The 57,397-nt window shown below is 44.5% G+C and carries 57 protein-coding genes, 1 tRNA gene and 1 pseudogene (1 of these 59 only partly in view); 34 read left to right on the top strand and 25 right to left on the bottom strand.

The genetic code is table 11. From position 1 onward, the window contains the following. Positions 1–1,062 carry the 3' portion of an ATP-binding protein gene (locus QUB04_RS17465; RefSeq protein ID WP_333286209.1) on the top strand. 4,212 nt of this gene lie to the left of the window's left edge, so 1,062 of the gene's 5,274 nt are visible here — the last part of the coding sequence; the start codon falls outside the window, past its left edge; the stop codon is at positions 1,060–1,062. A gap of 300 nt (positions 1,063–1,362) precedes the next feature. Further along, positions 1,363–1,638 (top strand): hypothetical protein, encoded by a 276-nt coding sequence (locus tag QUB04_RS17460; RefSeq protein ID WP_333286207.1) that lies wholly within the window; start codon positions 1,363–1,365, stop codon positions 1,636–1,638. On the opposite strand, the gene QUB04_RS17455 is transcribed toward QUB04_RS17460, so the two are convergent. The 5 genes from QUB04_RS17455 to QUB04_RS17430 form a co-directional block, all read right to left on the bottom strand. Further along, complete coding sequence (locus QUB04_RS17455; protein WP_333286205.1) at positions 1,619–2,680, bottom strand: pentapeptide repeat-containing protein; 1,062 nt, start codon at positions 2,678–2,680, stop codon at positions 1,619–1,621. The two genes, QUB04_RS17460 and QUB04_RS17455, sit on opposite strands and share 20 nt — an antisense overlap. A 349-nt stretch (positions 2,681–3,029) precedes the next feature. Continuing rightward, entirely contained in the window at positions 3,030–3,170 is a 141-nt protein-coding gene (locus QUB04_RS17450) for a hypothetical protein (protein ID WP_333286203.1), read from the bottom strand. A gap of 1,476 nt (positions 3,171–4,646) precedes the next feature. Next, positions 4,647–5,879, bottom strand: a complete 1,233-nt coding sequence (locus tag QUB04_RS17440) for a histidine kinase (RefSeq protein WP_333286201.1) — start codon at positions 5,877–5,879, stop codon at positions 4,647–4,649. A 398-nt stretch (positions 5,880–6,277) separates the two neighbouring features. Then, positions 6,278–6,760, bottom strand: a complete 483-nt coding sequence (locus QUB04_RS17435; protein WP_333286199.1) for a BON domain-containing protein — start codon at positions 6,758–6,760, stop codon at positions 6,278–6,280. Between the two features lie 613 nt (positions 6,761–7,373). Next, positions 7,374–7,928, bottom strand: a complete 555-nt coding sequence (locus QUB04_RS17430) for a hypothetical protein (protein WP_333286197.1) — start codon at positions 7,926–7,928, stop codon at positions 7,374–7,376. A 69-nt stretch (positions 7,929–7,997) separates the two neighbouring features. On the opposite strand from QUB04_RS17430, the gene QUB04_RS17425 reads away from it, so the two are divergent. Further along, positions 7,998–9,404 carry an S-layer homology domain-containing protein gene (locus QUB04_RS17425; RefSeq protein ID WP_333286195.1) on the top strand — a complete coding sequence of 469 codons (1,407 nt, stop codon included), beginning with the start codon at positions 7,998–8,000 and terminating at the stop codon, positions 9,402–9,404. Positions 9,405–10,143: 739 nt separating this feature from the next. Beyond that, a complete protein-coding gene (locus tag QUB04_RS17420) occupies positions 10,144–11,178 on the top strand; it encodes a histidine kinase (RefSeq protein ID WP_333286193.1) in 1,035 nt (344 codons plus the stop codon). Between the two features lie 624 nt (positions 11,179–11,802). Here the strand turns inward: QUB04_RS17420 and QUB04_RS17415 are convergent. Together QUB04_RS17415 and holA are read right to left on the bottom strand one after the other, a co-directional pair. Beyond that, positions 11,803–12,792 carry a hypothetical protein gene (locus tag QUB04_RS17415; RefSeq protein ID WP_333286191.1) on the bottom strand — a complete coding sequence of 330 codons (990 nt, stop codon included), beginning with the start codon at positions 12,790–12,792 and terminating at the stop codon, positions 11,803–11,805. Positions 12,793–13,022: 230 nt separating this feature from the next. Beyond that, the gene (gene holA / locus QUB04_RS17410) at positions 13,023–14,000 is read right to left on the bottom strand and encodes a DNA polymerase III subunit delta (protein ID WP_333286189.1); all 978 of its coding nucleotides are present in this window, start codon (positions 13,998–14,000) and stop codon (positions 13,023–13,025) included. Positions 14,001–14,176: 176 nt separating this feature from the next. On the opposite strand from holA, the gene QUB04_RS17405 reads away from it, so the two are divergent. From QUB04_RS17405 to QUB04_RS17380, 6 genes are all read left to right on the top strand, one after another. Further along, positions 14,177–14,917: a DUF1868 domain-containing protein gene (locus QUB04_RS17405; protein WP_333286230.1), complete on the top strand. Its 741-nt coding sequence runs from the start codon at positions 14,177–14,179 to the stop codon at positions 14,915–14,917. Between the two features lie 443 nt (positions 14,918–15,360). Beyond that, on the top strand, positions 15,361–16,380 hold the full coding sequence (locus QUB04_RS17400; RefSeq protein ID WP_333286187.1) for an RRXRR domain-containing protein: 1,020 nt from the start codon (positions 15,361–15,363) through the stop codon (positions 16,378–16,380). An 82-nt stretch (positions 16,381–16,462) separates the two neighbouring features. After that, complete coding sequence (gene cbiE / locus QUB04_RS17395; RefSeq protein WP_333286185.1) at positions 16,463–17,767, top strand: precorrin-6y C5,15-methyltransferase (decarboxylating) subunit CbiE; 1,305 nt, start codon at positions 16,463–16,465, stop codon at positions 17,765–17,767. Between the two features lie 274 nt (positions 17,768–18,041). Further along, positions 18,042–18,740 carry a hypothetical protein gene (locus QUB04_RS17390; RefSeq protein ID WP_333286183.1) on the top strand — a complete coding sequence of 233 codons (699 nt, stop codon included), beginning with the start codon at positions 18,042–18,044 and terminating at the stop codon, positions 18,738–18,740. 3 nt (positions 18,741–18,743) lie between these two features. Then, complete coding sequence (locus QUB04_RS17385; RefSeq protein WP_333286181.1) at positions 18,744–19,586, top strand: DUF1822 family protein; 843 nt, start codon at positions 18,744–18,746, stop codon at positions 19,584–19,586. Between the two features lie 421 nt (positions 19,587–20,007). Next, entirely contained in the window at positions 20,008–24,765 is a 4,758-nt protein-coding gene (locus QUB04_RS17380; RefSeq protein WP_333286179.1) for a CHAT domain-containing protein, read from the top strand. Positions 24,766–24,774: 9 nt separating this feature from the next. Here QUB04_RS17380 and QUB04_RS17375 read toward each other — a convergent pair whose 3' ends face one another. Beyond that, positions 24,775–26,463: an SWIM zinc finger domain-containing protein gene (locus tag QUB04_RS17375; protein WP_333286177.1), complete on the bottom strand. Its 1,689-nt coding sequence runs from the start codon at positions 26,461–26,463 to the stop codon at positions 24,775–24,777. 354 nt (positions 26,464–26,817) lie between these two features. On the opposite strand from QUB04_RS17375, the gene QUB04_RS17370 reads away from it, so the two are divergent. After that, positions 26,818–27,015 (top strand): hypothetical protein, encoded by a 198-nt coding sequence (locus QUB04_RS17370; protein WP_333286175.1) that lies wholly within the window; start codon positions 26,818–26,820, stop codon positions 27,013–27,015. 206 nt (positions 27,016–27,221) lie between these two features. On the opposite strand, the gene QUB04_RS17365 is transcribed toward QUB04_RS17370, so the two are convergent. Then, a complete protein-coding gene (locus tag QUB04_RS17365) occupies positions 27,222–29,204 on the bottom strand; it encodes an NB-ARC domain-containing protein (RefSeq protein WP_333286173.1) in 1,983 nt (660 codons plus the stop codon). Positions 29,205–30,163: 959 nt separating this feature from the next. On the opposite strand from QUB04_RS17365, the gene QUB04_RS17360 reads away from it, so the two are divergent. The 4 genes from QUB04_RS17360 to QUB04_RS17345 all read left to right on the top strand — a co-directional run bounded on the left by QUB04_RS17360 (position 30,164) and on the right by QUB04_RS17345 (position 32,146). Further along, positions 30,164–30,673, top strand: coding sequence for a hypothetical protein (locus tag QUB04_RS17360; RefSeq protein ID WP_333286171.1), 510 nt, complete (start codon positions 30,164–30,166; stop codon positions 30,671–30,673). Positions 30,674–30,847: 174 nt separating this feature from the next. Continuing rightward, positions 30,848–31,186: a hypothetical protein gene (locus QUB04_RS17355; protein ID WP_333140654.1), complete on the top strand. Its 339-nt coding sequence runs from the start codon at positions 30,848–30,850 to the stop codon at positions 31,184–31,186. Between the two features lie 84 nt (positions 31,187–31,270). Continuing rightward, entirely contained in the window at positions 31,271–31,633 is a 363-nt protein-coding gene (locus tag QUB04_RS17350) for a hypothetical protein (RefSeq protein WP_333286168.1), read from the top strand. Between the two features lie 54 nt (positions 31,634–31,687). After that, entirely contained in the window at positions 31,688–32,146 is a 459-nt protein-coding gene (locus QUB04_RS17345) for a hypothetical protein (protein ID WP_333204951.1), read from the top strand. Between the two features lie 320 nt (positions 32,147–32,466). On the opposite strand, the gene QUB04_RS17340 is transcribed toward QUB04_RS17345, so the two are convergent. From QUB04_RS17340 to QUB04_RS17325, 4 genes are all read right to left on the bottom strand, one after another. Continuing rightward, on the bottom strand, positions 32,467–33,330 hold the full coding sequence (locus QUB04_RS17340; protein WP_333286166.1) for a CPBP family intramembrane glutamic endopeptidase: 864 nt from the start codon (positions 33,328–33,330) through the stop codon (positions 32,467–32,469). Positions 33,331–33,429: 99 nt separating this feature from the next. Continuing rightward, positions 33,430–34,470 carry a UDP-3-O-(3-hydroxymyristoyl)glucosamine N-acyltransferase gene (gene lpxD / locus QUB04_RS17335; RefSeq protein ID WP_333286164.1) on the bottom strand — a complete coding sequence of 347 codons (1,041 nt, stop codon included), beginning with the start codon at positions 34,468–34,470 and terminating at the stop codon, positions 33,430–33,432. Positions 34,471–34,613: 143 nt separating this feature from the next. Next, positions 34,614–34,928 carry a YkvA family protein gene (locus tag QUB04_RS17330; protein ID WP_333286162.1) on the bottom strand — a complete coding sequence of 105 codons (315 nt, stop codon included), beginning with the start codon at positions 34,926–34,928 and terminating at the stop codon, positions 34,614–34,616. 560 nt (positions 34,929–35,488) lie between these two features. Beyond that, positions 35,489–36,604, bottom strand: a complete 1,116-nt coding sequence (locus QUB04_RS17325; protein WP_333286160.1) for an SPFH domain-containing protein — start codon at positions 36,602–36,604, stop codon at positions 35,489–35,491. 318 nt (positions 36,605–36,922) lie between these two features. Between QUB04_RS17325 and QUB04_RS17320 the strand changes: the two genes are divergently transcribed. From QUB04_RS17320 to QUB04_RS17305, 5 genes are all read left to right on the top strand, one after another. Next, on the top strand, positions 36,923–37,402 hold the full coding sequence (locus tag QUB04_RS17320; RefSeq protein ID WP_333286158.1) for a hypothetical protein: 480 nt from the start codon (positions 36,923–36,925) through the stop codon (positions 37,400–37,402). A 40-nt stretch (positions 37,403–37,442) separates the two neighbouring features. After that, the gene (locus QUB04_RS32545; RefSeq protein WP_445301065.1) at positions 37,443–37,562 is read left to right on the top strand and encodes a DUF7689 domain-containing protein; all 120 of its coding nucleotides are present in this window, start codon (positions 37,443–37,445) and stop codon (positions 37,560–37,562) included. Between the two features lie 193 nt (positions 37,563–37,755). Then, positions 37,756–38,031 (top strand): hypothetical protein, encoded by a 276-nt coding sequence (locus QUB04_RS17315; protein ID WP_333286156.1) that lies wholly within the window; start codon positions 37,756–37,758, stop codon positions 38,029–38,031. 43 nt (positions 38,032–38,074) lie between these two features. Further along, positions 38,075–38,440, top strand: coding sequence for a papain fold toxin domain-containing protein (locus QUB04_RS17310; protein WP_333263911.1), 366 nt, complete (start codon positions 38,075–38,077; stop codon positions 38,438–38,440). Between the two features lie 18 nt (positions 38,441–38,458). Beyond that, on the top strand, positions 38,459–38,833 hold the full coding sequence (locus QUB04_RS17305) for a hypothetical protein (RefSeq protein ID WP_333105119.1): 375 nt from the start codon (positions 38,459–38,461) through the stop codon (positions 38,831–38,833). 99 nt (positions 38,834–38,932) lie between these two features. On the opposite strand, the gene QUB04_RS17300 is transcribed toward QUB04_RS17305, so the two are convergent. From QUB04_RS17300 to QUB04_RS17270, 7 genes are all read right to left on the bottom strand, one after another. Beyond that, positions 38,933–39,319 carry a hypothetical protein gene (locus QUB04_RS17300; protein ID WP_333286154.1) on the bottom strand — a complete coding sequence of 129 codons (387 nt, stop codon included), beginning with the start codon at positions 39,317–39,319 and terminating at the stop codon, positions 38,933–38,935. 10 nt (positions 39,320–39,329) lie between these two features. Further along, positions 39,330–39,506, bottom strand: a complete 177-nt coding sequence (locus tag QUB04_RS17295; protein WP_333248518.1) for a hypothetical protein — start codon at positions 39,504–39,506, stop codon at positions 39,330–39,332. Next, entirely contained in the window at positions 39,503–39,718 is a 216-nt protein-coding gene (locus tag QUB04_RS17290; protein WP_333286152.1) for a hypothetical protein, read from the bottom strand. The genes QUB04_RS17295 and QUB04_RS17290 overlap by 4 nt, the downstream gene beginning before the upstream one ends. A 322-nt stretch (positions 39,719–40,040) precedes the next feature. Then, the gene (locus tag QUB04_RS17285; RefSeq protein WP_333286150.1) at positions 40,041–41,021 is read right to left on the bottom strand and encodes a hypothetical protein; all 981 of its coding nucleotides are present in this window, start codon (positions 41,019–41,021) and stop codon (positions 40,041–40,043) included. A 1-nt stretch (position 41,022) separates the two neighbouring features. Further along, positions 41,023–41,874, bottom strand: a complete 852-nt coding sequence (locus QUB04_RS17280; protein WP_333286148.1) for a ThiF family adenylyltransferase — start codon at positions 41,872–41,874, stop codon at positions 41,023–41,025. Continuing rightward, positions 41,874–42,302 (bottom strand): hypothetical protein, encoded by a 429-nt coding sequence (locus QUB04_RS17275; protein WP_333204980.1) that lies wholly within the window; start codon positions 42,300–42,302, stop codon positions 41,874–41,876. Before QUB04_RS17275 ends, QUB04_RS17280 begins: the two co-directional genes overlap by 1 nt. Before the next feature lie 37 nt (positions 42,303–42,339). Beyond that, positions 42,340–42,564, bottom strand: coding sequence for a hypothetical protein (locus tag QUB04_RS17270; protein WP_333286146.1), 225 nt, complete (start codon positions 42,562–42,564; stop codon positions 42,340–42,342). A gap of 363 nt (positions 42,565–42,927) precedes the next feature. Here QUB04_RS17270 and QUB04_RS17265 point away from each other — a divergent pair, with 363 nt between their 5' ends. The 3 genes from QUB04_RS17265 to QUB04_RS17255 all read left to right on the top strand — a co-directional run bounded on the left by QUB04_RS17265 (position 42,928) and on the right by QUB04_RS17255 (position 44,100). Continuing rightward, positions 42,928–43,449, top strand: coding sequence for a LuxR C-terminal-related transcriptional regulator (locus tag QUB04_RS17265; protein WP_333286144.1), 522 nt, complete (start codon positions 42,928–42,930; stop codon positions 43,447–43,449). 79 nt (positions 43,450–43,528) lie between these two features. After that, complete coding sequence (locus QUB04_RS17260; protein WP_333243547.1) at positions 43,529–43,798, top strand: type II toxin-antitoxin system ParD family antitoxin; 270 nt, start codon at positions 43,529–43,531, stop codon at positions 43,796–43,798. Continuing rightward, positions 43,795–44,100 (top strand): type II toxin-antitoxin system RelE/ParE family toxin, encoded by a 306-nt coding sequence (locus tag QUB04_RS17255; RefSeq protein ID WP_333286142.1) that lies wholly within the window; start codon positions 43,795–43,797, stop codon positions 44,098–44,100. The genes QUB04_RS17260 and QUB04_RS17255 overlap by 4 nt, the downstream gene beginning before the upstream one ends. 27 nt (positions 44,101–44,127) lie before the next feature. On the opposite strand, the gene rlmD is transcribed toward QUB04_RS17255, so the two are convergent. Beyond that, on the bottom strand, positions 44,128–45,540 hold the full coding sequence (gene rlmD / locus QUB04_RS17250) for a 23S rRNA (uracil(1939)-C(5))-methyltransferase RlmD (protein ID WP_333286140.1): 1,413 nt from the start codon (positions 45,538–45,540) through the stop codon (positions 44,128–44,130). Between the two features lie 23 nt (positions 45,541–45,563). On the opposite strand from rlmD, the gene QUB04_RS17245 reads away from it, so the two are divergent. Continuing rightward, positions 45,564–45,926: a hypothetical protein gene (locus QUB04_RS17245; RefSeq protein ID WP_333286139.1), complete on the top strand. Its 363-nt coding sequence runs from the start codon at positions 45,564–45,566 to the stop codon at positions 45,924–45,926. Between the two features lie 96 nt (positions 45,927–46,022). After that, positions 46,023–46,508 (top strand): allophycocyanin subunit alpha-B, encoded by a 486-nt coding sequence (locus QUB04_RS17240; RefSeq protein ID WP_190746013.1) that lies wholly within the window; start codon positions 46,023–46,025, stop codon positions 46,506–46,508. Positions 46,509–46,756: 248 nt separating this feature from the next. On the opposite strand, the gene QUB04_RS17235 is transcribed toward QUB04_RS17240, so the two are convergent. Continuing rightward, positions 46,757–47,020, bottom strand: coding sequence for a hypothetical protein (locus QUB04_RS17235; RefSeq protein WP_333286137.1), 264 nt, complete (start codon positions 47,018–47,020; stop codon positions 46,757–46,759). 323 nt (positions 47,021–47,343) lie between these two features. Here QUB04_RS17235 and QUB04_RS17230 point away from each other — a divergent pair, with 323 nt between their 5' ends. Both QUB04_RS17230 and QUB04_RS17225 read left to right on the top strand, forming a co-directional pair. Beyond that, entirely contained in the window at positions 47,344–47,745 is a 402-nt protein-coding gene (locus QUB04_RS17230; RefSeq protein WP_333108046.1) for a helix-turn-helix transcriptional regulator, read from the top strand. Positions 47,746–47,770: 25 nt separating this feature from the next. Continuing rightward, complete coding sequence (locus tag QUB04_RS17225; RefSeq protein WP_333286135.1) at positions 47,771–48,151, top strand: helix-turn-helix transcriptional regulator; 381 nt, start codon at positions 47,771–47,773, stop codon at positions 48,149–48,151. 194 nt (positions 48,152–48,345) lie between these two features. On the opposite strand, the gene QUB04_RS17220 is transcribed toward QUB04_RS17225, so the two are convergent. After that, the gene (locus QUB04_RS17220) at positions 48,346–49,560 is read right to left on the bottom strand and encodes a transposase (protein ID WP_333286133.1); all 1,215 of its coding nucleotides are present in this window, start codon (positions 49,558–49,560) and stop codon (positions 48,346–48,348) included. A 109-nt stretch (positions 49,561–49,669) separates the two neighbouring features. On the opposite strand from QUB04_RS17220, the gene QUB04_RS17215 reads away from it, so the two are divergent. Beyond that, a complete protein-coding gene (locus tag QUB04_RS17215; protein ID WP_333286131.1) occupies positions 49,670–49,945 on the top strand; it encodes a helix-turn-helix transcriptional regulator in 276 nt (91 codons plus the stop codon). A gap of 123 nt (positions 49,946–50,068) precedes the next feature. On the opposite strand, the gene mazG is transcribed toward QUB04_RS17215, so the two are convergent. Together mazG and QUB04_RS17205 are read right to left on the bottom strand one after the other, a co-directional pair. Continuing rightward, positions 50,069–50,896, bottom strand: coding sequence for a nucleoside triphosphate pyrophosphohydrolase (gene mazG, locus QUB04_RS17210; RefSeq protein WP_333286129.1), 828 nt, complete (start codon positions 50,894–50,896; stop codon positions 50,069–50,071). Positions 50,897–50,966: 70 nt separating this feature from the next. Continuing rightward, on the bottom strand, positions 50,967–51,596 hold the full coding sequence (locus tag QUB04_RS17205; protein ID WP_333286127.1) for a metal-binding protein: 630 nt from the start codon (positions 51,594–51,596) through the stop codon (positions 50,967–50,969). A 72-nt stretch (positions 51,597–51,668) separates the two neighbouring features. Between QUB04_RS17205 and QUB04_RS17200 the strand changes: the two genes are divergently transcribed. From QUB04_RS17200 to QUB04_RS17175, 6 genes and pseudogenes are all read left to right on the top strand, one after another. Continuing rightward, positions 51,669–51,740, top strand: a tRNA-Val gene (locus tag QUB04_RS17200). 211 nt (positions 51,741–51,951) lie between these two features. Further along, positions 51,952–53,142 carry a transposase gene (locus QUB04_RS17195; protein ID WP_333286125.1) on the top strand — a complete coding sequence of 397 codons (1,191 nt, stop codon included), beginning with the start codon at positions 51,952–51,954 and terminating at the stop codon, positions 53,140–53,142. A gap of 141 nt (positions 53,143–53,283) precedes the next feature. Then, a complete protein-coding gene (locus tag QUB04_RS17190) occupies positions 53,284–53,667 on the top strand; it encodes a hypothetical protein (RefSeq protein WP_333286123.1) in 384 nt (127 codons plus the stop codon). 155 nt (positions 53,668–53,822) lie between these two features. Continuing rightward, positions 53,823–54,902, top strand: coding sequence for a CAF17-like 4Fe-4S cluster assembly/insertion protein YgfZ (ygfZ, locus tag QUB04_RS17185; protein WP_333286228.1), 1,080 nt, complete (start codon positions 53,823–53,825; stop codon positions 54,900–54,902). A gap of 174 nt (positions 54,903–55,076) precedes the next feature. Continuing rightward, positions 55,077–55,454 (top strand): hypothetical protein, encoded by a 378-nt coding sequence (locus QUB04_RS17180; RefSeq protein WP_333286120.1) that lies wholly within the window; start codon positions 55,077–55,079, stop codon positions 55,452–55,454. 269 nt (positions 55,455–55,723) lie between these two features. Further along, positions 55,724–56,994: pseudogene (locus QUB04_RS17175) on the top strand (RNA-guided endonuclease InsQ/TnpB family protein). Positions 56,995–57,397: the final 403 nt, after the last annotated feature.

The raw sequence follows: 57,397 nt of genomic DNA, 5'->3' as shown, positions 1-57,397 counted from the left end.
GGCTGGTCGAAGCTGTTGCAGCAAAACAAACTGAGCCCTGCAAAAACGGCTAGCGCCCTTGCCTCGATCGAACGCAACGCCCTACTCCAGTCACAACTGATTGATGACCTGCTCGACATCTCCCGCATTATGAGTGGCAAACTGAGTTTGAATCGGATGTCCGTTGACTTGAATATGGTGATCTCAGCCGCCTTGGAAACCGTTCGACTAGCAGCCGAAGCCAAGTCGCTGGAAATTAAAACAACTTTTTCACCCTCCCAGGGAATGGTAATGGGCGATTCCGGGCGTTTGCAGCAAGTAATCTGGAATCTTTTATCCAATGCCGTGAAATTCACCCCTGGTGGCGGGAAAATTAGCGTTAGGTTAACCCAAACTGGAAGTTATGCCCAGATTCTTGTCACCGATACAGGAAAAGGCATCAATCCTGAGTTTCTCCCTTATGTGTTTGAGCATTTTCGGCAAGAGGATGGAGCCATAACTCGTAAATTTGGGGGTTTGGGATTGGGGCTGGCGATCGCGCGTCAAATTGTGGAACTTCACGGCGGCAGAATTTGGGTTGAGAGTAGGGGTGAAGGACAGGGAGCCACCTTCACCGTTGAACTTCCCCTCTTGCATACCGCGAATCCGGTTGAAGAAGTTGCCGATACAACAGAAGTTCGATCGAACGAGCTCCATCTGGCCTCTGTGCGCGTCTTGGTTGTGGATGATGAACCGGATTCACGCGAGTTTGTGGCGTTTGTAGCCCAACAAGCCGGAGCCAAAGTGACTGCCCTTGGGTCTGCGATCGAGGCACTACAACTGCTCTCAACCACACCCTTCGATATCCTCCTGTGCGACATTGGTATGCCAGATATGGATGGCTATATGCTAGTGCGGCAAGTGAGAGCTCTACCACCAGAGCAGGGCGGGCAAATTCCCGCGATCGCCCTGACTGCTTATGCTGGAGACTTTAATCAGAACCAAGCTCTTGCTGCTGGGTTTCAACGTCATCTTGCAAAACCTGTCGAACCGAATGAGTTAGTCCAAGCAATTGTGACATTGCTAAGGAAACGGCATCGCTGACTCCGAATTTTAATAGATTGTCGGCGATCGACAATCTATATAAACCCGTCCCGCACAACCAATAACTGAATTCTGACTCCTGACTCCTGAATTCTTTATTGTCAAAAGTTTTGAGTTTTAAATTAAAGATTATTTAACTTAAAACTCAAAACTATTTTCCCTTAATCAACTCCTCATATCAATTCCTGCTGCGCCGGAATGATATCAAATCCGCGCTTAGAAAGTCGGGCGTAAAGTCGAATCAAGCTCGCAACAAATAATTCGCGCAATTTTCATTTTTTTAACGGGAACATCTCACTTTTGCAGCAAAGCTCGAAATTGGAATTAGGAGTCAGGAGTCAGGAGTCAGGAGGAAAGAAGAAGAAGGAAGAAGGAAGGAGGAAGAAGGAAGGAGCCATAATAAGTGTTTTTACAAATATGAGATGCTCCCTTTTTAACCCCTCCTTCTACAGTCAACCGTCAACCGTCAACCGTCAACCGTCAACCGTCAACCGTCAACCGTCAACCGTCAACCGTCAACCGTCAACAATGATAAGGAGTGCAACCGGAATCAATATCAATCCCTGCTGTGAGTAGCTCCATTCGGCAAAATTGCCCCGCCCAAAGCTGCTTCATTCAAATTATCAACATTCAAGCTTGCCCCAATCAAATTAGCCTCGGACAAATTAGTTCCTGTCAAATTCGCCCCTGTCAGAGAACTTAGCAGCAAACCCGCTCCAGACAAATTGGCGTGACTCAAATTCGCCCCCCGCAAATCCGCTTCCAGCAAGCTAGCGCCTGCCAAATTCGCACCGCTCAAATTAGCTCCCCGCAAAGAAGCTTTGTTCAAATTCGCAGCCCTCAAATCAGCATTGTGCAGAATCAAACCATTTAAATTAGCTTTACTCAAATTAGCTCCCTGCAAGTCGGCACCGCTCAAATTAGAGCCATTTAGATTGGCCGATTGCAAGTCAGCACCGCTCAAGTCAGCACCGCTCAAATTAGCAGCGCTAATAGAAGCCTCCCGCAGACTTGCTTCGCTCAAACAAGCCCCAACTAAATTGACGCCGCTGAGATTTCCGCGATTGAGATAAGCCCGAGTTAAAGTTGCTCCGCTCAGGTTCGCCCCGGTCAAATCTACCTCGCTGAGAATCGCTCTAGTCAGATTTGCTCTGCTTAAATCAACCCCGCTCATAATTGCTCGGCTCAGCGTCGCCCCGCTCAAATTAGCCTCCGTTAGTTTCGAGCCGCTTAGCAAACAAGCTCCTACTAAACTCGCTCCCGTCATCACAGCTTTGCTCAAGTCAGCCTGAGACAATATTGCTCCGCTGAGATTTGCCCCGCTAAAATCTGCGGCGATCGCCACAGTTCCAGTTAAACTAGAACTGCCGAGGTTAGCTTCAATTAATTTCGCCTTAGACAAATTAGCCCCGCTCAAGTCGGCGGCGTTTAAATTAGCTCCAATCAGTTTGCTTTTAATTAAGTTGGCGCCTTTCAAATTAGCGCTGCTCAAATTTGTTCGACTGAGATTAGCTTCACTCAAATGAGCTGCAATGAGGTTAGCCCCTCGAAAATCTCGTTCCCCGTTTCTATGTCTAGTTAAAAGTTCATCGGCACTTAAAAGTTCAGTGAAATTCATAAAAAAATTGAGTGAGTTTCCTTAATTTCTCGATGTTCTATGTTGTCTGAAAATTTGTACTATCGTGTTTGGCCGTAAGTTTTTTCAACCTATACTGCCACATTAACCATTGTCAAAACTGGTTGATTCCTAGCATCACCCCGCTCACCTAGTTATAACTCACGAAAAACCCGGTTTGTCGTAAATAATCTGGGTGTTTTCAGCGCGGCAGTCATGAAGAAACCGAGTTGCGCGCCACCTGTAAGCCCTGTAAGTCTTATGGGGCTAATAATTAGTTGGCGGTTGATGTTAGTTGTTAATTGTTAGTTGTATTTATACTAACTGCTAATCACTAACTATTAACTGCTAACTATTTACCAAAATACCGAGAAGTTGTCGATCGATCTTGTCCATGTCGATCGAATATTTGGGGTATTGCTGGCGGCATCCGCGCCGCATTCTGACCCGATAATTTGCCAGTACAGGCGATCGAATTTATTAGTGCAATCAAGAAACAAGATATCGGAGCTTCAACCCCAAATGCCTTCTACATAAGTGCCTTCTATCTTCGATCGTCCATGAAAGCAGAGCCCGGTCAGCTCAGCTAGTTTCACCTCCCCCCACTGTGCTGCGCACAGCGTGAAATCCCACAGGAAGGCTGTTTCCCTCGGAGTGCTGAGCGAGTCGCAGGCAAAGCAAACAATACGCTGCCAGTAGCCTGAGATTTCGCGAAAAAAGGAGCCGCGAGCCATTGTGCTCCCGCGCTGCTGTGCTTGCTGTTAATCTTTACTCGATCCATGAGCGCTTGCGGTTCTAATTAACAGAACACCGGACACCAGGCGCGCTCCCGGACATAAAAGCTGTTCCTGGGCTTCTCAAATGTTTCGGTGAGGCATTCCCAGAAAAACTGTATTCCTGTAGCAGGTATTGCCAACGGCAATTCGGCTGCTACAGCCAACTAATGACCAGCCTAAGTGTTGCCCGAAGGCTCCGACAATTATTACTATTCTAATATTTGCCGACCACCCCAGGCATTTCTGGGCGCGCGGGACTGGGTACTTCACCTGTATAAGTTGGTGAAATTAGCCACCCCATAATTAAAGATAGTCGCTCTTTGACTAACTGGGCAATATCTGCTGTAATTTATGTCATCAAATTTGATAATACTGCAGGGTTTGCAATCGAGCTGTAGTGAGTGTTACAGAGTAAAAAACACTGCTGATTTAGGGTATAAAAATTAAGGGAGCCGATCCTCCGGCGCAAAGCCCCGCTCACGGACTGGGCCCCTAATCAAAATTAAACTTTTGACAGGTGGCTTTTTTAGGTTTCCAGAACAAAACAAAAGCCGGCTTTCAGAGAAAAAGCCGACTTTTGAGATAATTTTACCGACGAAGCGTAAAACCGCTAGGTGGCCGGTGTTGGTGGGATCACTTTCCACAATCCGAGTGCGCGAGTGCGACTACCCTGCAGAAAATAGAAACAATAGCTGGTAAAAGTATAGTCATCTATTACATGACATGGGAGGCCTTCGGCCCCTCCCCCTTCACTTTTACTTTGAGCGGATTGACCCGCCTCGGCTGAGCTACGCAGCTCCCTATCCCATTGCTCAATGCTTTTGGGAGTGCTTTTGCCACGATCATGTAAGTACCTACACAAAATTAATTACACATCCGACTTTGTTACTCTTTAGACGTATCAAGGGTTTCAAGTCAACTCAGTCGGCAATTAATTTGGTTTACCTACTTAATACCCATTCACGGAGCGCATTAATTAACAAACCATCTGCGGTTTTGTACAAACCTCTGTGGATGTGTTTGCCAATCGGCTAGCTGCATGAGTGATAGGTGTGGCTCGTAAATAAAGGCCTCGTTGAAAGCGGTTGCTTGGGCAGTCCAACTCCTTCTGCTCAGTCAGCATATACTACTCCTGACTATCTTTGACGAGAAACTTAATGAAGTTTTACAATACCCAAACAAACTCTCAATTATTAAATCAGAGGCCGGCCGGTAGTGCCATAAGTTGGATCGTAAACACCAGCGGTAGTATCAACCCCTGGAGTGCCAGGTGCGCCGTAATCAGCCCGAGCGCTATCGACGCTGGGATTATTATAGTCGTAGGTGTTCCAATGCTGAATGCCTCCGCGGCTCAGAATGGTTTCAGCTTTAGCGACTTCTGCTTCGCTGCCGTCAACCAGTACCAAGTAATCTCCTCTTGCCACGCGATCGTTGTATGCTCTAGCTTCCTCTTCGGGAATTCCCATACCGACTAAAGCTCCGATCAAGCCGCCTGCTGCCGCACCCAAAGCCGTACCGGCGAGTGTAGTGGCGATCGCCGTAGCTGAGGCTCCTGCCAGCATAATCGGCCCGATTCCCGGAATTGCCACTAGGCCCAGACCTACCAACAAGCCTGTCAAACCGCCCAAAGTGCCACCTGTGAGTGCGCCCTTTGTCACGCCTTCATCGGATTTGTTGTCCGCGCTGTCGTGCACGTCAATGCCTGCGATGTCGCCTTTAGAGTCAGCATCCTTAGCGATGACAGAAACGCGATTCATGTCGAAACCGGCAGTTCTCAGTTCTCCCAGTGCGTGTTCCGTCTCGCGGCGGCTTGAAAATACTCCCACGGCGCGCTTCTGGCGACCCGAAGCTCTGCGGCCGGTGTCTGCCGGCACATCGTAAATGCCCCAATCCTGAATGCCCCGCACAGTCATAATTCCTTCGGCTGTGGCAAGTTCGGCATCTGTTCCTTCTACGAATACCAAATATTCTCCACGCGAGACGCGATCGTTATAAGCTTTAGCTTTTTCTTCGGGAACTCCCAAACCGACCAAACCGCCTACCAAACCGCCTGCTGCTGCCCCAATCGCGCCTCCGATTACAGTATCTGCCAGCAGAGTTGCGATCGCACCCCCCGCCATCACCGGGCCAACTCCCGGAATCGCTAGCGCTCCAATGCTTCCGAGTAACCCAATCAAACCACCCGTCACGACTCCCGCTGTCGCGCCTGCTTTTGCACCGCCGCCCACTTTGTCGTCGGTACCCTTACCAGTACCAGTACCAGTACCAGTGCTAGCGCCGGCAATTTGGCTGCGATCGAGATTTTCCCCAACTACCGAAACTTTATTCATCGGAAACCCGGTACTTTGCAGTTCAATCAGGGCTAGTTCCGTATCTCGGTAATTAGAAAATGCTCCTACAGCTCGCTTGTGTTGACCTAAAGCCATTTTTTTTCTCCTGAAAAATATACTACTTTTACACAACCACAGAATTTATGCTCTGCCATCAATCACATTTAGTCATTTTTTCCCAACAATTTTCATCGGTCGCTGGGAATAACTTCCCGCTCTATCTTCAGGTTGGTTTCCAACTAATTGTCCGGGATGGGAAATCGGAAATTGGGAAGGGGAAGTTGCAGGTATTGCGCGAGTTTTGAGTGCGGAAATTGTAAATTCAATTTAAACTCTTTCACTTAAAACCCCACTCTCCCTAGAGAGTCACCTAAGCCTTGCGATCCGCTCCGAAAGCCATCTTACAATGCCCAACTTTACCCTCTTCCCTCAGACTTCTCTCCTAGATAACTACATCCTTTTCCCTTCTTTCCCTCGCAATTCTTCCTGCTAATTTATTGATTGCTGCTAGGCGATGCGGGTGCAGCAGGGGCGACAACAGCCGTAACATTCACCTGTTTGACACCCTTAATCTCTTTAGCTAGCGGCTCAATTTTAGCTAAATCAGTTTGATTGGGAACTGTGCCACCTACGGTGACAACCCCGTCTTTTGCATCAACAGTTAGCTGACCTTTAGTGATGTTTACTTCTAACTTCGATCGTACTTCACTTTGGAGGTCGCCATCGGCTCTTATGGCATCGCCACCCGTCACATTGTTGCGCTGTTCTCTGGCCCTGATATCAGAATTTGCTTGTGCTTTGCGAATATCGCTAGTTGCGTCACCCTGAGTTTTTTGAACTGTCTCGGCAGGGGGCGGGGTAGTGGTATTTTCTGTGGTAGAATTAGGAGCATCAGCGCTAGTTTTAGCCCCCTCGCTGCAAGCAGCAGCTCCAAATAATAGGATGCCGCTGAGGAGAATTGGTGTTAGTTTGTTCATAATAGGTTAATACCCTCCGGGTAAGCTTTCGATGAGCCTGACTTCCCTGCCTTCGTTAAGCCAGATGGGAGCCAGATGGATCAAGACAGCATCTTTATTTGTGCTTTCTGCGATTTAAAAATCCTTATATCAAATATATAAACTTGAGGAAGTATCTACATCGCTCCACAGGTGTAAAATTTATCTATACCGTTAGATAGAGTACAAAAAAAAAATAAGGTATTAAGTCACATTTAACTTAATGAGTTCTGACCGCATTATTCCTCATTATTCCTCAGAAACTCGGTTGATGCCTAAATTTTTCGTTGCTCAAGCCAATATTTTCCTAGAAACCAAGTTTAAAAGCGTAAGTTTTATTAATAAATTTGAGCGCCACTCCCAACAAATTGGGAGCATCTCATATTGGCAAAAACACTTCTTTCTTCTTCCTTCTGACTCTTTTCTCCTGGCTCCTGACTCCTGACTCCTAATTCCAATTTCGAGCTTTGCTGCTTTAATTGAGATTCTCCCAACTAATTTTTCCCTCGAACCTCGATCCTAGGACTTCTTCCGTCAACATCCATCCATTAAATCCGTTAAATCCCATACACTGCTCGTTGCCGAACCTCCTGCTTCAAAACAAACGAAAAGAGTCGAGAAATTTTTGAGCATTTTCTGGTTCTGGGGTAGTGGCTACCAGCCCGTAAACGCGGGTTTCCACCAAAAAAACTTGGCCCACACCTACAGGTTCCGTGGGGGAAAGCGGCTGAAACTCAAACTCTTTTCCCGGATAGCCTCCGAGGGAAATATCCCGCACTTGCAACAATTTAGCATTCGCTCCCACTACAAAAACATCAACGGCATTATTTAAAGTAATTCTGATATTATTGATATTATTGTTCCTCAGCCGAAAATCTAGGTCAAAGTATTGAAGCAAATAAGTTTCTTTGTTTTTTAAGTTCGAGCGGTATGTATGAGCAATAATTTGATTTGAAAAAATTTCGGAATTAATTTTGGGATTTCCCGGCATATCGATCGCAAACTGACCCATCGCTGAGCAAAATGGCTGCCACTCTGGCGTCTGAATGGCTGTCCGCAGCGGGGCTGGTTGAGATGCAGCGGAACGGGCAAATTTGAGAGGCAAGACAAGTAATGTAGCAGTAACTAGAAGTAAATACAGAAATTTCATTTGGTTAAGAAATATATTTGACCGATCGATCTGCGCTAGCCTAGAAATATATCCGCAAAGGGGGGATTTATGCTGAATATTATATTTACTCAACGGCGACGCAACTCTCAAGGGCGATCGCCAGCTAAAACCAGTAAAACCAGTAAAACCAATATACTCGCTGCTGTAAATACTTGGCTAGCTGTGTGTCTGCTGGCTGCTGTCACAGCTTGTGCAAACAGCCCCAACAGCAAGGCCCTCGAAGAATCTTTAGCCGCCGATCCGACATTAAAACAAAATCCAGTGGTTTTCTCTTCCCCGCCACCAGCGACAGCAATTGAGACCAACTCTACCGCCAAACTTCCTCCCGATTTCCCTACAGAGATTCCACTATATCCTAATGCTGAGTTAATCGAAGTTAGTGGGGAAACAGATCCGTCGCCAAAAAATGTGCGACTGCGCTGGGAAAGCACAGATCCGGTTAATTCGGTTCAAAACTTTTACTCCACAGAGTTTGGGCGTCGCAACTGGGAAATTGTCAGCCGCCCAACCGCCGAGGGACAAGGTTCTTTGGTAGCAACGCGAGATAATTTACGGGTAACAGTGTCGCTTTCTCCTACTCAGAAAGTAGGGGGTTCTACAGAATTTGCGATCGACTACAGCAAAGAAAGCCCAGAAATTGCCGCTAGTCCCCAACCTAATAATTCCGAGTCTAGCCCATCTCCAACCGCTTCACCAACTCCATCTAATTCAGAGGGAACTACTCCAACGCCATCTGCCTCGCCAAAATCAGCACAAGTTAGCCAACAAGAAAGCCAAATTCCTCAACAGTTGCGGCAGTATGTGGCAGATTTAACTCAGTTGGAAGTGCTGAAAGTGCGAGCGGCAGAAAGTGCTAATTTAGAAACAGCCAGCAGTTTGCCCAAACCCAACAAAATTATCACTCGCCGCGAATACGCCCGCTGGTTAGTAGCAGCTAACAATCAGATTTATGCTAGCCGTCAAGCCAAACAAATTAGATTAGCAGTAGACTCTAGCGAACCGGCTTTTTCTGACGTACCCAAAACAGACCCGGATTTTTCAGCAATTCAAGGTTTAGCAGAAGCCGGTGTAATTCCGAGTTCGCTTTCGGGAGAAACTAAAGATGTGAAATTTCGCCCGGATGCACCTTTAACTCGCGAAACAATGATTCTCTGGAAAGTGCCTTTAGATAGTCGTCAAGTTTTACCGACAGCTAACATTGACGGAGTGAAAGAAAAGTGGGGTTTTCAAGATGCTTCTAAGATTGATTCCCAGGCGTCGCGGGCAGTTTTAGCTGATTTTAACAATGGAGATTTGGCGAATATTCGCCGCGTTTTTGGTTTTACTACTCTGTTTCAGCCTAAGAAATCCGTGACTCGCGCCGAAGCGGCTGCTAGTTTGTGGTATTTTGGCGTTCAAGATCAGGGATTGTCTGCTAAAGATGCCCTGGAAGCTAAGTCTCAACCTGCTGAGTAGAGTTGTTTGGGGTGGTTAAAAGTTTTGAACACAGCATCTATAGCCTTTCTCAGAAAGATGAGGTACTCATGGGCATAGGGCATAGGGCATAGGGCATAGGGCATAGGGCATACCTCACCACGCCTGAGAACCGCTATACTTACCAATACCTCAAAAACCGGGTTTTTTCTCTGTAACAAAACCCGGTTTTTGCGTCCAAGACTGAGGAAATTGTACCAATTTTTGATTGATCGGCGTGCGATCGCCCGCCACAAAAATTGCAGCTTGAGTTTCAAGGATTTCTGTGAAGATAGCTTACCCAGAAACCGACTTTTATCTACGAAAATGCCCACTCAAACGCGAGGCATATCCGCTGAAAAACCTTGTTTCTTTAATTCCTATGGGCGAGTCATCGTAAAAAATTATTCCATAAATTATACATCGGCTTTTCTGTCCTTGTGGCCTACCCTAGGGGATAGATTTTTTTTAATCTTAATTTCTGTATCCTGGCATACAACCGCTGCATTTGGCGGGCAAATTTTCTACATATTTTAACTAATATCGTTTCCGGTTGTATCGGAATGATTTAACCGCAGAGGGCGCAGAGAACGCAGAGGGAGAGAATACAGAGAGGAATAATTCCGATGCTACCGGATTTGATATAACACTTTGTTGAAAACTCTCCCTAGGATTCCGGATGGCTTAGCGGCCTTAACGATAAATGAAAAACAGTGTTTGAGCTCTTGGAGAGCATTTTTTAATGTACGATATTACCTTATTTACCCCGCAAGACATGGCGAAATGCAGCTTAGTCCTGCGCCAGTTAGGTAGAAATACTGCTAGTATGGAAGCCAGCAGCCAGAAGATTGTTAACTATATTTACAGACATTTTTGCGATTCGCAAACTGGAGAAAATACCTGTGCCTTAGTGCGTTTGTTCAAAACTCATCCCTACGGGGAATTAGAAGACTCATTGCAACAATCCGCGCGCCGCTTGATGAAGGGCAATTCCCCCGCCGCCGACATGAAATGTTGGACTCTGCTAGCAGCAGCAGGCACAGAACCGCAGTGGAATTCTCGGCACACAGCAGCAGAAAATACAGCTATTCCATTAGTTAGCACCAAATTAGTGGCTCAAATGCCGGCGATTTCGGAAATAATCCGGCAGTTTGGTTTAGACATTCCTACCTTCCTCGGAATTGAGCGAGAAAGGTTCCTGCAATTAGAGTCCGCAGTATTAAATATTTTTCACGTATCAGAGGCAAAAGGCAGCCCCTTTATTCCTGAGCAAAATTCTTTAATTATCCCCTACCAAGTCAAGTCTGTCTTGGGATTTGGGGGACTTCTGCCGTCAGGAAGTGTGTTTGCGGTAGTGATTTTCCTGAAAGTTAAAATTCCCCACAGCACGGCTGAAATGTTTAAAGATTTGGCACTTAGTGTCAAAACAGCATTGTCCATGCCCGACAAACAAAGTGTTTTTGAATATTCAGAAAATCCTACCAGCTTTGTTACAAATAACAATATTTACGAAACCAAATTACTGGAATCTCAAGTTGCAAATCTGATGCAATTGCTGGAGTTTTCCGAACAAGAAATGCTCAGACAAGCGACTCGCTTTCAACAGACTATTGACAATTTACAGCGCGAACTTGCCGAACACAAAAATAAGGAACAAGCTTTGAAAGTAACCCAAAATTCGTTTACAGGTATCCTCAATATTCCCAAAGATGCTATTGCTCGCGTAGAGGAAAATCAAGGAATTCAGCGTTTCAATCAAGGAGAAGAACTGATTTAAACCAAGCTATGTGTTTAGTAACCCGGTTTATCCAAGAAACCGGGTTGTTGCTGTGTTTGTTGAGTAAATTTTGTTTTTACAGGAAGGAGTGCGAGCATCCGGCTCGCTGTATATAAATCTAAGTAGGGTTGGCTGAAAAAAAATCCAGGTAAATAAATTAATGTTAATACGAGTTTTCCAAAAAGTTGCTACCATGAAGCTGAGAGTTTGCAGATAAACACAGATTAACGCAGATGAATTATAGCCTTTCTCAGAAAGATGAGGTACGACTGGGCATAGGCCTCCGTGGGCATAGGGCATACCTCACCACGCTTGAGAACCGCTATATATCAATTCCCGTTGCACCGTCCGTTATTGTTGACTGTTGACTGGATTTTACGGCAGACGATGCTACGGGATTTTAGATCAAAATGAAACTAGAATGGGCTTAAAAAGGATTGAATGAAAAAGAATTACAGCTTTTGGAGTTAAAGGGATAGGTAATGTTAAATGTAATTTGAATAAAATTGAAAAAAGTCAAAAGGTAAGAAAGCTTTGAGTAAAAAAAGATTTTTTACTTTTGGCTTTAGACTTTTGACTTTTAGCACATCGAGTATTCAACTCAAAACTCAAAACTTAAAACTCTTAAGGCGCTGCTGCCGCCCTACGGTTGGCAACAATCAGATTAGCCTGATATTCTGCCGCTTTTTGCTGAGCCTTTTGATAGTTCGGGCTGGTTGACGGTACGGCTCTCATGAGCTTAACCGCTTGCTGCCACTCGCTTGCTACTGCTATCCACTCATTTTGAGACTGAGCCGTCTGGGCCGAAATGGCTGCCTTCTGAGCTGTGTTAACGGCTGCCCTCCAAGAGTCAGGCTTAGGCGCGGCGGGTTTTGGTGCAGGAGAAGCTGGAGCTGGGCTTGCTGGCGCAGCAGCAGTGGGAGCGGGTTTTGGTGCAGGGGAGGCTGCCTGTGGGGTGCCCGGAGATGCGGCGGTCGAGGATGCGGCGGCTTTAGAAGGGGGAGATGCGGGTTTCGGGGAAGGGGAAGCAGCTTCGGGGGCTATCGGTTCTGGGTTGGAGTCGCCGAAGGGGAAAGTTTTAGTAAAGAAAAGCCCTGCGATCGCCGCCAGAGGTACTAAGATACCCACAGGTATTACCCATTTGGGAAATTGTTTTTTCGGAGGCGGGGCTTGATCTTCGTCTTCGTCTTCGTCTTCCTCGTCGTCATCTCGATCGAATTCTCCTTCTTGATAATAGTCTTCCTCTTCGGGCTCGACATCATCTAAACCTACAGATTCGTCAGGCATTCCACTATCCAAGGGGTAAGGCATTGAATCTGCAGGCATCAGATCAATTTCATCTTCCCACGCAGGCTCACCGTCACCTGTTCGACGCCCGTAAACCTTTACAGTGTGAATTGATTCGAGTCCCAGCTTCGTCATGCCGGTGCGGATGAAATCGACCAATACCATTTGATCCGGTACTTTGTCTGCCTCCAGAATTATGTGGAGGCAGCCGTTGTCCCGCGTCACATCGGCGTTGATGCCTTTGGGTTTGAGTGTACGGTTGATGCTAGATGCGATCGCTTTTGGATCGCCTTGCTTGAGCAGTTCCCGCGGGTTCTGTTGTGTCATGGGTAGCGCTCTTTTTTTGGGGGGGGTGGAGAGCCGGCAAATAATATTAACCGATCGGCATTCGGCGGACAATATTTATTTACCACATTAACTTCTAATTTGGCATTCTGAGAGTATTTCTAGTATCTATTGACCTTTTGACTCGCGAACGGACCTCAAGCACATAGCCGAAGAAAGAAATTTGTTGTAAAAATTTACAGTAAGGGGCCGATCCTGTGCCCTGTCGCGCATCAGCGAAACAAGCTAGAAAGTTCTATAACTTTGGTTTGCAGGGTTGAGATTTCTTCTCGCCCGCGTTTTAAAGAAGCTTCTAAGTCTAGCAGCAAGGGCAAACTTTTTTGCAGTTTTTCTAAGCTGGCGTTCTTGACTTCTTGACGAAAATAGTATACTCGTTTCGGATTGCCCAGATCGAGAGCTTGAGCAATTTTATCATCGCGATCGCCCGCTTGGATCATCGCCTTTACCCACAGCCAAATCCGAAACTTACCAGTCAAGCCAGCCACAATCCTCAAACCAGGCTCGCTGCGGCCAGTTAAGCCTGCCAATAAATCCAAAGCGGCGGAGGTATTGCCCTCGCGAATCGCATCGGCTAGCTGGAAGGTATTCTGGGCGTGACAGTGCACCAGTGCCGCAACTTCTTCCGGGTTCAGAGGTTGGCTGCGGTTGCCCGCAAACAGCAGCAATTTTTCGAGTTCGCTGTATAGCTGGCGGGTATCGCTGCCAATGGATTCGGCCAAAAGTTCGATCGCTGTGGCTGTCAATTTTACGTTCATTTCGCCCGCGACTTGGCGCACCCGCTGGGCTAATTCTTTGTCATTCCAAGGCGGAATCGGTGAAAATTCCCGCACTTGGGCGGACTGGGAAATTAACTTGGTAGACTTGAGCCGGCTGTCGGGTTTTTTGACGGATGTCAGCAGCAGCACGGTGGTAGGGGGAATCACCGGCAGCGTCCGTTCAAATTGGGCTAACAGTTCAGGAGAGCACTGCTGCGTTACAGTCGTATTTGCCAGCCAGACAAAACGGCTGCCGGTACCGAAGGGGGGCGTTAAGGCTCGATCGAGCCCTTCGACCACAGCTCCGGCGGAATCGGCAATAATTTTGTCATAGTTAAAACTAGCCCAGTTGGGGTCGAGGACTGTTTGGCGCAAACTTGTCACAGCCTGCGCCATCGCAAAGTCGTCTTCTCCCCAAAACAGGTAAATTTGCATAATCAACGCTCACTAGCCAAAAAAATCCGAGTTGCAGGCGAGGCTTGTCCAACATATCCTGAATAGGGCTGTTGGAAGCCCGCGCCATAATATAAAATTTGGTGTGGGAGTATGTCACCGCGAGGAAATCAAGATTGGATGATACTTATCAAGCTTACGTAAATCGGGTGGCGCGAATGACGCTGCTGGACTCCTACAAGTCCCAGGTGGAACACATTCAGGAATCTCCAAAATTTAAGCCCGACGAAGCAGGCCGGAGAAATCCTGTACCTTTTCCAGGTTATTCGGTGATTACGCCCCCTGCGGGGGAAGATGCAGAAAATGCTGCATTTTATAGTAATTTGCACTCGAGCCAACAACGGATATTGCAGGAAATAGCGGAGGGTTCGATCGTGGCACTGCCTCCTGATACCTTCCATTTAACCGTAGCCGATTTGATTTGGAGCAGCGCTTTTCGAGATGCCTCTGATAAAAATCCCGAATTTGAGGAGCAACTGCGCTCGCGCATGGCCGATCGTTTTGCCGCCTGTAAACCCTTGGCGGGCGGCGCTCCCATTCGCTGGATAGTGCTGGGGTTGATGGTGATGACTAGAGCTGTGGGTGTTTGTTTGGCACCGACGGACGAAAACTCTTACAAGCAAATTCTGGAGTTTCGCCGATCGATCTATCAAAATCCCGATTTAATGGCTTTGGGAATTGAACAGCAATATCATTTTACGGCACACATTACTCTGGGTTATTTTGGGGACGTCGGGCCGAACCTTGACCGCGCTCGCTTGTGCGCTTTGCTGTCAGAGTTAAACGAGCAATGGCTGGACACGCCGCAAGAACTGTCCGTAAACCGAGTGGAACTGCGGAAGTTTGACGACATGACCACCTATCTCCGGCAACCGGAATGGCCTGTTTTTGAGTTTTAACGAAGGAAGAGGGAAGAAGGAAGAAGGAAGAGGGAAGAAGGAAGAAGGAAGAAGGAATAGGATCGATATGAAGATTTTTTCCCATCTCCCCATCTCCCCATCTCCCACTCTCCCCATCTCCCTCTCTCTCACTCTCCCTCTCTCCCCTTTGACAAGAGTCAGGATATTGGCTATTAAATGCTTTAATTATTTCTGTTTGACAGTAAAGTCAAGGAAAAAATTTGTCACTAACCCCACCCTAAAGGGATGGGGCTTGTAAGGAAACCAAGCCATAGGTAGAAAACAAGCGCAAGTAGGACTAGACAACGGTTGAGAAACCAATTTGAACTAACTGAAGGTGGCACTTTCATTGGACGTTACAGGCGCTATTCCTAACCCGTAACCACTCCGTTAGTCAAAGTCGAAGGAAATTAAACAGTTAGGCTTATCGCCAAACAAAAACCATGCAATACGTTCCTGTAGTGGACTTTGAGCAACGTCCTTTAATGCCAACAACACCCGCAAGGGCAGAGCGTTGGATTAAATCTGGAAAAGCAACACCATTTTTCCGTAAAGGGATATTTTGTGTTCGCTTAAACGTTGAACCTTCAAATCGTCATACTCAACCTGTAGCAGTTGGAATCGATCCGGGTTCTAAACGTGAGGGGTACACAGTCAAATCAAAAGCTCATACCTACTTAAATCAGCAGTTTCATGCTGTTGATTGGGTTAAAGAGGCTGAGGAGACAAGTACAAACGCCAGACGTGGAAGGCGCAATCGAAAAACACCTTGTCGCCAACCTCGTAAAAACCGTAAGCGTGGCGGGATTCCTCCAAGCACTAAGGCGCGTTGGCAATTCAAAATCCGAGTAGTCAAAGTTTTTGATACCATCTTTCCTATCTCAGACATTGGAATTGAGGATGTAAAAGCATTGACCAAAAAAGGTTGTCGCAAATGGAATAAGTCATTTTCGCCCTTAGAAGTTGGCAAAAAATGGTGTTATTCCGAGTTGGAAAGAATTGCACCTGTCACCCAATTTGATGGCTATACCGACACCTACTTAACTCGTCAAAAATTAGGTCTAAAAAAATCTAAGGTCAAGTTATCCAATGTTTTTGATGCCCATTGTGTCGATTCTTGGGTGCTAGCTTACCTGTTGGTAGGTGGCGATATATCACCAAAAAATATGGTGGTGATGGAATGTAAGCCCATCCGCATTTATCGCAGACAATTGCACGTTTTTAACCCTGGGAAAAACGGATATCGCCGTCCTTACGGTGGCTCCATGTCGCAAGGATTGAAGCGCGGGGGGATTGTCAAGCATCCTAAGTATGGAAAGTGTTACGTAGGTGGCGAAGATTCTAAAAAATCTCGCATTAGCCTGCACAGTCTTGGTACAGGAAAACGCCTGTGTCAAAACGCAAAGCCCACAGATTGTAAGTTTCTGGCTTACAACTCATGGCGAACTGTAAAGCCGTCCTAAAAGGACGGGGTTTCAAACCCATTTTTCTGATGAAAAACCAGGAAAAATCAGTAATTCTGGTTTTTTACTTTTTGCTTAAAAAGTGACAGTAAACGTTGTTGGTATAGGTTTAGATGGAGCTGCTGGGCTGAGCGAATCGGCGCGGCAGGTTGTAGAAATGGCGGCTCTGCTAATAGGCAGCGAGCGCCATTTAAGCTATTTTCCCCAGCACGACGGAGAGCGCTGGGCGTTGGAAGATTTGACCGAAGCAATTCTGGAAATTCGGCGATGGTGGGCGACTGAACCCGAATTAGAGCCCTCTGCGGGGACGGTGGAACCCCGCGATCGACCGATCGTAATTTTAGTGGCCGGCGACCCGCTGTTCTACGGCTGGGGAAAGTTGTTAATTGCCCAATTGCCGGCAGAAAAATTGAGTTTTCACCCCCACGTCAGTTCTGTGCAGTTGGCTTTTAACCGCTTGCAAATCCCTTGGCAAGATGCTCATTTTGTTGGCTCTCAAGGACGTTATTTTGAGGAACTGACGGCAAAACTCAAACTCGGTGTCGAGAAAATTGCGGTGCTCGCCGACGAAACTCATACTCCGGCTGTACTGGCAAATTTGGTGAAAGCTCTAGATTTGCCTACACGCTACGAGTTTTGGGTTTGCGAAAATTTGGGGGCGGCCCAGGAACGGGTAAGCCGCAAGTCTCTGGAATCTTTGCTGGGAGAGTCTTTTGCACCGCTGAGCGTGGTTGTGATGCTGCGGGAGTCCCCGGCGGGGACGGAACCTTTGGATTTGGAAAAGTTGCCTTTGTTGGGAATACCGGATGCAGCTTTTATCGGTTGTGGCGACAAGCCTGGTTTGACGGTTGAACGGGAAGTGCGGGTGTTGGTGCTGGCACAATTGGCTTTGCAACCGGGACAAGTTGTCTGGGATGTGGGTGCTGGTAACGGTTCTGTGTCGATCGAAATTGCTCGTTTATTCCCGCAGTCTGAGGTGTACGCGATCGAAAAAACGGTTTTTGGCACTTCTGCGATCGAGTTCAACTATGGCCGTTTTGGGCTGCAAAATGTGTTCTCGATTCACGGAACCGCCCCGGAAATCTTGCACCGCTTGCGTCCTCCGCACCGGATTTTTATTGGCGGTAGTGGGGGAGGGTTGACTAAAATTTTGGGCGTTTGCGCCCTGCGGCTGCTTCCTGGAGGCTCGATCGTGTTGGCTTTGGATGCTTTTGAGGATATTGCTACTGTTTTGAGCTGGATGGGCGATCGGGTGCGCCGGGAACCGCACTGGAGTTACCGAATCGTGCAAGTGCAATTGTCGCGTTCTGTGGCTGGGGGGAATTCAACTCGTTTTGATGCGTTGCGGCCTGTTTCGATTGTGACGATCGATCGACACTTGAATTAATCTGAAATCAGTCATATCAAATCCGCGCTTCAGCGTCGGGCCTAAAATCGAGTCAACATTCAACACTCAACCATCATTCAGTTTTTCGACCCCAAGTCAACAGTCAACAGTCAACAGTCAACAGTTAACAGTTAACAGTCATGAGGAGTGCAACCGGAATTAATATAACTCTAACTTTCGGGTGCACGCAGAACACAGAGCATCCTCTGGTTAACGGAGAATATCCAAGCGGTGCAACAATGAGTTTAGAACTCAAATAATTAATTTAACACCTATGGATCAACTGCTGCGCCAACTAATTGAGGAGGTATGCGAGTATCCCCAAAACAGCTCCCAAAGGCGCAAAGCGATGAATCGATTGCTCGCCGAACTACAGGAACTTCCCGGACTACTGCGATCTGCACATCCCGATTATTTAGAAGCCTTAAATAAAACCTGGGCATGGGTGAACAAGAGCATTTGCTCGAACTTCAAGCTTAGCGATCCGAATGTGTCAAGACGACTACGACAATGGATAAATAGTTACCTAGAGTGGCGCATTAAGGATTTGAATTTACCTTCTCAACCGCCCACCTACAGTTTAGATGCCCCCATAGGAAGCTCAGATACTGAAACCGCGTTGCTGGATTTGCTTTCAGAAACAAGTTTTTCCACTCCTACCCGCAGTGGTTTGGATGGCTATATCGCACTTTTAGAGCAAGAAAATTATCACAGTATTATTCAGAAGCTAGAACAATACGTCCAAGAAGATCCCGATGGGAAATTTCGATCCTGTCATCCTAAAAACCATTCAGAGTGTAACTGTCAAGTTCTCACATTAAAGGTGCTGTTTAAAACCACCCCTGACAAGTTTACTGCGATCGCCAAAGAATTTAACATCAACTACCAAACTCTAAAATCACACTGGGAAAGGAACTGTCGCCCCTTGCTCCAAGCGATCGCATTAGAGCTAGGATACACAAGAGAGGATTAAATTATGCAAAGCACAAACCCAACGCTATTGACAGTTCCACTAGGTACTGATGCTCACCGCACCGCTCGAAAATTTGCGGCCGAAACTCTGCAATTCGCTCCTGAATTGACAAAGCATGAGGCTGCCAAACGAGTTTATGTGAATACTTTAGCAGTTTATGTTGTCTATAGTTACCTCAAATGGCAAGCTTACGAACCCGATTTAATTCAAGGCGATAGTTGGCATCCAGTCGTCCGTGCCCAGTGGGATATTGCTGATTTAGTGTTACCAGGGATGGGTAAATTAGAATGTCGCCCGGTTTGGTTTGGAGAAAGTGCGATCGCAGTTCCACCAGCAGCCATAGAAGACAGAATCGGCTATGTAATAGTTGAATTTGGCGAAAATTTAGACTCAGGGAAACTGCTAGGATTTACCCCATCACTGGATAATTCTCCGTTGCCAAGCCAGATCCAGATTGCCCAACTCCAAAACTTAGATGATCTGATCGATCATCTCTATCGTCTGGAATTAGGAAATCAGTTTTTGAGAAGTGACGATCCAGTAGCCTTAGAAGTGCGACAACTCTTAGAAACACAAAATTTTTCAGAAATTATCGCTCAATTAGAGCGCATTTACCGAACTACTAAACCAATTAAATGGCGGTATGCAGGAGCCGATGTATTAGTCGCTAGTCTTCCTATTAATCCTCATTATCAAATAGTTGAGTCTTCTGCTGAACAACAGGCTTTTATGGGAGAAATTAGTCGAGAAGAAAAAGTTCTCTCCGCAGATTTCAACCTCCAAGAGTTAGCCCAAAAAATGCTAAATAAATTAGCAGGAATTTGGGATATTGAAACAAAAGCTTAAATATTTTTTCAAAAAACTGAGAACCTCCCCATTTTGTAAAAAGCGTTTTTTAGGAATGCGATTATCATGCTCGCTTGCCTATATATTTGTAACGATACAGATACTTGCACTCCTGTGATATCAAATCCCTACCCTCGGAATTAATATTAGACCTCTTGCAAAAATAGCTGGGACGGGCTCTCCGGCCCGTCCCACAAAAAGTTTTTTCTCTTGTGGGATGGGCCGGAGAGCCCGTCCGAAAATTTGATCGAAAGGACTTTTGCAAGAAGTCTATTACCCACAGCTTTCGACACGGCGCAGTGCCCCATGTCCCGAAAATTAATCCGGGTAGTCCAAGGGGATTGCCGTCTCCTCTATATCCTGTCTGAGTGCAACCGGAATTGATATAAAACCCAAATGATATTAACCCAAAAAAGGTAACATGAAAGAACAGCTCAACTCTGCTTATCGTCACCTAATTGAAATGCTACGTACCTGTCCAGATGGTGAAGAAGGAGATATTTTGGATGACTATTCAAACCTCATTAATGAAGGTTTATTAGAGGTGATGGAGGAGGTAGCAGATGAGTTATTGGTTGAGGAAAATGAAGAGGGATCTGACTGGCTGCGGAGTGCTGTGGCGAAGATAAAAGACTTAATTAAAATTCGGTCGGAATTAGCTAATTATGAAGACTTATTAAATTTTCTCCTAGAAGTTTTGGCAGCAATCGAAGCAAGTGAAGGAGATGCAGAAGTTGTGTATCCTATTTTAGAGAAAAATTTAGATAAATTAGATGATAATTTTGATTGGTTTTTGCGAAGTTGGGCAACTGACGTTTTAGCGAAATTAGAGTCTGAAGAAGCTTACGATATAGCCACTGTAATTGGCACTTTTAGTGGTCTTATTCAAGAATTTACTCTGGGCGATTGTGTAAACAATATTGAAATTGCGATCGCGGGATATCAACAAGTAGCGGCGGCGCTCAATCGGGAAGATTACCACCAGGATTGGTTGGTTACTCAAAACCATTTGGGATTTGCTTATCAAATTCGCCTTGCTGGGAACCGTAGCAGGAATTTAGAAATGGCAATTGAGTGTTATGAATTAGCTTTACAATGTTGTAATGAGACCGATGAACCGGAATTATGGAGTTTGATTCAACATCGCTTAGGTTTAGTTTATTTTGACAGAGTTGAAGGTGATTTAGAAGAAAATCTGGAGAGGGCGATCGCTGCTTTTGAATTAGCATTAAAAGTGTGGAATTGTCAAGAGTTTCCCTTAAAAATGGCGGAAGTTCAGCATGATTTAGGTTTGGCTTATCTCCACCGTGTTAAAGGAGATGAATCGGCAAATATAGAACTAGGAATTAAATATTATCAAGCTGCTTTGGCTGTTTATCCAAAAGAGGATAATCCTACAGATTGGGCAAGAATTCAAAATAATTTGGGTCTAGCTTATTATAATCGTATTCAAGGAGAAAAATTAGATAACCTTGAAAGGGCGATCGCCGCTTTTCACAATGCCTTACAAGTCCGTACTTATACTGATTATCCCATACAGTGGGCAGAAACTCAAGAGAGCTTAGGTAATGCTTATATTACAATTGAAGAGAATCGAGACGACAATCTCCAAAAAGCAATTGAGTGTTATCAAGCAGCTTTAACTGTTTATAGTGCTGAAGACTTCCCCGAACAATCGAGTACGATCCAATTTTGTATGGGAGATGCTTACCGTCAAAAAATAGAAAATCGTGCTGATAATCTTGAGAAAGCGATTGAGTGTTATCAAACGGCTCTACAAATTTGTAATAAAGAAGAATTTCCTGAACTATGGGCATTTATTCATAATGATTTAGGGGCGACATATCTCAGCAGATTCAAGGGAAGTCAAGAACAGAATATAGAATTAGGTAGGAGTTTGATAGAGGCTACTTTACAAGTTTATAATCGTGAGGAATCTCCCGACAATTGGGCGAACACTCATAATAATTTAGGATTTTCCTATTATCTTTCTACAACCGGGAAATATTCCGATAACTTGGAACGGGCAATTGCATATTATGAATTAGGATTACAAGTGTATAATTCTGAGACTTTTACAGAAGTGTGGGGACTGATACAACTTAACTTAGGAGTTGCTTATTTAGAGAGATTAAAAGGAGATTTTTCCGAAAATATTGAAGCATCAATTGCTGCTTCTCAAAATGCCTTAACTATTTACGATCCAGAGACTTATTTAGAAAATTGGTTGAAAATCCAGAATAATTTAGGGTATGGCTATCAAAATAGAGTTAAAGGAGAGCAAGTTGATAACCTTGAGAAAGCTCTCGGCTATTATAAAATTGCTTTAGATACTTGCTGTTATAGTCAATTTCCTGAAATTTGGGGTTTGCTCAAAAATAACTTAGGAACTTTTTATTTAAGAAATGCTCAAGGGAATCAAGCTGAAAACGTAGAAGAAGCTATTGTTCTTTATCTTACCTGTCTTGAATCTTATCAAAAAGCATTTAATCGTAAACAATGGTCGATGATTCAAAATAATGTAGGGATTGCTTATCTCAATCGCAAATATGGTAGCCGTCTCGAAAATATAGAATTAGCAATCGAAGCTTTTAATAATGCTTTGCAAGTTCGTAATTATGAAAATTATCCCGAACAGTGGGCGGAAACACAACAGCATCTAGGAATTGCTCATAGTGAACGAATTTATGGAGATTCTTTACAAAATTTAGAAAATGCTATCAAATGTTATGAAAATGCTTTACTAATATATACTCGCTCAGATTTTCCTGAACAGTGGGCAATGCTGCAAAATAATATTGGTAGTGCTTATAGCGAACGTCTGCTAGGAGATGAGGATAATAACTTAGAAATAGCCATTAATTACTATCAAATGGCTTTGCAAGTAAATACCCGTCAAATTAACCCTGAAAATTGGGCAATGATCCAAAATAATTTAGGAAATGCCTATAGGAGGCGCACTATTCAAAATGAAATTGAAAATTTAGAAATGGCTATTTTTTACTATAAGTCAGCTTTGGAAGTTTATACTCAGAAAGATTTTCCTGAAGATTGGGCTATGGTGCAATTAAACTTAGGTTATGCTTATAGCGATCGCACTCAAGGAAGTGTTGACGAAAACCTCAAACTGGCGCGGGACTATTACCAAGCTGCTTTAGAAGTTTATACTCTCAAAGATTTTCCTGAAAATTGGGCAACTGTACAAAATAATTTAGGTTATCTCTACCACAATTTAGAGCAGTTTACCGAAGCAATTCAATACTTTAAGTTAGCATTAAAAGTCAGAACGCCTCAAGCTTTCCCACAACTTTGTCTGATTTCGGGACAAGTTTTAGGTCAAATTGCCTTCAAATTAGGACTATGGAGAGAAGCCATTGAAGGGTATAGTCTTGGTATTGAAGCTTTAGAACAATTGCGAGTTTGGGCTAATACCGATCGACGCCGCCAAGAAATTTTAGGAGAAGATATATATCTTTATGAAAATATTGTACAAGCATTAGTTAATACGAAAAATTTTCCACAAGCTTTTGAATATGTAGAACGTTCCCGCTCTCGTCGGTTAGTAGATTTAATTGCCAGTAATGACCTTTACTCTCATGGAGATATACCTTCAGAAGTAGAAGAATATTTAGCCGAATTTGAAGGAATTCAACGACAGATAGATTGCGAACGTTCCGGTTTAAAGAAATCAAGTAAAAAGCAGAAGTTAATTGCATTTAGAGCTAAGGATCTAATTGATATGGATTGTACACGCAATAGAGCAGCTTTAGAAGCCATTAGTGAAAATATCCAAGGTTTAGAAAGTGAAAAACAACTAATTTGGGAACAACTAAGACGTTTAGATCCGGTTTTAGCGGGCGAAATTCAAGTCAGTCCCCCTAATTTAACCGCTATCCAAGAACTCATCGATCGCCCTACTACAGCAATACTTAATTTTTACACTACTGAGGAAGATACATATGTATTTGTTTTGCGACAAGCCGAACTTAATTTGTACAAAATAACTAGAAGACGAGGGAAAAACTTACAAAAATGGATTAATAAAAATTGGCTAACACCCTACTTAGATTCTGGCGATTCAAGTAAATCAGCCCAAGAGCAATTACAATGTAAAGCTAAGTGGAGAAATCGAATTCCGCAGTTTTTAGCTAAACTTTCCCGCCGTCTGCAAATCGATAACCTGATTCGTCAGTACCTTAATAATATCGAGGAACTGATTATTGTTCCTCACCTTTGCCTACACCAAATTCCTTTTGCTGCTTTACCCTTAGAAAATGGTCAATATTTAGGCGATAAATTTCTAATTCGTTACACTCCTAGTTGTCAAGTTTTAGAATTTTGCCACAAACGTCCACCTGTCAACGATCGACTGATGTATGGTATTGTGGAAGATGCAACGGAAGATTTACCCTGTGCAAGTTTTGAGGGTGAACAAATTGCCAAACTTTATAATATTCGCAATGAACAACACTTACGAGGACGTAGCCAAGCAACGGTCAGCAACTATCGGCAACTTTCTCTACAAGTCGAGGGAATTATCTCTAGCCATCATGCTCAATCTCGCCTTGATAATCCGTTAGAATCCAGACTGGAATTGGCAGATGGTAGCATTAGTTTGGGGCAGTTAATGACACCGGGCTGGCGGCTTCCTCATCTAGTTGATGTGTTTTTATCCTGTTGTGAAACTGGGTTAGGAACTACGGAAATTACTGATGATATTTTGACATTATCGACGGGCTTTTTATGTGCGGGTGCTCGGAGTGTTGTGAGCACGCTGTGGGCTGTAGATGATTTAGCAACAGCCTTATTTTCAATTTTTTATCACAAACTTCGGCAGCAAGGAAGTAGCCGCCCAAAGGCATTGCAGCAAGCACAAATAAATTTGCGATCGCTCTCTGGATCAGAATTTGTCGCTTGCTATTCTCCCCAACTTGCTGATTTATTAGAACGCAAATTTGAAGAGGCGGAGGGCGATCGCCAGTTTGCAGAAAACCAGCGTAATTCCTATCCAGAAGGTTCCCCCGACTACCTACAATGGCTACAAGAGGAAGAAAAGCGGGCCGAAACAGCAACACGCAATTACAAAACTTTGGAACGACTGCAAATAATTAGTTGCTTAGATTTCCCTTTTACTGACCCTTTTTATTGGGCCGCTTTCACTTGTTCCGGTTTACGGTAAACTTCAGCCTCAATCTAAATCTGGACTCTTCAGCATCCCCATTAACTTCCGCTTCCGATTGTGTACTTGCATAAGTTGAGAACGATAAGCACACCACTGAAGATTTTGCCCCATTTGTAAATAGGCAGCGCGGGCTTTTTCCAACCACTTAATTGCACGATCGTAATCCTCTGATTTTCCCCGATCCATAATCGATTCAGCAAGCTGACAAGCATTGGCGATCACCCAATCGGGGCGGTGGGCGATCGCAGCCCCCATTACTCGGTGAATCAGTGCCGATTCGTAGCCACTCAAGCCATCAGCAACAGCGATCGCATCTTCAATAAGTCCCTCATAGAGAAAAATATCAACCTGTGCTTCAGAAACTCCCCAACTTCTATCACTTTTCAGAGTTGCTAACAAATTTGCTTTCACAGTTGACCAACTGTTTCCTGCAAACTCCTTCACTAAAAGATAATCGGCAAAGGATGGTTTGATTTCAAAGACTAGCATTCTAGAATTTAATGCAACTTCGTTTTCTCCCAACTCAACAGCCAACTCACTCGTCCAAATTGCCAGTTTATAAAGGCAATTGCCTGACAAATTCAACCCAGTTTGAGCAATTTTTAGAGCTTCAGCTTGGGCTTCCTGTGCTTGTAAACTTTGAGCTAGAGCAAAAGCATCTTCCGCTGATTTCATCTGAGTAGCAGCAGCTTCCACTGCTTCTTCTACTCTCCCCAAACGACTTAACATCGTCAAGTATTGTTGAGAGCAGTTTTCTGCTTGCGCTAAGTATAAGTATTCTTGATAGCGTTCCTGGCGATCGAGGATTTGCAAGCGAATTAATGCTAAGCTTTTAGCACATTCTGGTGCCTCATTAGCTCCTATTTCTTGCCCCGTAATATTTCCTTGAAGTACCTCTTGAATTAGGGGGTCATCCCAACCTTGGCGTAAAGCTTTCAAGCTCATGCTGAAATCGCAATCCCATTCATCTTGCCAAGCTTTTAACATCACCTGGAGATCGATCTCTTCTTCAGCAGTTAGTTCAGCCGTTAAAATGGCTTCTGTCCAAGCTTCATCCAAAGCGTTAGCTATATCAGAACTTTCAGCGCCATATTCTTCTACGTCATCCCAATCTTTAACGCAAGCTGCGGTGATGGCTTGTAAAATTACTAAGGCGTTGTTACCATCTCCCTCTGCGATCAATTCCTGCGCTTGCTGAATCACATCTAAAACTTCTTCTGTAATAGGGTCTTCTTCCCCCCATCCCTCGTCGAAATAACGCACAGCATTTCGCAAAATTTGTCGTACTTGTTGTCGAAAAGGAGCCGGATTAATGGAGGTACGGCGGGGTGCTTTAGTAGGTGGCTGTGGAGGCGTAGGAATAGCAATTAAGTTAACGTATCGTTCGATCGGATCAATGAGTGAGGGTTGCTTTTCTACTAAATGTTGTATTAATTGCTGGGTTTGTATATCGTTGAGGCGATCGAGTAACTGTTCCAGTGTGGGGCGCTGCTCAATTATTTGTGGTTGTCGCAGACATAATAACAGGGTAGCAACAATATGTTTACACCACCCAACGCGATCGTAAGCACAAGTGCAATTAGATGATGCGACATTAGCGTCATCAAAGTTTATCGTAATACCGTAAGGTTGCAGAGCAGAACCCTCCACTATTGCTTGCACGATAATTGCCACGCAGGACAGCGCTAGTAACATTACCCGCTAAATAGTAAGTTTCACCGCGCTTGAGGGAGGCGGCAGAGGTATTATGCTGGATCGTCGCTTCACTGAGTTTGGGAATTGGCATGAGACTATGCCTGAGCAATTAAAGGATTAGACTTAATTTTACCTCAGAGATGTACTCTGCCTAGGATTTAATTGCCTCTCAATGTAAGATTTACAGAAAATTTAATAATCCGTAAAGCAAGCACTGAGAAGGTTTGCAGCTTTATGAGGGGAAATTTTTTCTGAAAATTTTGCATAATTGTTTCCCTACCCCCTGGTTAATAATAGAGCGCAGTTGGCCAACTAGCTTCTCCCTTATCCCTTTCTTTGACGGAGAAACGAGCTGTGATACCTATAGTTTCATCTACCCCCCTGACATTATTAGTAATGGGGGTTCCCAATGCTGCGGGAGAAATCATTGCCAATATAGAGGCAAGTTTAGTATCAGCCATTGGTAGTTACCCCTTGATGGAAATTGCCCAAGCTGAGCGCAGAACAAAATGCACTTCTGGAGAGGACGATCCGATAGTTCCTCCGAACTAAATAACTTTAATTGCTAGCGAGCTTTCAGTAGGGTACGTCAGCTAGTTAAATGGTGAAGCAGGAGCGAAAAACTGAGAACTACTGACGCAGCCTAAGCTGTTGCGTGTTTAAATTGCATATTCGGGACGGGCTAGAAGCCCATCCCACAATAATTTGAGTGATTTTTGACACACAATTTAAATGGAGAACAGCTTACTGTAATTTAATTAATTAGGTTCTCTGCCCGAAGCACTGAGCCTCTCGCGGGCAAAACTCTTCCAAATACTTAATTCTGGAAGTTTCCACGCCACACCTTCTTGTTGTTGGCCTTGTGTCGAGCAATTCAGGCATTTTTGCCAGCAAGAAAGAGCTGCTGTTGTATCCCCTTTTGCTTCGAGAACTTGTGCTAGCAAGCAGTGTGCTACAGTATAGGATTTATCTAATTCAATTGCTTTTTGCAAGTGAGTCTCGGCGTCACTGTAAAGTTGCAGCCCTAGATAAGCCCATCCCAGATTTTTGTGGAGCGTGACTTGCACCATTTTGTCATTAACTTGTGGCAAAATGGAGAGAATTAGCTCTACCGCTATGTCAAAATTTTCGCTGATAATTTCCAGTCGAGCTAAATTATTGACAGCAGCAGCGGCAGCGCGACTGTTTTTATATTCTGCTGCTTTTTTGTAGTGCTGGCGAGCGTTGGACAAATCTTCGAGTTTTTCGTAGGTTGACCCTAAATTGTAGTTAGCTGCTGGCAGTTCTGGATTGTAGCGAAGGGTTTGTGTTAAATAACATTTTGCCGTCTGTAACTCACTCTCTAAGTATTTCTTGTAACCAATTTGATTCAGGTATTTAGCAATTAATTGATGGGTGACAAATCGCCTAGCCTGCGGGCTGACTGTCAGGCGTTCTTCCCCGGACTCGGTGAGGGCTTGCAGGAGCGATCGCTCGATTAGAATTTCTACAGCTAGTTTCAATTCAGATAAGTCTTCAGCAAATAGTAGACTGGATTGCAACTCGCTAAGGGTGGCGGGTTTATTGCTTGCCAAACAAGACAAGACTTTTACTTCCAATTCATAAAAATCCTGAAATTGCTCCTCAAAATAATCTCGGACAATGCCCTCAATAACCGACGGAGTTTTTTTAATGAGTTGTGCTAAATTGCCCGCTAACATATCTTGAGCGTGAGTGACAGCTATTTTTAATAGGAGGGGATTACCGCCATATAGGTAAATGAGTTCTGATAGTAAATTACTCTCTGAAGTAGAAACGTGGGGGGCGGATAAAATGATTTCTTTGGCATCCTTTTCAGGTAATTCTCTCAGTTCTAAATCTCGAGAGTGTAAGGTTTTTTCTGCTAAATTATCCAGTTCTATAGGGTTAGTCCAACTGATGAGAAGCAGGCAACTTTGGTGAGAGGTTTGTGCTATTTGTTGGAAGAGTTCCCGGTAACTTTCGTATCCGGGGCGGTATTGTCCTGGTAGCTGTCCGCTTTGGAGGATAGTTTCGACTTCATCGAATACTAATAAACAGCGGGTTAAACGCAAATATTCTATTAATTGGGAGATGAGTGAGTTGCTGGGTTTTGGAAGGTCGATTTCTGAATGATGAGATAGGAATTGCAAGAGGTCGGCCAATAGTTTTTCAAGGGGGCCAGATGTGGCGAGATTTCGCCAGCTTATGGTTTGAAATTCCCCTTGAATTTGTTGTATAGTTTTGGTAGCTAATGCTGTTTTGCCAATCCCTCCCATGCCACAAATTGTGACTACTGGACAACGGTTTGTTACTATCCATTTTTTGAGAGTTTCTATTTCGGAATTGCGTCCGTAGAAAGGTTCTTTAGCTGGGACTTCTCCCCAATCAATACGCGGTGAGAATTGAGGGATAGTTGTGTCTTGGAAGCGGGTATTCTCTACGGTTGGATAAACTTCGCGGTCGGTTGTAGCATCGTGACGGTTATTGGCAACTTGTTTCTGGTATTCAGTTACGAGAATTTGCTGGAGTTTGGCTAATTTTCCCGGCCCGGCACCCTGAACTTCAAATTTTTTATACACTTCTCCCAGGCGTTTTTGTAAGGCATCTTTGCGAACGCGAAGCTGGTCTGAAATATCAGACATGGATTCGCCTTTGATTGCTCTTGATAAGACTTCAAATTCGTTTTCGGAAATGCCAACTTTAGTGGCTAAAGTTATTAAAAAATCTTCGGGAAGTTTCATACTACGTTGAATACAGGTATTACAAAGCGGGCGGTTCTACTCAAAGATAGCTGGGAAAGGACGGGGCGATCGCGCGATCGCAGCGAACACAGGAATTTGGGCATCGGAAACAGAGGTTTCTGGGCTGTAACTTGATTATATGGGCTTTTTTCTCACTTATAACGAGGTAAACGAGATAGACAACAGAAGAACTGAGGGGTGGGGCAAACAGAGGCTTCGGGGCTGTAACTTGATTATATGGGCCTTTTTCTCACTTATAACGAGGTAAACGAGATAGACAACAGAGTAATTGAGGGGCGATCGGCTGAAATTTGGAGCCATTGCTCGGTCTGGATACTTGATTGGTGGAGGTTTAGAGCTTGTTTCAGTTGCCCTTAGAGGCAGGGCTGTTTCATTCTCCTGTAGGGGCAAACCCCCCGTGGTTGCCCCGATCGCTGAAATGACCAATTTATCCTGTCTGGGCCAGGGCGGGCACGGGGCAGGGCGGGCACGGGGCAGGGCGGGCACGGGGCAGGGCGGGCACGGGGCAGGGCGGGCACGGGTCAGGGCGGGCACGGGCCAGGGCGGGCACGGGCCAGGGCGGGCACGGGGGCACCGCCCCTACAAAATCCTGGTTTTTCGGAGAAACCGCCCTGCCATTAGTGGGGCTAGAGCCTTTTGAAATCGACTTTTGATGGAAATAGCTCACTTAATGAGATTTTTCTGAGTATTAGCTTGACAATTTAGAACTATTCTTGATACATTAATCTCAGTTAGGCGCGGTGGATGTTTCAGAAAGTCGGCGCAGCCGGAGAGCTTTCTGAGTTCAGCGAACCTGAATACAGTTTCCCCCTCAGTTTTGCATAATTTTTGGGTTTGACCCTGGTTAATCAGTAGATGTCGAAACCAGATTTACCTGTGAAAGCTGCTGGACTAAAACAACTTACGAGTATCGTTGCTCGATTGGAGAGTAAAAGGCCATGTTTAGGTGGGTCAAGTTGATAACCGCTTTACCGACGATCGCGCTTCTGTCTGTTTTCAATCTGTTTCCGAGGGCGATCGCCCAAGAGTATCCGGGGTGTTTTCAGTTGAATTCTGAAAGAAAACAGTATGAATCTCTCGATGATCTTTGTCGATTTCCCAAACCACCTGAAAACACGCGGAAGCCAGACCCTTTTAGGGTTCAGCTCGTGAATGGACTGGAGTTAACTGGATTAGCGATGGAAAATACAGGAACTCAGCGATTTCTTGTAGGGCGGTTGACCAACAAGCAAAGTAAGACGGCTAAAGTTCAGTCTATCAGCGTCCAATTTATCGATAAACGAGACGGAGCTGTAGTCGAATTTTTGACTGTTCCGCTTGGCGGTGTATTAACCCCCAATCAGGGTTATGAATTCAGGAGAATTATGGATAATGCTCTTCAACTAGGCGATCGTAGTAACAATGATTTGTCTATCAAGTTTTTGGAGTGGAAGGAGGTAAGAGACTAGAGACCAAACTTAAACACCTACCAAATACTTCAATAAATTAGTAAAAATTCATGAAATGAGTAAATAAATTTTTGGGCTTGTTTCATTGAAGGCTTTTGTTAAAGGGAAGTTAAGGCAAAAAAAACCAAAATCTCTGATTTTTAATCCCTCTATATACAGACTAGGAGCGACATTATGGACGAGTTTGTTAGGAAAGCTGCTGGACTAGGATTGCCTGTGATTTTACTTCTAATTGTGATGGCAACTACAGGTTTTGCAGGAGCGGCCGCAATTACGACGGCTTTGGCAATGTTAGGTGGGCCAGCAGGAATGTTCGGTGGCATTGCCTTGCTGGGCATCATCGGTTTAGCGACAGAAATGTTATCTAAGTACGGTCTTGAAGCGCTGTTAATTGGAATTTACAGGCAGCGAATTCAAAATGGAGAATCTCATGCTGCAATTTGCAAAGAAATCCGCCAATTACCACTATCTGGAGATTTGAGGCGGAGACTTGGGGAAGAGTTTGGGTTTTAGTAAACATGAGATGAGCAATTTTATTTGTAAATTGCCCAAGATAGATCGCTGCTAATTGCTTAGAGAATCAAATAGGAGGAACAGATGGAGAGCGAATTGATTGGAGAGGTTAGATTACGCAACTGCCACCTAGTCTACCGTGAAGGCTCAAACTATCGAGTAGATGTGATTAAGGCTCAAAGACCTACAATCGTATTTACAAAAAACATTACTTGTGAAGTAGTGGAGTATTTGTACAATCAACTCAAGGGACATCAAGTTAATAAAGATGAAGCAGCAGATGTCCTCAAACCCGTTGCCAGCAAGTTAAATTTACCTTACAGCTATGGGCATCAACTTGCCTATTATACGCAGGAGGTTTTAGTGGTACTTGTGGCGATAGGTAGAGCAAGTTTGAGTCAACAAATAGGTCGAGGTTGTTGTTATACAATTTTTCGGACGTGCTAAATCCTAAAAGGAGGCGATCTAATAGCTTTTCCGAACCCCCAATAGACAATAAGTATGAAATCTAATCAACTCATCCAAATCAGCGGTACACCTGGTCAAATTGTGGGTATTGTTCCCGTTCAAAGTAATGGCACAATTACGGTTAAATTGGCTGGCGAAATGTTACAAATCAGCTCGGAATCTTTTTTCGGATTAGAAACAAAAGAAGTGTTTATTCCGATTGAGGATGTTAGAGCGATTGAAACAGGAGAGGGTTGTACTTGGTGGCTGTTTTGGTTAGGAATTCCGACTCTCAGTATTTTTATCGGTGTTGTCTTTATTATTCTTGCCTTCATTGTCAAACAGCGCTATCTGACTATTTACAGCAGTCGGGTTAATGTGATAGTATTTCACAGGAAGGGAGAAAAAGTGGCTCAGTTTAGAACTGGTGTTTTAGAGGCTCGCTATTCTAAGTCTCTGGCGATCGCTAAACCGCCCATGCCACCACCGCCATCACGTCCTTTGAATATTTGATTCAAGAGAGTAGATATCATATCAAATCCGCGCTTGATCGTCGGGCGTAAAATCGACTCAACATTCAACACTCAACCATCATTGAGTTTGGCGACCTCGAATTAACAGTTAACAATTAACAGTCAACTATTATGAGGAGTGCCACCGGAATTGATATCATAATCCAAATCTCCTGAGTTTATGGTGCTCAGCAAAATAAAAATTTTCGTGGTGCGAGCCCCCTATCCCGGATGAGGAAGACGCTTATACTCTCATTTCTACCACAAATCCAGGAGAGCCAATCTTTTATAAAAAACCGGATTTTTTAGAGTAAGTCTTATTTAAATTAACAAAACTACGGCTGCTGTGGCTAGCAATAACAGAATTCCGGCTGCACCTGCTAGCGGTTTTGCTGCTATTCCTGTAATCCATTCTGGTGCGCGGCCTGTGGGATTAATTGCGCCTTCTGTATCTACGGTAGTTATACCCCAAATCCAAGCTGCGTGAATGCCGATCGCCAATCCTAAACTGCCATTGTCGGCGATGCGGGCTAATGTTAAAACCATTCCCATCAGCCATAATCCGGGCAGTTGCGGTAGAGTTTCTTTGGCTGCCCAAATTAGGTGGGCGATCGCGAAAATGAAACTGGCGATAGTTGCTGCGATTAGCATTGAGTAATCTTGCTGGAGGATTGTTTGCAAGCAGCCGCGAAAGATTAACTCTTCTGTGGCGCTAATCCACAGTCCTAATAACAGAGTCAGCAGACTAGCAGGGTTAAAAAATAAAGCCCAAAAGTTAATTTTTTTTTCGCCTGTTTCGGTGGAAATTTCGCTGTTTTTTATATCTACCCAGCCTGCGGTTAATTGCAGACCGAATAAAATTACTAAGCTGATTATTCCTAATCCTAATCCCCGCATTAATGACATCAAAACTGCGGGTTGCCAATCCCAACCCCAGTTAACAAAAGATGTGTTTTCGATCCAACTTGTCGCCCATAAAATTAAGGGGACAATCACGTAGAGGGAAGCTAGTAAAGGTAGTTTTTTGTTTCCCAGGGGTTGGGGTGGATGCCATTTGAGGGCGATTGCCAGCACAATTGCTATGGGCAGCCACACAACAATCCAAGTCAAGAAAAAGAAGATTATTTTGACAATTGCTGGTATTGACGGCGACATCAATTGCAGGTTGTTTATACTATTCCACATTTAAGAGGTTGCAACTCTAATACTGTTGGCTGTTAACTAATGACTACTGACTACTGACTACTGCCAACTGCCAACTGACTACTGCCAACTGCCAACTGATTACCGATCGAGCTTGCGCTGAATTTGCCTCAGAGACTGGTACATTTCGGGCAAGCGGTTGTAGACGGCTGCGGCTTTGAGAAATAGTTTATGGGGAATTGCTGGAACGCCCGTCACGATCGCACCTGCGGGCACGTCGCTGTGAATTCCGGCTTTAGCAGTGGCGATCGCCCCATCTCCGATTTTGGCTTGATTAGCAATTCCTACTTGACCTGCCAAAATTACATTGTTGCCAATTTTTACTCCGCCAGCCATGCCAACGTGAGCGGCAAAAACGCAATTTTTCCCTACTTGACAGCCATGACCTACCTGTACTAAATTGTCGATTTTTGTATTCTGGCCGATGCGGGTTTCTCCGACAGCGGGCCTGTCGATCGTGCTGTTGCAGCCAACCTCAACGCCCTCTTCCAATACAGTGCAGCCAGACTGCTCCATTTTCACCCATCCTGTGCCTGTCGGCACGAACCCAAAACCTTCGGAACCGATCGCCGCACCGCTGTGAATCACGCAATTTGCCCCGATGCGAGTACGTTCGTGAATGACACAGTTAGCGTGTAAAACAGTGCCTGCGCCTATTTCCGCATCTGGGTAAATTACAACATTTGGATGAATGCAAACGTTGCTGCCAATTTTGACTTTTGCTTGAATAACGACGTGGGGGCCGATATAGACATTTTCACCAATTTCTGCTGAGGGGTGAACGACGGCTGAGGGATGAATTTCCGATGCTGGGCGAAACGGTTGATAAAAAATGGCGATCGTTTCAGCAAACAGCAATCGCGGATCTGCTGCGGCAATCCAAGCAATATTGCGATCGGTACATTGAGCTTGGAGGCTTTCATCTAAGGGTAAAATTAAAGCCGAAGCATTTGTAGTGGCTGTATGAGTGGCAAATTTAGCACCTTCTATGTAACTGATAGTACCGGGTGCAGCTTCATCAACAGGGGCCGCGCCTGTAATTTCTGGATCGGTAGCAACCGACGCTGTGAGGGTGCGACTGGGGGCTAAGTTAAGTTTTTGTACTATTTCGCTAAACTTCATCTATAAAAATTTGTTGTTAGCACAGATCGATCATAGTTAAAAATACCAGGTTTGGAGCACGATCTCAGCAGTTGCCATTTAAAAAACAAAAACCCCGGTTTCTTGAAGAAGTCGGGGTTGTAGCGCTCTATTATTTTTGGCAATTATTGTACAGAAACTGCATCTACGTCAACTGTGCTGCCTTTGGCTTCAGAAGGGCTGCCGGTGGCTTCGGATGCTGATGCTGTCTCTGTTTGGCGAGATTTAAAGTAGTCGATCGCCATTTGCGAAACTTCGGAAATCAGCAAGACTGCGATCGCCACATCGTCAATTTGTCCGATGACGGGGAGAAAGTCTGGGGCAATGTCGATCGGGCTTACCAAATATGCCAGGGTTCCCAGAATAATCCACCAGCGGTATTTGGGGTTGCGGAGGGTGTCGCGATACCAGTTGTAAACAGATTGTATAGAAAAGTTCATGGGGTTGTCCTCTACTTATATTTTCCATCTTGACAAATTGTCGCTCGAAATGCTTGTGGAGATATCCCCCCTAGGGTTGGCAAGAGACTTCTACCTGGGAGTATAGGGAATTGGGGAGGGAGAAGTTGTCAATCGATTTTAGATTTTAGATTTTAGATTTTAGAATTGAAGCATTGACCCCACGGATAAATTCGGGGGCAAGTTTATCGGATACAGGTTTTTTATTTCTGGACGGATGAATCCGGGGGCTTGTATCCTGGATGCTTTCGGTCAAGCTGTGTGGGAATGGCGGGGACTCTTGGTAACGCCCCTACAGAAACCTGACTGATGAAAGCCGATGGAATTTATCTGTGTTTATCTGTGTTTATCTGTGTTTATCTGCCGTTTAAAAAAACATTCATATTGACGGTAGATTCGGCATTTTTTACTTGTATATCGTTTAAAGCAAGTTACTTTGATTGGTATTTTTAAGCGCCGATGTCAGCAGATAAACACAGATGAACGCTGATGGGATTCATTTGTCTTTATCTGCTGTTTAAAAACATCTTCATATCTTTCACTCACGAATTTTGAAAGATCCATTTTTGGTCGCCGATCGCAATTTCGCAGCCGTTTGGCAGCCAAAAAGGCTCGTTAGCAGCCAGCCTCTGCCCTCCTACAAAAGTGCCGTTGGAACTGCCGCTATCGACAAGCTGATACCGCTGTTTGCCAAGTTCGTCAGTGGCGCGGCGGATTTGAGCGTGGTAGCGCGAACTTTGCGGGTCTTGTAATACTAAAGTGTTGGTTGGTTCGCGTCCAATTGTAAAGGGATTGGCTGTTAGGGCGATCGCTTCTCCAGAAAGTTTGTAGATTAAATATGCGGTTGTTTTGCGATCGCTGCTGGCGAGTACCGTGGGTGCAAGTTGGGGAGGATTTCTCCCAGCAGGGAGACTGTTTTGAGCAAGTTGTTGTGTTAGTTGTTGTAAATCTCGATCGAACCCGGCTGCTGTGTCTGAAGCTGGAAGACTCGCAGGAGAATGACCTGAAATTAAGTTTAACTGCTGTACGGGAGCTTGAGGAACAATGGGACGGCCGGCTTCGGCAATTCTCATTTGCAGGGCGGCGGCATTTTCTGCTTCTTGTCGAGCACTCATTCCCTCAACTTGGCGAATAACTCCGTTGGTTTCGGGAAAGCTGACATCGCCAATTCGCACGTCTTCTAAGTTAAAACCTAGAGTATAAAAATCTTGGACGCGATCGAGCAAATTTTGGCGCAGCAACAGCCGTCCTTGACTGATAAGCTGTTGTAGGGGTATTTGCCCGATCGCTAATCCCATACAATCCTTAACTGCACTTGCTAAAGCACCTATAGGATCGGACAATTCCAAAGCTACCCGTTTCGGATCTATAACTTGATAAATAACAGTCAGAGTAGCATCAATTAAAAATCGATCCTTAGACAAAAAATCTCCGTGCGACTGCACCTCCAAATTGCGGAGTTTGGTGTCTACGAGGACAATTTGAGACTGTTCCAGCAGGGGAAGGGCAAAGCTGAAATGTCGCCCGGATTTTAGGGTACGCACGGCGCGGCCGTTTTTGACCAACACACCCGTGTAACCCGCCCCTATAAAGTCCATACTAAACCCGGCCCAGCGTTCTGGAGTTATCGTTTGAATCAGGGGAGAAGCGTTGTTCATGGGAGGGAGTTGAGGGAGGGGAGATTCTATTTTTAGGGTAACAAATTGCTGGGGGCGAGCGATCGGGGGGTGTGCCGGTTCCGCAACCTCTATTCTATACTTCTGGACTCCCCCCGATTCAGGCCGGACTGGATCTAGCTTGCATCTAGTTGATGGTGGGGGCGAGCGAAATACTGTTCGTAGGGTGCGTCTGATCCTTCAAACCTGTTGAAATCGAAAGAATTAATGTCTAACGCACCCTACAATTGGGTTTAACGGTGACTAAAGGTCAGTAATTTATTGGCTATACTTAAGGCCTCATGCTAGTTAGTAAGTCCGATGAAAACGATCGCGATCGCCCTTTCAGATGAGCGCCTCCTGAAGTTACAAAAACTCGCTAACGACTTGAATGTATCGATAGAAGAATTAGTTTTAATAGGCCTCGAAAACTTACTCGCACAGCCAGAAAGTCTTTCACCCAATACTGCTCAAAATATTTTCCACAAAAATGCTAAAATTCCCCCTGATATAGTTGACAAATTTTATGCACTAGCCTCGGATTGGGAGAAAGATGTTGCTGGACTTTCTTCAACTGCCCAAATGTCTCACCATCCTGCCTATCAGGAAATTATTAGTATGGGAACACAAATCGTGCCGCTGTTGCTATCGGAACTGAAAAGAAATCCCCTTTACTGGTTATCGGCGTTGAGTGCAATTACGGGTGAAAATCCCATTAAACCCGAACAAAGGGGAAGGCTAAAACAGATGGCATCAGCTTGGATAGATTGGGGGAGAAATCAAGGCTACGCGATTGAATAGAATGTATAGAAGACCCTAATTTGAATTTAAGTGACCCAATGTGTCTTGCAGGGATTATCAAGTTACCCGCCCTAAATCTCAAGAATATAACTGCTTTGCATGGGCTGCTGAGGAAGACGATCGTTGGTGGCAACCGATACCTGAAAAGCAATTTTATTGACCTGACGGTGTACCGCAAGAGGAGACTCTAGAAGCGTATATTCAGGCTTATCAAACGCTGGGATATGAAATTTGTAAGGGCGATCGCGACAAAATAGTAAAATAAGCTTAACACTTGAAAAGTGAAACTTAGTTTATGTTAAAGTGTAATCAACAAGACCGTTTTTGTACCATAACGCACGGGAATCAGTGCCATGTCCATTTCCAAACCTGAAAAGCCACAGTATTTAAAACCGATTAATCCCCCCGATCTGCAAATGCGAGCGCTCGCCTACAGTTTAGATACTTTAATTCCAGGGCTCTACATTTGGCTGGGTGCGCTCAAAATTCGGATTGGGGGTAGCGAGCCCGAAGAAAACTATCCGGGGACTATTCACAGTCCCATTGGCATTGCTTTAGTATTCCCTGGCTACCGCATCTACAGCACTTATCAAGGTAGCTATGACCCTGTGAATAACTATTTAGGGTAAAGCGGAGTTAGGATGGCGCCAAGAGATGGTCAAATAATTAAACATGATCGATGACGAATTACGACAACAAATTTCAGAAATAGCTAGTAAATTTAAGCTGTTTGAATGTAATGCTTGCGCTTTAAGCGTCCAAGAGTTTTTAATTACCAGGGGTATTTCGGGGAAAAAACTAAAAATTTACACTGGCAGTGCCAAGGGAAAATATGGTAATATTTACCATGATGACCTCGGACAAAATATTGCTACAAATGGACGGCATGAAGCTATTGCAGTTAAAATAAATGGGGAGGAACTAATTTTTGATAATATCCACAATGAAGGAATTCCTAAACAAGAGTGGTTGGGAAAATTTTATTGTTTGGCGATCGAGCTGGGCGGTAATTTTGAGATTGCGGAAATTGAATTTTAGCTGAAAGGAGATGAAACAATGTTAGATTTGTATGATTTGCTAGAAAAAATTAAGCAAAGATCGTCTTTATACTTGGGGAAGCGATCGCTCAGTCATCTCCATGTTTTTATAGACGGCTATACCTTTGCGCGCCGTCAACTTGGCATCCCTGTAACAGAACAAGAAACAAAGTTTGAGGAGTTTCAAGAATGGATAGAAAATCGATTTAACCAAGCAGATACTCAATCTTGGAGTCGGATTATTCTTTTTTATTCTGAGGATGAAGCAGATGCACTGAAGCGCTTTTTTGATTTATTTGAAGAATTCTTGAATAGTGAACAGTTACCAAAAATTGATAAAACCAATAATTCCGAAATGTCTGATGAGTTGAGTGTTGTAGGTGTAAATGGTTGAGTCTTATATTGATAGGGATGGAAGAGGTGCGATCGCACTTTCGGAAAATAAGGGCGATCGCACTTTGGGAAAAAGAACAATTGCGCTACACCCAAAACATTAGGAAACTGCTTTGAGGTATTGCGTTACAGGCTTCAAATCGATGTCATCGTTGGAAGTCAGTATTTTAAATAAATGACGCGGGATGCCGGCTGCAATCAAAACTTCCAAATCGCGATCGAGCTTTGAGAAGTCTTCATAGATACCCACAAACTGACTTACGCAAGCTAAAGATGAATCTTTCGGGTCATTGACTCCCGTGTATTTGTACTGAATATCAAAACCTGCTTTTTCGCCAATTTCTTCGATATCCCAGTCTACAAGATTAATATCTATCGCTTCAACGGCTAGGGCAATATGACCGGGCGGTATGGGGTCAAGAGGCTCGCAGCACCAACCCTCAGAATGATTCCATACACTTTGACCAACTGATTCTCGAATTTTCATGGATTTTCCCTCACTGAAAGTAGCAGCGAAACCAGGCTTTGCCTTCAGGCCGAACATCTGCAAGAGACCGTTCATATTCAGTTGCTAGCTGTTGGCATTTCTTTTTCGCTTCTTTTAGGTTATACGCTTGTACGGGTTCGTTGATGGGATTGCCAAGCTCTTCTTTTTCTCGATCTGGATCTCTCACTCGCCCCCCTTTTTGCTGGTGTTGCTGGATGAGGGGGCTTGCTGAGCCTGGAACCACATCTCTATCGCCTCTTCCAGCCCTTCTCCTATATTTAGCTGCTTCAGAGTACACGCAGCTTTAAACTGAAGTCCTAGTTCTTTTCGGACATCTCCCGATAGCTGTATGTAATTTGGGTCGTGTCGCTTGGCTGACACTTCTGTACTTTTTCCCATTTAGGCTTCCTCCAATTTTTATATTCTCACGATCGTACACCTGTTCGGCTGATATGTTATCATGTTAACAAGTTGAATATGTGCGCGAGTAAATAAAATAAGGGCGATCGCTTTTGGGATATGTGGATGGAAAAGATCGATCGCAATGCAGGGATTGGGGATGAGAAAGGCGATCGAGCTTTGACAAGTCCTCATAAATGCCGACTTGCCTGACTTACGCAAGCTAAAGTAGCAGCGAAGGATGGATTTGGGACAAGAGACGGCAGATCGCCCTTTTTGTTATTTCGGGCCTAGGGGAGCACTCCTCTTCTACCCTATTTTTTCATTTTGTGTTTCTTAATGCTATTGACTTCGCCTTCTCCATTGCCAGAGCTAAATATTTATCAATTTGCTCAAACCGAGAAGAATTTAATAGTATATTTTTCGAGATAACTTCCTCGCTGTCATAGATAATTTCTAGATGTGCTGGCTTAGAGGAAGAATAGCTAGGATATTGATAACGAACCTTAAGCTCACCATCATCTAAAGGTATCAGCCACCTCCAATATATAGATCCATCCTTTTTGGCTTCGAGTGTCTGTGCCGTAGGAAAGCTATTCAATATCCATCCTCGATCTTCACTCCGTATTTTTTGCATAAAATCTGCGGCTACTTCCATCTGAGGTCTATGTTCAGACGCACCTCTATAGAAATTTGCTTGACTTCTACGATGAGAAAATGCAGCTTCTTCAGCACTTTTCAAAATTTGTTCTAAAGGTGATGCTCCTTTAATAATATGTACCGCATAATCGGGAATCTCCTTATATTCTTGGCTTCTGACAAATAGGTAGTAACGTTTCCGAAGTTCCGCGCCATACAAATCTGTAATCAATAAAGCAAAGAAATAGTCCAAATCATATTGACGGCTGTTCACAGTTTCTGTGTAACCCCTAATGTCACCTTGACTCAATTCTGCTAATCCATTGCAGTGATGAGTATGCCAAGAACCCAGGTAATGAATATCTTGGTCAAATTTCTCCAACACGCGAAACATTGCTTCTTGATACTCACCATCTGGCATCAAGTGACCTACTGAGTTATTGACACGAGGACCAGAGTCTATATAAGTTTCTACTCGAATTTTTATCTGATTGCGATTTTGACTGATTTTTCCAACAAACTTTCCACCTTCCTCACGGTTAGAAACTGATACTGCATGACTTATTCGGGCAATAACAGTATCAAAAATTTCAACTGATATGTCTGGATTAGAATGCCTATCATCTGCTCTACCTATTCCAAACAAAGATAAAACTCCCGACATACTAATCCTCCAATTGATGATTGCTAGTAGTGCAGTAGCATACTTTTTGAGGTTTTAAAAGCATTTGCTTTGCTTCAAAATGACTGCGAAATATTCCTGGGGCTGGTCTATTGGCATACACAATCCAGTTACTTTTCAATGTAGGCATTGACTGAGTTGACTCTCTCAGCAAAATAGATAGAGCCATCCTAACTTGAATCAATGCAATCATTTGGATATCAATTGATAGTCCTGATGCACGAAATTCTTTTTCATCAAGACCGTAAATTCTACTTTCTTCATCTTCCGTAAGTCCTAAAGCATCGTCTGATAAGTCAAGTTGATTGAGTTCGGAGAAAAGTTGTAAACACTTGTAACAACCAGTTTGACTTGGAATGTAGCCAAAAATTTCACCTCCTATGCCTGTCCGAAACACGGATGCTGTTACAAAAGGAACTTTCGCTGCCACACACTGGTCACTGACAAACTCTCTGACACTCTTTTTATCTGAACAAGAAAGAACGAGATCCGAGCGACGAACCGACTCAATAAAGTTCGGAGATTGCATCACATCCTCTGCAAAAGTTTTAACTTCTACATTGGGATTTCTGTCTTCTATCCACTCCTTTTGTATGTCTACTTTGAGTCGTCCTAAATCTTTACGCATTCTAGGATGCTTGACAAGATTTTCAGATTCCAGAGTATCTGGATCGTAAAGTTCCCAAATCCGAATACCATTCATTACAAGGTGATCGCAAGCTGGTGTGCCACCGCTACCTAAACCCACAACAGTGATCCGCTTATTTGAAAAATTTTCTGGATTAAGTAGATAGCTAATTCTATCAAACTCAAGTGAATAATTTTGATCTTTCATTAGTGTGCTTGCTCTTTTCCTGGCCACTTTTTAGTACGTTGCCAAACATCATATTTGTTGACCCAGATTGCAGCCTTAGATACCATATATGCCAATGAATAGTTTGAAGTCCATTGCTCTGGCTTCATCACACATAAATTGCCACTCATCGGATATCTGTGAGGACAATCAGGTTCAATGGTTCTTTCAAGCAACTTAATCGATGGCATCTTGTAAGGATATTCTAAAGAAATTTCTATGCTAACTAGGTAATAGTTTTCGTCCGCTGTCTTTAAATACCCCTCTACAGCCTTGATAGACCCTTTGGATGCTTTAAAAGCAAACTGTGGATAGTAGCGCTTAATTTTCTCACTCTCAACAGCCATCCTATCTCTAGATAAATCATTTCCGAGAAATATAAGTCCACGATTAATAGCAATATTTGTCATTATTTATTGTTTAATAACTACTTTTGAGGCTAGGCAACTAATACTCACCTTTCGGATCGCGCAGTGCCACTCCTTTTGGAGATTGATTGGGTGGGAGTGGACGAACTACACCATCTGAATCGATTTCTACAAACTCATCTTCTTCTTGAGCGTTAAAGGCTCTTTCTGCCATATTTGCAATTGATCGGCCAACGCCTCTAGCAGCAGCACTAATTACTCCTTCCGTAATTCCATCGACTATATCGTCAAAATCATTTGGCATTTGCTTAACACGTGAAAAACAGCTTGAGCTACTCCTAACTTAGTATTTCCGGCAAAGGCAGCAATTAATCTTGACTTAATTAAGTAACAAAATCTGAAGATATTGCCAATTGGCAAGAACTCTGAAAGCTTACTCTGTCAAGCTAACGGTTCCTTAATGCCTTTTTTACCCTAAATCTCTTTAAGAGTCCCTAGCCTGAAAGCGTTAGTTAGTCAAGCTTTGGGTGGTATGATGCCTTCTTAGTCCAAAGAAGCTGAACTTGAGTAGCTATTACGATGATAAACTCAGTATACTCAGATAGCAACTAGCCAAAGCTATAACTTTAGTTAGGCTATAGCTATCAACTAAGCGAGACATACTGCGATGACATCCAACGACGAGATGTTTGCCGAGGCTGCGAATAACTGGGACTTGGAAAGGCTCTACAAAGCTATGGCAGAAGCCAAGTGGCAAGTCTCTCCTCGTGCGAGAAAGGGACTTACAGAACGGGAAAAGCTTTTTCTCCGAGGTTTGCTCTGCGGCCACAGTCCTGCTGAAATAGCTAGCCAACTCCATCAAAGTCGTAAAGGTGTTGAGGTTTATGTATCTAAAACTTTATATCAATACTTCAAAAAAATTACAGATGTACCTAACGAAAAGGTAAGCAACTGGAGAAATATTCATAACTGGCTAGAGGAAGCGGGATATAAAACTATGCCCTCTGTTAAATCTCACTCAAACAATTATTTACCCCTATCTCCATTAGTAAATATAGTTAATATAAGTTTGAACAATCAAAGTCATTCAATAACAATTGACATTCACCTTCAACTAACATTACCTTCGCTTTCAGAGCCAACAATGACAGAAGACATGGATACAAAAGATCGCCCCTCAACAAATTAATCTAACTGAAGGGCGTGAAGGGCCGCTATCCCGTAGGGAATCGCCTACAATAGAATCAACACCCCTCATCTGGAACACCATGCAAATTGTTTTGCCTCCTGAAGTCGAAGCCCTCGTGCAGCGCCAACTCACCAGCGGCAAATACAACAGCGCGATCGACGTTATCCTTGCAGCCATTAAACTACTCGAACAACAGCAAGATATTTATCAAGGACGACTGCAAGAACTCCAACAAGACGCACTGATTGGTCAGCAAGCATCCCAACGCGGTGAAGTCGTAGACGGTGCAACCGCAATGGCACAAATTCGAGCTAATTTGCGATCGCGTTACAGTTCAAAAGAAACATGAGTCCAAAATTTCGCCTCACTCAACCCGCAATTCAAGACATCGGGCAAATTGCAGACTACATCGCTAGTCGATCGGGACTCGATCGAGCCGATCAATTTTTAAGCAATCTTGACGCTAAATTCGCCAAAATTGCTCAATTTCCAAATATTGGACGACAAAGAGACGAAATTTTACCCTTGCTCAGTCTCTCCATAGACCACTATCTCATCCTCTATATGCCGATCGGACAAAATGTAGAAATCTTTCGAGTTGTCAGTGGTTATCGAGATTTATCCGCCCTCTTCGCCGATGCTGATGATTGAATTTAACTAAACAATGATCGCCTTAAGCTACCGCACCAAAAACGCCGCACACTCAACATGAGAAGTCTGAGGAAAGAAATCCGCCGGCTGCACTCGCGCTAACTTATAATCCCCATTTTCGCACAAAATCTTGAGGTCGCGAGCCAAAGTAGCAGGCTTGCAGCTAACATAAACAATGCGATTTGGTTTGATTTCCTTGATAGCTTCCAAAACCGCGCGATCGCACCCTTTCCTCGGCGGATCTAGCAGCACAATATCCGGTGTCAATCCCAAGGAAGGCAGCAAACTCTCTACAGTTCCCGCATGAAAATCGACATTTCTCACATCATTTAACTCAGCATTTAATTGGGCTTGTTCGATCGCCGCCGGTTGCACTTCTAAACCTATCGCTATTTTTACTTGTTTTGCCAGGGGTAAAGTAAAAGTACCAATTCCGCAGTAAGCGTCAACCAAAATCTCGTTTCCCTGCAAATTCAATTCCCCTACCATCACCTCTAACAACGCTTCAGCCGCCTCAGTATTAACCTGAAAAAAAGTATCTGCTCTTAGCTGAAATTTCAAACCAGCAAAACTTTCTCGCAGATAAGAACGACCCGCAATGCAGCGAGTTTCCGTCCCAAAAATCACATTAGTTTGAGCGGGATTGATATTCAAACAAACACCTACCAATTGAGGATATTGTTTCAGCCACTCTGATGCTTGCTCTTCTAGTCCCGGCAACTCTCCAGTGCGAACTATTAAAGTTAGCAGCATCTCGCCCGTGCGCCGTCCGATCCGCAAGGACAAATGACGCAATTCTCCTGTATGTTTCTTTTCGTCGTAGACTTGCCAATCCCGCCAGTGGATGTCTTCTTTGACCTCTTTTAACAAAGGATTGAGGCGCGGATCTTGCACCGGACACTGATTGAGATTGACTAATTTGTGGGTGCTTTTTTGATAGTAACCTGCTTGGACTTGACCTGTTGCAGATATTGCCACGGGATAAGTCGCTTTGTTGCGGTATCCCAAAAATTGGGGAAATCCCTCGATTTTTCCCGTTAAAATTTCATCCACTTGGGGATTGCTAAATCCGCCAATCCGTTCTAAGGCTTGAATGATTTGATTTTGCTTGGCTGCAAGCTGATATTGATAATCTACGTGCTGCCACTGACAACCGCCGCACTTGTCGGCGACAATGCAGTTAGCTCGAATGCGGTGTTCGGAGGTTTCCAGAAGTGTGTCCAGCTTGCCTGTAGCATAGGTGGATTTGACTTGCACGAGGCGGACAAGGACTCGATCGCCCGTCACGGTATCGGGCACAAACACTACTAACTCACCAAAACGACCAACTCCGTCGCCGGTGTCTGTCAAGTCGGTAATCTCTATCTCAATCAGTTGACCTTGCTGGCAAGGGTTTGCCAATTTCGTCGAGTTTGGGGTGGGGAATTTAGATTTGGTCACAAGTAGTCGTGGTAGGATTTAATATGGTAATGCAATATCGCTCTCTCTTTCCTGAGATAAGTCGTAGCGAAGCGGGGCTCCATCCATCGCACTCAAGCTCAATAGCAGGCTGTATTCCTGCTGCTGAACGTCTTGCTGCTAAAGCCAAGCTTCAACCTGCAAGTCAAGCCTGCCGTGAGTTGTCTCGATCGATCCTGTGCGATATGCTGTTGGGGCGAGCTAGCAAAAACTCGTTAAACAGTCAAAGTGTCTGCCGACATCAAAACTCTCACTCGCAGTTTTTGAGTTTTTCCCGCAGTACCCTGGAACACAGGGAAACTGGCTTGAACATCAAGCATAACGTTTGCGGAGATTTACCCGCTACTTCTAATGTTGATAAATGTTAGAAGCAAAGTAAATCGCCCAACCAAGAATCTCGTCTTTAAGGGATGAGAATGTCAATTAATCTTACTCTCAAATATCCTCAATTTTTTTGAATAACAATGAGCGTAGTTAGCCAACTAATTCTCCAAGCCGACGACGAACTTCGCTATCCCAGTACCGGCGAACTTCAAAGCATCAAAGATTTTTTTAAAACCGGAGAACAGCGGGTGCGTATTGCTACTGCGCTGTCTGACAGTGAGAAAAAAATTGTTGAAGAAGCTAGCAAAAAACTTTGGAAAAAACGCCCTGACTTTATCTCCCCCGGAGGTAATGCTTACGGCCAACGCGAACGGGCTTTGTGTCTGCGCGACTACGGCTGGTACTTGCGCCTGATTACCTACGGTATCTTGGCGGGTGACAAGGAGCCGATCGAAAGCATCGGTTTGATTGGCGTTCGGGAAATGTATAATTCTCTCGGCGTTCCTGTTCCTGGCATGGTCGAAGCTATCCGCTGTTTGAAGGAAGCTTCTTTGGCTTTGCTCAATCAGGATGATGCTAAGGAAGCAGCTCCTTATTTTGATTATATCGCTCAGGCAATGTCTTAATTGCTTTGGTGATTGCTTTCATGAATGTGGCGGATCATTCGCGGGTGATTTTTGGGGTGATTTTATCTCGCAATTGCTCGCAAATGTTTCGCTTCTGTTTTTTGGCAAGGAAGAGTTGACAGTTGACAGTTGACAGTTGACAGTTGACAGTTGACAGTTGACAGAATCAAAGGCAAGGGTTTGAGCAATTAACAGCGTCCTCACGGTTGGGTGCGGTTGCTAGTGTTAGGAAATCTGCTTGATTTCTGCTAGGAAGCAATGCTGTTTAAGCTTTCCCAGATGTTGAGTTCGTCTTGTTTGTCAATGCACATTTGATTTAAAAAGTCAAGGGTGTTGGGGAGAAATTGTTTTTTGAATTTCCGGCTGTCGTAGTGAATGGATGTTTTGATCTGCGAGAGTTCTCCAAGGGTGGGGCAGGTTTGGATATGATGGGCGATCGCATTTTGCCATTCTTCCAGCCTGCGGTAGCTGACAAACAAGCCGCCTCTATCCCGATGGTGGACAAAAACCACGAAAGCCCATGATTCGACTCGCTTAATCAGGTTTGGGCTGATTTTGAGCAGTTGGGCGATGGCTACGCCCCGGCTTACGCCTACGACCTGACGGTGATGCGGAGCTTTTTCGAGGGCTGGATGCGGCGAAACAGTGCTGTCATGGCTGTATACTCAGGGCTTGAGAGGCAAGTTCGGTTTAGAGTCAATTACATATTACTATATCAGACTCTTATTGCATTTGTGAAATAAAGTTAATTTAAACTTCTTCAGCTCAGATGTTGTTCGTACAACCCTCAATCATTGATGCTGTGCTAGTTTGAGAGTTAATGTAGGTGGAAAAAATGTCAGCACTCTCTAACAACGCTGTGGTAGACAATCGGCAGGAATTGCGTCCCGTTCGCTTCACGGAGACGGGGCGGATGCGTTTGGGCAAGATGTTAAAGGCTGCAAGACAGACAATAGGTTGGTCTGTTAGCGAAACACAGTTCAAAACAAGGGGGTACGAAGAGGCGCTGTTCACAGCGACAAATCAACCCGTACCCAAAGATGTGGGTATCAGTGCCGCAACAGTCAACCGTTACGAACGTGGGAAGCTGGATAATTTGGATTGGCGATCGCTCAGTCTGTTATGCTTTGTCCTCAAGCCGATCGATCCGGTGACAGGAGAGGCCCTGGAACCGACAAATGCGCTTTACATCGCGTGCGAACATCCGCCCTACAACGATGCGAAGCTCTACGACTAGATTATTTGCAGATAGGTGATGACTGATGGTGGTAGCAGAAGCTAAGCCAGAAAAAGAATACTTAAGACGAAGATTTACTGACACCGGGCTGCGGCGGTTGGGTAAATTCCTGCGATCGTGGCGGGAAGCTAGGGGGTGGAGCGTTCACGAACTGAGCGAAAAGACCAAGCAGTATGAGGCTCAATTTTATAATCTAGGGGGAGAGCCTTTGCCAAAAGTTTTGGGGGTCAGCATTGCAGGCATTTCGAGAATCGAAAATGGCTATTACAACAAGCCTGCACCCGATCTTTTGTGGCTGTTCCTCGATGTTCTCGAACCAGTTCACCCGGTTGAAAAGCGGTTGGTTACTCTAGAAGACTTACTGTTGATCGGAACTGAATTTTGGAACCCCAACGTCGAGGCGTAGGATTGACTTAATAGTTAAATTGGATCTGTAAAATGCCCGGATTTCTTGACTTTAAGGCTGTCGTCGATCGGGAAAAACTGCGCCCTGTGCGATTTACGGATACGGGACGCGGTAGATTGGGCAAACTTCTGAAAGCAGCTAGAGATATTCGGGGCTGGTCAATTATTGAAACAGAAATGTTGACACTCCTCGACCTAAAGGTGCGAGCATTCTTTCTTCACAGGGACTCCGACGAGTTTCCCCTCTGAAAGCATCTTGACCGTATGCCCTACGGCTGCAAGTCCTCTAATAAGAACTACTTGTGCAGCGGCAACATCCCTATCGGTTGTGTAGCCACAATTTGAGCAAGAGTGAGTGCGCTCCGACAATCCTTTTTTACCCGTTTCGACGCCACAGCTAGGACAAATTTGACTGGTTTTGTGAGCGCTTACTTTCTGGAAGTACACACCATTTTTGAAACAGGCTTGCTCTAATATTGTAAAAAACTGACCCCAACTTGCATCTAAGCAATGCTTGCCGAGCATTGCTCTAGACAATCCGACTAGGTTTAAGTCTTCCACAAAAATCATCCCTGCATCTTTGCAAAGTTGGTGAGACAATTTCCAGTGCCAGTCTTTACGACAGTTAGCAATGTACTCATGCAGTTTGGCAACTTTCTTCTGAGCCTTTTTCCAGTTATTTGAACCTAACTTTTTCCTGCTGACACCTTGTTGCAGCAATTTAAGCTTGCGTTCTGCGTCGAGGAAAAACTTTTGGCGCTTGACTAAAAGACCGTTAGAAGTTGCTATGAAATTAGTTAATCCGACATCAACTCCTAGCGCTTCACTGTGTGGCATGACCGACGGTACTGGGACATCCCATTGCAGGGTTAGCATTACGTACCAGCCACTAGCCCTGTTAACTATTCTTGCCTGTTTGATTGTTGCGCCGTCCGGGATAGGACGCGATTGGCGAAACCTTACTAAACCAATTTTAGGTAGTTTCAGTGTTCCATTTTTGACAGGATTGACGCCCAGTTGTGGGAATACAAAAGACCGCATTGCTCCCGCTTTCTTAAAGCGAGGAAATCCGTGTTTCTGTTCCCACATACTGACAAATGCTTTTTCCAGCCGTCTTAGCGTTTGCTGTAGAACGTGTACCTGAACCTCACCTAAAGCGGGGATACTTGCCCTGGCTGCGGTTAAGCTTTTGCACTGACTAGCGTAGGTGGGTCGCTTTGCTTCGGCTGAAATGATAAATTCGGAACGAATAGAACAAGCGTTAACTTGGCAACTACGAGATTGAAACCAATGCTTGCGCTCTGCTAGCCCGTAGTTGTAGACGCGACGACATTGTTCTAGCCAGTCTTCAAAAACGACTGCTTGCGCTGGTGTTGGCTTCAATTTGAATTCGTAGCTGAGATTTAACACTTGCTTTATCCTCCTACACTGATTATAGTGTCGTGAACAAAGGTTGTAGCGCTTATTCACAACTCTTAACTAAAGTCGCCCTAGAAGGGCGAGGCTTGTACCCAGTTTTTTGGTCAGCGAAACAGAGTTCAGAACAAAGGGATATGAAGAGGCGCTGTTCACAGCTACAAATCAACCCGTACCCAAAGATGTGGGTATAAGTGCCGCAACAGTCAACCGTTACGAACGTGGGAAGCTAGATAATTTGGATTGGCGATCGCTCAGTCTGTTATGCTTTGTCCTCAAGCCGATCGATCCGGTGACAGGAGAGGCCCTGGAACCGACAAATGCGCTTTACATCGCGTGCGAACATCCGCCGTACAATGACGCGAAGCTCTACGAGTAGTTGATTTTTGATATCTGATTAAAGAAAATTAGTTAGATTGGGAGTTTTTAACCGCAGAGGGCGCAGAGGGCGCAGAGTTAGAGAAGAGAGAGATTAATCATTCTGATACCAACGGATTTGATATTACGCATCGCCCTTTTGTTTAGCAATTAAAGCTTTAGCTTGCTGCCACAGAGATTCTAACTCTTCTGGGGCATAATCTGACAAAGGTCGATCGCACGCAGCCTCCACCATAGCAAACCGCTGCACGAAGCGATCGTTTGTTCCTTGCAAAGCAGCCGACGGATCTAAATCGTACCAGCGAGCTAATTGAATCAACACAAACATAATATCTCCCAATTCTGACTGCTGCGCTGCCTTATCCTCGTGTTTGAGAGCGTGTTCAAATTCTGCCATTTCTTCGTGCAATTTATCCCAAACGCCGTCTACACTGTCCCAATCAAAACTCACTTCCGCAGCTTTTTGAGAGATTTTCATCCCGGCGGTGATCGGCGGCAAAGTGCTGGCATAACGGCTCATTTTCGAGGCTAAAGTTGCGGGCTTTTCCGAAGTTGTGCCTTTTTCTGCTGCTTTGATTTTTTCCCAGTTTTCGTTGACTTCATCGACGCTGTTGATTTCGACATCGCCGAAGACGTGGGGATGTCGCCGAATTAGTTTTTCTGTTATGCCTGCAGCGATTTCGGCGAAGGTAAACTGATTGGATTCGCTGGCAATTTGAGCTTGCAGAATTACCTGTAACAGTAAGTCGCCCAATTCTTCGACGATCGCATCTTTATCTCCTTTGCGAATCGCGTCGGCGGTTTCATAAGCTTCTTCGATTATGTGAGGAATTAGAGTTTGGGGAGTTTGAGCTAAATCCCAGGGACATCCGCCGTCGGGCGATCGCAATTTAGCCACAACTTCTATAAGTTCTTTGAGTGCTGTGAGCGATCGACTTTCAGAATTAGACATAATAATTTACCTTTTATATCAACCGCCAAGACAGTTATAACGTTGTTAATGGCTCCAACCATTGATTTTATTACTTCTTCCTTCTTCCTTCTTCCTTCTTCCTTCTTCCTTCTGCTATGGATTTGCTAGATGTGCGAGTGGGAGCTGTGATTTTTCGCCTCTTAATTGTCTGAGGAGGGCGCCACCCGCTCAATCCTTTCTTTTTGAATCTTTTGTAAGCAGAGCCGCCCCAATCGCTCAGATAGTGGCTCATAGCGCCCAATTCTAGACCGATGTAAACGGCTAAAATTTCGATGTGGTGTTCCCAGATCGATCGCCCGTAACTCAAAACCACATCCTGCCAATTCCAGCCGAAGTTTCCGACTTTTTCGGCAATTGCCAATCCCACGATGCCGAGAACCGCGATCCAGATAGCAAGGTACAAGATTCGCAAAGCAGTGCCGATCAGAGGGCCGTGGGACAAAAAAGAGCGGTGGCGCAGGCTTTTTTGGTACGGGAGCCAAATCGGTTTGAACCATCCCCAGCGCTGATACTGGCAGGAGTAGATATCCAAGTCGGGGCCAAACATCAGCCCGCCGAATAAGAAACTGCCGGAAACGAGCAAAGTCAGGTTGCTGCTGCTCGTCTGGCCAAAGGTGAGGCCTGCCACCAAGGGCAAACTCCACATGGTTATTTGATCGTGGGTGCGGCCAGAGGGCATTTAAAGTTTAGGATTTTTTTTACTTGATCTTTCTGAGTTACTGTGATATGATAAATCCCGGTGAGTGCAATTGGGTGATTAGCTCAGTGGTAGAGCGCCTGCTTTACACGCAGGATGCCGTAGGTTCAAATCCTACATTACCCATCCGATAACTCAATATCAACAGTTTCAGCCGTTTTTAGCCGTCAAGCCGAGAACGGCTGTTGCTGTTGGGGGTTGACTGTTGAATTGGGTGACAGAAAACAATGGGATACAAGCCTCCCCCTTTTAGGGGGACTTTCGGTTCTGAATTTCTCCGAAGAGGATTTTGAATAAATGCAGTGCTGTTTGTTCAGACTTGCTCTACAATTGTTTTATGTTAAATCTCACCTACGAGTACAAGCTCATTCCTACCGATACGCAACGCCAAACTTTCGACCAGTGGCTCAATATTTGCCGCAAGGTCTATAACTTTGCATTGCGAGAACGAAAAGATTGGGTTAATTCTCGTAAGTGTGATATCAACTCGTGCAGCATTAAGCAGGAATACATTATCCCTGCTGAGGCACCGCGTCCAACCTTTGCGGGCCAATGCAAATCATTAGCCCAAGCAAAGAAGTTAATTCCTGAGTTGAAATTGCCTCACACCCATGTCTTGCAACAGGCGTTGCGCCAATTAGAGGCAGCGTTTGTGGCGATGTGGGAACGAGGACACGGTTTTCCTAGATTCAAAAAGCGGATGCGCTCCGTAGTGTTTCCTCAATTGAATCTAGAATCCGTTAAACGGTTTGATGGTGCCGATTGGGTCAACCTACCCAAGATTGGGTTAGTTAAAATGCACCTGTCGCGTCCAATTCCTCAAGGGTTTGATGTCAAGCAAATTCGCGTTATTAAGAGGGCTTCTGGCTACTATGTCATGCTCACTTTGCAATGTGATATCAAAGTACCTCAAGCCTCACCTTCAGGACATGGATTAGGGATTGATTTAGGGTTAAAACATTTTTTGGCAACTTCTGATGGTGAATTGATTGATAGACCTCGATTCTTTGTGGATGGACAACGCAAGCTGAAATTGCTGCAACGTCAACTCAAGCGTAAGAAAAAAGGCTCTAGAAAGTTTCGTCAAATTCATCACCAAATAGCGAAGCACCACGAATACATCTCGAACAGTCGCTCATACTTTCATTTCAAGACCGCTCATCATTTATGCAACGCAGCCCACACAGTATTTGCTGAGGATTTGAACCTCAAAGCAATGTCAGCCGGAAGGCTGAGCAAGCACACGCTTGATGCAGGGTTTGGTCAGTTCCTGAATATATTGAGCCATGTTTGCTTTAAGCGAGGTGCATACTTCGCAAAAGTAGACCCCAACGGAACAAGTCAAACCTGCCCATTATGTCAAACCCATACAGGTAAAAAAGAGTTATCCCAACGAGTGCATAAATGTCAAACCTGTGGCTATGAAACAAATCGAGATGTTGCAGCCGCGCAAGTAGTATTGCAGCGTGGATATACAGCGGTTGGGCAAATCGCAGTGAATTTTGGGGAGGGCAAGCTACATGAGTAGTCCCAATGAACCAAGAATCCCTGCTCCTTTAGGACAGGGAGTTGTCAAGACTAAATTTAACATTCTGGGGCGGATGTCTCAAAAGTTGGCACCCAATGCTAGAAAATTAATTTATTGATTTTCTTTTTTAGAACCCTGTATATGAAGCCTAAAATAACTAGCCCGATCGCGTGGCAGCAAGCTGAACTGCTCATGCAGCCAGCGATGATCCGAGTGATCGACAACATCCGCAAACAATTAGAGGAGTCAGTTTGGACGGGTACTTATCAAGAAGTGCAGATTCCCATTCCGGGCTATCAACTACTTTTAGAGCTTCAAGGCGAGCAAAGATGTATCGATATTTGGGAACTTTGCTATCGAGTCTGCTTTGTCAACTACCAGCCCGCCCACAGTCAAATCCAAAGCCAAGAAGTTGTAATTGATACTAGCTTGATTGATGATGAGACTGGCGATGTAGATTGGAATCGTCTTGATGCTAAAGCCCGCCAATTAATACAAGAAATATTCGCCAATTTGGGTAAATAGTCAGTTGTCAGTTGACAGTTGACAGTTGTCAGTTGTCCGTTGTCAGTGGTGAGCTTTCCAGCCAACAGCGAACAGTTAACAGTCAACAGTTAACAGTCAACAGTCATCAGTTAGTTAACAGTCAACAGCCAACAATTAACAGTCAACAAAATCTTATGATTCAAGAATTGCACGAAATTCAAGCAGCAGCCGGTGCTACTTTTGCAGAGTTAACAACCAAAGAAATTGTGCCAGTCAGTTTTGGTAACGACGCACAAGCGATCGCAGCAACTAAACAAGGTGTGGCTTTGTACGATCGCACTCACTGGGGACGCATTCAAATCTCAGACAGCGATCGCCTGCGGTTCTTGCACAATCAAAGTACCAATAACTTCAATATACTCAAACCCGGTCAAGGTTGCGACACCGTTTTCGTCACATCCACGGCCCGGACGATCGACCTCGCCACCGCTTACGCTACAGAAGATGCCGTACTGCTGCTAGTTTCAGCCAACCGCCGCCGCCAACTACTGGAATTGCTCGATCGCTATATTTTCCCAATGGATCGCGTCGAGTTAACAGATTTAACCGATACAACTGTTGCTTTCAGTGTCCTCGGCCCGGAAAGCACTCAACTACTAGAAAAAATCGGAGTTACCGAACTCGAAAATCAACCTTACGCTACTCACAAATTGATAAAAACCCCCCCTCTTTCCCCCCCTTACCAAGGGGGGGATGAAGGGGGGGTTCGAGTTGCGGTTGGTAGCGGTTTAGCAACTCCCGGATACACGTTAATTGCGCGCGCAAGCGGTGCAGCCAACTTGTGGCAGGAATTAGTCAAAGCTGGGGCCGTACCGATGGGCGATCGAGTTTGGGAACAACTGCGAATCGAACAAGGACGCCCCGCCCCCGATTTTGAACTCACAGACGATTACAACCCCCTAGAAGCCCGCCTTTTACACACGATTACCTATGACAAAGGCTGCTACATCGGTCAAGAAACAATTGCCCGGTTGAACACCTACAAAGGAGTCAAACAGCAACTTTGGGGCGTGCATTTGAGCGGTGCGGTTGAACCCGGAACAGCAGTCACCATCGGAGAAGAAAAAGTCGGCAAACTCACCAGTTTTACGGAAACTGAATGCGGCTTTTTTGGTCTTGCTTACATCCGCACAAAAGCGGGCGGCGAAGGGCTGAAAGTGCAAGTCGGATCGGTGTCAGGGGAAGTAGTAAATGTACCTTTCTTGAGTTCGTAGTTGCGATCGATCGCCTGTTGGCGCTGCTGCGCCAAAAACTTTTTTGTTGAGGTTGATTTGGGAAGGATGCTAACACCATAAATTGACACCAAGTCCTATCTTTAGATAGATTTGCCAACCAACAACAGCCATTATTCTGTATAACAGTAGTCACAGAAAAAACAGAGTATTTCAATGAAAAAGTTTACATCGCGCTTAGTTACAAGTTGCCTGCGAGTAGGAATAATCTTTGCTGTAGGAATAGCGCTAATTTTTACCTCAGAATTGGAATTTTCTGGCAACAAAATGCAAGCGATCGCTACACATTTAACCCCAGAAGCTACGTCTTACGAAGTTGCCCGTCCCGATCGGCAGCCAACAAGCGATACAGAGAAGGATGCCAGTGGTGTACTTGACAATATCCGAGAAAAGCTGAATCTCGATCAACCCATTGCCCCCAGTACCAAAAAATTTGTAGAATCGGTAAAAGATAACGTGGGCGAAGCAGTTACGCCAGCACGGGAAGCAGTAGAAAAAGCGGCTGATCTAGGTAGCAGCGATCGAACCCACTAATTCAATCGCATCCAGTTTTCAAATATCAAATTCTTAAAATAGCTGTATGCACGAAAATGCAATCCCGTTTTCTTTTGATCTCAAACGGGATCGCATGACCAATCACCTAAACAGGCTATAATCCTAGACCGCTAAGAAATCAGCAGCCGTGAGGGTAGTGGTATTGTAAAACTTCGTTGAGTTTATAAGCAATTATAAACAAGAATGGTATCATATCGCTATGAGTGTTGAACAAGAAATACGCACAGCCCAAAGAAGGGAAGTCTCAAATGCAGCTAACAGAGAGGCACATCATTAAATCCACGGAACATCGTTTCGCCCAAATTGACGAACTAGCTTTCAAGTCCAAAAACCTCTACAATGCCGCCAATTACGTCATTCGTCAGAGCTTTATTTATGGATGGGGTTATGTCAGTTATAACGAAATGAACCGATTGATGAAGTCTCATGAAGCCTACAAGGCTTTGCCTGCTAAAGTTAGTCAGCAAATCTTGATGGTGCTAGACAAGAATTGGAAATCGTTTTTTGAAGCCGTTAAAGCTTACAAAGCTGACTCTTCAAGATTCACGGGTCGCCCAAAATTGCCAAAGTACAAAGATAAGACTAAAGGGCGAAACCTTCTCGTCTACACGATTCAAGCAATTAGCAGCAAACAGTTGAAGAAAGGAATCATTAAACTTTCCGGCACTGAACTTTCAATTAAAACCCAACTCAATCCCAACCAGATTTGTCAAGTTAGACTGGTTCCGAAATGTGATTCCTATGTAATTGAGGTGATTTATGATGAAGCGGAGTCCACCCTTGGCAATGCCAACTCTGTAGCTAGTATTGATTTGGGACTGGATAATTTAGTGGCGTTAACTTCAAATCAACCGGGATTTATCCCTTTGTTGATTAACGGGCGACCATTGAAATCGATTAACCAGTTCTACAATAAGCGTCAAGCACGATTGCAATCCCAGTTAAAAGGGAATCGCAAAACTTCGCCCCGGATGAGCGCGCTTAACTCGCTGTCGCCATCAAAAAGTTGATAATTACTTACATCATGCTAGCCGTCTAATTATTAACCTTTTGCTCACCAAGCAGATTGGGACGCTAGTAATTGGCAAGAACGCGCAGTGGAAAACAGAAATCGAGTTAGGGAAGCAAACCAATCAAAACTTTGTTAGTATTCCTCACTCTCGATTAATTGAAATGTTGGAGTACAAAGCTCGGTTGGCGGGAATCACAGTAATTGTGCAGGAAGAATCCTACACATCCCGATCCAGTTTTTTAGGTTTAGACCCAATTCCTGTTTATGGAAAAACAGAAAAAGAGCCTGTGTTTACTGGTAAACGGATTAAGCGGGGCTTGTACAAAACGTCGAGTGGTCAGCTAATTAATTCCGATGTGAATGCAGCGTACAATATCCTCAGAAAAGCAATCCCAAATGCCTTCAGCTTTCTTGATAGGGAGCTGCGTAGTTCAGCCGAGGCGGGTCGATCCGCTCAAAGCAAAAGTGAAAGGGGAGGGACTTAACGCCTCCCATGTCTATAAATGACTATACTTTTGCCAGCTATTAATACCAGTCAGAGTTGCCAGAATTTCATTACTGGCGGTAACAGTAACCCTCTTTTGTCACTCTGGGAAAATAAAAATGAGACCCAAATTTTCAACTGTAGATAGATCAAGGATTTGAGCATTTATTTTCTAACAGAATGGCCCAAATCAAGGTTTTTGGTAAAAGTCTTATGCTATAACCATCCCAGATTATTTTATGCCGAAAGTGACAAAAGAGGGATACCCATCTTTGGTCACTCTGGGAAAATAAAAATGAGACCCAAATTTTCAACTGTAGATAGATCAAGGATTTGAGCATTTATTTTGTAACAGAATGGCCCAAATCAAGGTTTTTGGTAAAAGTCTTATGCTATAACCATCCCAGATTATTTTATGCCGAAAGT

This window comes from Microcoleus sp. D2_18a_B4 (genome assembly GCF_036702475.1).
Classification (GTDB): domain Bacteria; phylum Cyanobacteriota; class Cyanobacteriia; order Cyanobacteriales; family Microcoleaceae; genus Microcoleus.
The sequence above is the reverse complement of the archived record's forward strand: the minus strand, read 5'-3'. Positions and strand labels throughout refer to the sequence as shown.

Coding starts and splice junctions, on each gene's coding strand:
- QUB04_RS17240 (WP_190746013.1), top strand. CDS start 46,023: ATGAGCGTAGTTAGCCAACTAATTCTCCAAGCCGACGACGAACTTCGC.
- QUB04_RS17225 (WP_333286135.1), top strand. CDS start 47,771: ATGGTGGTAGCAGAAGCTAAGCCAGAAAAAGAATACTTAAGACGAAGA.
- QUB04_RS17345 (WP_333204951.1), top strand. CDS start 31,688: ATGAAATCTAATCAACTCATCCAAATCAGCGGTACACCTGGTCAAATT.
- QUB04_RS17245 (WP_333286139.1), top strand. CDS start 45,564: ATGGTAATGCAATATCGCTCTCTCTTTCCTGAGATAAGTCGTAGCGAA.
- QUB04_RS17190 (WP_333286123.1), top strand. CDS start 53,284: ATGAAGCCTAAAATAACTAGCCCGATCGCGTGGCAGCAAGCTGAACTG.
- QUB04_RS17435 (WP_333286199.1), bottom strand. CDS start 6,760: ATGAACAAACTAACACCAATTCTCCTCAGCGGCATCCTATTATTTGGA.
- QUB04_RS17365 (WP_333286173.1), bottom strand. CDS start 29,204: ATGAAACTTCCCGAAGATTTTTTAATAACTTTAGCCACTAAAGTTGGC.
- QUB04_RS17300 (WP_333286154.1), bottom strand. CDS start 39,319: ATGAAAATTCGAGAATCAGTTGGTCAAAGTGTATGGAATCATTCTGAG.
- QUB04_RS17355 (WP_333140654.1), top strand. CDS start 30,848: ATGGACGAGTTTGTTAGGAAAGCTGCTGGACTAGGATTGCCTGTGATT.
- QUB04_RS17400 (WP_333286187.1), top strand. CDS start 15,361: ATGCAATACGTTCCTGTAGTGGACTTTGAGCAACGTCCTTTAATGCCA.
- QUB04_RS17340 (WP_333286166.1), bottom strand. CDS start 33,330: ATGTGGAATAGTATAAACAACCTGCAATTGATGTCGCCGTCAATACCA.
- QUB04_RS17305 (WP_333105119.1), top strand. CDS start 38,459: ATGTTAGATTTGTATGATTTGCTAGAAAAAATTAAGCAAAGATCGTCT.
- QUB04_RS17375 (WP_333286177.1), bottom strand. CDS start 26,463: ATGTTACTAGCGCTGTCCTGCGTGGCAATTATCGTGCAAGCAATAGTG.
- QUB04_RS17285 (WP_333286150.1), bottom strand. CDS start 41,021: ATGTCGGGAGTTTTATCTTTGTTTGGAATAGGTAGAGCAGATGATAGG.
- QUB04_RS17315 (WP_333286156.1), top strand. CDS start 37,756: ATGTCCATTTCCAAACCTGAAAAGCCACAGTATTTAAAACCGATTAAT.
- QUB04_RS17405 (WP_333286230.1), top strand. CDS start 14,177: ATGACGCTGCTGGACTCCTACAAGTCCCAGGTGGAACACATTCAGGAA.
- QUB04_RS17275 (WP_333204980.1), bottom strand. CDS start 42,302: ATGACAAATATTGCTATTAATCGTGGACTTATATTTCTCGGAAATGAT.
- QUB04_RS17330 (WP_333286162.1), bottom strand. CDS start 34,928: ATGAACTTTTCTATACAATCTGTTTACAACTGGTATCGCGACACCCTC.
- QUB04_RS17310 (WP_333263911.1), top strand. CDS start 38,075: ATGATCGATGACGAATTACGACAACAAATTTCAGAAATAGCTAGTAAA.
- QUB04_RS17425 (WP_333286195.1), top strand. CDS start 7,998: ATGCTGAATATTATATTTACTCAACGGCGACGCAACTCTCAAGGGCGA.
- QUB04_RS17440 (WP_333286201.1), bottom strand. CDS start 5,879: ATGGCTTTAGGTCAACACAAGCGAGCTGTAGGAGCATTTTCTAATTAC.
- QUB04_RS17180 (WP_333286120.1), top strand. CDS start 55,077: ATGAAAAAGTTTACATCGCGCTTAGTTACAAGTTGCCTGCGAGTAGGA.
- QUB04_RS17255 (WP_333286142.1), top strand. CDS start 43,795: ATGAGTCCAAAATTTCGCCTCACTCAACCCGCAATTCAAGACATCGGG.
- QUB04_RS17380 (WP_333286179.1), top strand. CDS start 20,008: ATGAAAGAACAGCTCAACTCTGCTTATCGTCACCTAATTGAAATGCTA.
- holA (WP_333286189.1), bottom strand. CDS start 14,000: ATGCAAATTTACCTGTTTTGGGGAGAAGACGACTTTGCGATGGCGCAG.
- QUB04_RS17290 (WP_333286152.1), bottom strand. CDS start 39,718: ATGGGAAAAAGTACAGAAGTGTCAGCCAAGCGACACGACCCAAATTAC.
- QUB04_RS17260 (WP_333243547.1), top strand. CDS start 43,529: ATGCAAATTGTTTTGCCTCCTGAAGTCGAAGCCCTCGTGCAGCGCCAA.
- QUB04_RS17280 (WP_333286148.1), bottom strand. CDS start 41,874: ATGAAAGATCAAAATTATTCACTTGAGTTTGATAGAATTAGCTATCTA.
- QUB04_RS17420 (WP_333286193.1), top strand. CDS start 10,144: ATGTACGATATTACCTTATTTACCCCGCAAGACATGGCGAAATGCAGC.
- QUB04_RS17360 (WP_333286171.1), top strand. CDS start 30,164: ATGTTTAGGTGGGTCAAGTTGATAACCGCTTTACCGACGATCGCGCTT.
- QUB04_RS17350 (WP_333286168.1), top strand. CDS start 31,271: ATGGAGAGCGAATTGATTGGAGAGGTTAGATTACGCAACTGCCACCTA.
- QUB04_RS17265 (WP_333286144.1), top strand. CDS start 42,928: ATGACATCCAACGACGAGATGTTTGCCGAGGCTGCGAATAACTGGGAC.
- QUB04_RS17430 (WP_333286197.1), bottom strand. CDS start 7,928: ATGAAATTTCTGTATTTACTTCTAGTTACTGCTACATTACTTGTCTTG.
- mazG (WP_333286129.1), bottom strand. CDS start 50,896: ATGTCTAATTCTGAAAGTCGATCGCTCACAGCACTCAAAGAACTTATA.
- QUB04_RS17415 (WP_333286191.1), bottom strand. CDS start 12,792: ATGACACAACAGAACCCGCGGGAACTGCTCAAGCAAGGCGATCCAAAA.
- QUB04_RS17205 (WP_333286127.1), bottom strand. CDS start 51,596: ATGCCCTCTGGCCGCACCCACGATCAAATAACCATGTGGAGTTTGCCC.
- QUB04_RS17325 (WP_333286160.1), bottom strand. CDS start 36,604: ATGAACAACGCTTCTCCCCTGATTCAAACGATAACTCCAGAACGCTGG.
- QUB04_RS17385 (WP_333286181.1), top strand. CDS start 18,744: ATGCAAAGCACAAACCCAACGCTATTGACAGTTCCACTAGGTACTGAT.
- ygfZ (WP_333286228.1), top strand. CDS start 53,823: ATGATTCAAGAATTGCACGAAATTCAAGCAGCAGCCGGTGCTACTTTT.
- QUB04_RS17195 (WP_333286125.1), top strand. CDS start 51,952: ATGTTAAATCTCACCTACGAGTACAAGCTCATTCCTACCGATACGCAA.
- QUB04_RS17270 (WP_333286146.1), bottom strand. CDS start 42,564: ATGCCAAATGATTTTGACGATATAGTCGATGGAATTACGGAAGGAGTA.
- QUB04_RS17455 (WP_333286205.1), bottom strand. CDS start 2,680: ATGAATTTCACTGAACTTTTAAGTGCCGATGAACTTTTAACTAGACAT.
- QUB04_RS17320 (WP_333286158.1), top strand. CDS start 36,923: ATGAAAACGATCGCGATCGCCCTTTCAGATGAGCGCCTCCTGAAGTTA.
- QUB04_RS17230 (WP_333108046.1), top strand. CDS start 47,344: ATGTCAGCACTCTCTAACAACGCTGTGGTAGACAATCGGCAGGAATTG.
- lpxD (WP_333286164.1), bottom strand. CDS start 34,470: ATGAAGTTTAGCGAAATAGTACAAAAACTTAACTTAGCCCCCAGTCGC.
- QUB04_RS17390 (WP_333286183.1), top strand. CDS start 18,042: ATGGATCAACTGCTGCGCCAACTAATTGAGGAGGTATGCGAGTATCCC.